Origin of the sequence: Catellatospora sp. NPDC049609 (assembly GCF_040675365.1) — a bacterium.
Classification (GTDB): Bacteria; Actinomycetota; Actinomycetes; order Mycobacteriales; family Micromonosporaceae; genus Catellatospora.
Genome location: NZ_JBFAOU010000050.1, coordinates 1 through 46,737, shown reverse-complemented (window position 1 = coordinate 46,737; position 46,737 = coordinate 1). Strand labels below are relative to the sequence as shown.

The following is a 46,737-nucleotide window of genomic DNA, read 5'->3' as shown; positions in this document are numbered from 1 at the left end:
TTGCTTATCGACTTGTCCACAACATTCGATGATCAGGCGGTGGCCGCCCTCACGCATCCGGGCAGCTCAGAGCACGAACCGGCACTGCCGTACTAACCGCCATTACCGGCAGAACCCGCTGACGTGGGAGGAGGTCAACCTCACGGCCTTCTGCGGTGATGAGCCGATGGCGCAGCGGGTCATGCACGACCGCGACGCGTTCAAAGAGGTGTGGCTCCTCTTCGAGAACTCGGACGGCAGGTTTCCGCTCTACCAGGGCGAGAAGACCTGGATCGAGTACACCTACACGGTGGAGGAGTCGAAGTGGGGTCCGTGGTGGCAGCGCGCGATTCGGCTACCGACTCGCAGGCTGAGCCTCGCCGCCGTCCTGCCGGCGGAGCTTCAGCCCGTGGTGTGGGGCGTGCAGACTTCCATGACGGCCGAGGCATCTCCGTTCCGGACACCGTTTGCCCGTGAAGTGGCGGATGATGTCGTCACCTACCGGTGGGCGACGGACGACCCACCGATTCACGGCAGGTTCCGTGTTGAGTGGAAGTTCAAGAACCCGAACGTGCCAGGAGGCGCGGCAGAGATGGACAACTTGAAGCCAAGCGAGCAGATGTGGGCACTCGGCATCGTCCAGGAAGGCAACCCCTTGCTGTACGAGACAGCCAGGCGTTTCGAGCTTCCTGCCGAGGCGAATGACGCGCGCCGTGTCGTGACAGAACTCGTGGCCCGCATGGAGCGCGTTGCCCAGGTCCACACGTTCGCCAAGGGCATGGGGGTCGCCGCGCCGCAGATCGGTATCGGCAGGGCTGCCGCGGTTGTTCGCACCGCTGAGGACCACGTCATCACCCTGCTGAACCCTCGGATCATCGCCGAGTCGGCATCCGTCGACGAGCAGTACGAAGGGTGCCTGAGCTTCTTCGACGTCCGCGGGATGGTGCCACGACCCACTGTCATTGAGGTTGAGCATCAGGACGTCGATGGGAACACGCTGATTACTGAGTTCTCCGGTGGGGACGCGCGCCTTGTAGGTCATGAGATAGATCATCTTGGCGGGTTGCTTTACCGCTCAGGGATGAATCCAGGTGTCGAACTGATCTCCGTATCCCAGTACCGTGGGACCGGTCAGCGCTGGGGATACCCCTCCGACTCGCCTCAGCAGTAGTGCGGCTCAGGGAAGTTGGCGGGGAGTCGGCCGACGCAACCACTTATCCAGAGTGGACTCACGAGGTGAAAGTGCCCGCGACTTTCGGTGATCATCTTGTTGTCTGGGCAAGACGATCACAAGTGAAGAGCCGCGGGCATGGCGCTCTGCGGCCTGTACGTCGAGGAGGACACCCTCGTGTGCGAAGTCGAGTACCTCGTCGGCCTTGATGGATGGCATATGGCCAGGGGCGACGATCACATCAGCCGGTTCTGGCACGGTCTCGTCGGTGCTCGTCGGACCTGACCACCTCGCGAAGCCGCCTTCAAGCACACGCACGTCGGGGTGCCCTGCCCAGCAGCGTCCACCACGTCCGCGCCGCCGACAACAGGTCGCCGCCGTCGTAGACGACGACCGTCCGGCCCTGCCGCACCCCCGAGCGCCGCAGCGCCGCCTGCAACACGTTGACATCGGGCAGCGGGTGGCGACCACATTCACCCGGCCGCCCGCAGATCTCGGCATCGAACCCAACGAACACGGCACCGGGCAGATGTCCTGCCTCATAGAGATCCCGGCGCTGTCCGCTGTCGGCGGATTGCCAGCGCAGGTCCAGCAAGGTCACCTCGCCGAGTCTTTCCTCCAGGTCGTGCGTACTGATCATCGGGTTCTTGCTCATGCGGCCGATTGTCCCAGCCGTGGCGCCATCCATGTACCCGACGCACCCTGCACCATGGTCGCTGATCAGGAACATATGCCCCGCCACGGCCAGGCTGTTGATCCTGGCTGTGGCGGGGCCGAGGGGTGCCAGTCGGGTTATGTGTCGTTCACCCTGGCAGGCGAGGTGCAATCAGGACAGCGTCTGCCACGATCGACGTTCCGATTGATCCGGGGTTTCTGTTGCGGCTTAGTTCAACGGTTACGGCCTTTTGGGTGTCGAGGGCGAGTCCGCTTGCGGGATTGATCAGGACCCACTGTCCACGGTTAGCTTCCTGATTGATCGCATAGGTCTTAGGCCCGGACTTCGTCTTGATCGTGTAACGGGCTTGAGGGTCGAGGAGGTCACCTTCTGGAATGTAGACCCAGACGTCCCACAATCCAGACCTCGGATTTACTTCAGGGTCCAGTTGCAGGTCCCAGCTCATCTTGGCGTTGGAGTCTTTGGAGATGGCGACGTCGTCAAGGTAGCAGTACCGCGGGGAGGTCCCGCAGATGCGGGTATTCCAGGTTCCCTTGCCATTGGCCTGGAATGCGTCGGCTATTTTGGTGTAGTGCAGTGTGTTAAGCCAGAATGTTTCCGCATCCCGCTGCTCACCTGCGTTGAAATCGACCCATGCGGGCCAGAATTCGGTAAAGTTTTTGGGTTCGGTGTCCCCGATGACCTGGAGCAGTTGCTGGACGGGGTACATGCTCGTGTCGAAGAAGGAGTACATCCCCTCCAGGTCGCCAGTGTTCGGCTCTCCACCGCTAGGCGGATTGTTGTCGATCAGGTCGAACAGGGCCGCGGCGATGTTTCCTTCAACCTCGGATCCGGGCAGGTACGGCCATCCCTCGGTAGCGCGAGCCTCAATGTCGGTAAGGCACGGGCAGTCGCCACCCGACCAGGTGAGATTTGTCCACGAGGTGCTGCCCGGCTCGTTTTCTGCCGCGACCGCAATCCAGTCCGCGAAGCCCTCCGACCAGGCACAATCCTGGCTACTCGGTCTGTCTATGTAGTGAGGCTGGCAATTCTCCTTGACCCAGAGTACAAACGTGAGGCCATACATCGAGTGCAGTAGTTGGTGTCCCACTTCGTGTTCCACCACACTAGACGGGCTGTGTGCCGTCAGCAGATGGATAGTGCCAGTGCGAGGGTCATACGATGACGTGCTGCCCGCCCTGTTATGCAGGTAGATGTGGGCGTCTCCGAGCATTTCGGCGCCGGCAAAATCCCTGACGTTGTAGATTCCGGCGTAGGCGTGGGCTGCCATCGAAGTCGCCTGGTAGTCCAGGCCGCCCTCGCGTTGGAAGAAATGACCCAGATTGATGGTGAGCATCGGCTCATAATCGCCCGGCTCGAAGCTTCCTGGCTCGCGCACCGCAGCCGAGACGTCGGCGTTGACGGGGAACACCTTGAGGACGAGCTTGTCGTCGCCGCAGGCGTGCGATGACATAAAGCTGGTGTCGGTGGCCTCGCAGCCATGCCACTGAGTGCCATTGGCCAGCTGGTGACGCTGCGGGTAGACGAAGTCGATGTCGAACCGGCCCTGGTCGTCGAGGTACCCCGTCAGCGGCGCATCGCTGCCTTCTGCTTTAACCTGGCGCCATTGGACGGCGTCGGAGTCGCTGCCCGCTTTGCCTTCGTACCACAGCTCCCATTTCGCGCCGGGCAACGGCCGTTGCGGGCTCGCCTGACCTGGCAGCGACATACGCCGGTCGGCCATGACCTTGCCCGACACGGTGACACGTGGCGGACCCACGACCCCTGCCGGGTCTTCGTTGGGGGCGAGGATGATGGCGTCGGCTTTGAGCGTGGTGGTGGATCCGTCGGTGTTGCGTAGGCGGAGGATGTTGTCGCCGGCGGGGTCGATGTCGAACGTTGCTGGGAGTCTGACCCAACCGTCGGTTGTGCTGGCCTGGTTGAACCCGACCTGGCGTGTGCCGCCGGCGATGTCGACGGTGTAGAGGGCGTTGGTCTCGTCACCCGCCTGGCCTGCTGGCAGTCGTACCCACACCTCGTGGTCGCCTGCTTCGGTCAGGTGACGGCCGAGGTCCCAGGAGATCTCCGCTGAGCCGCCGGCCGGGTCGGTGAACCTGTAGTCGCCGTCGCGGCAGGTGCCGCACTCGGTGTCGATCCAGGTCCCCGCGACGTTCGTGGCCAGGTTGTCGTCTTGCAGGTCGGTGTACTCGAGGGTGTTCATGAAGAAGATCAGTCGTTCCTGAGCCGTGTGGCTCGCCCTCCACCCGTCCCACAGTTCGTCGACGTCGACCGGCACATCGGCCAACAGGTGGGCGGTGACCGCCGCGAAGCCGTGGCCGGTGAAGTCGGTGAAGCTCTGCCCGGCGCCCGTCCCGTCGGGGATTTCGTTGGCGTTGTCGGCCAGGTCCCACAACACGGCGGTGATACGCAGCAGTTCGCCCGGCCCCTCAGCGCAGCCGAGGAAGTCATCCGGGGGAAGGTACAGGCACGTCTCGACCGAGAAGGGCGTGGTTACGGGCAGCCGGAACGTGGGTGACTGGTCGGTTCCCCGGTTTCGCAGGTCGGCCTGCATACCGATGAACGCCGCAGTCCCGTACGCGAACGCGCACGCATCCGACAGCACTTCAGAGAACCCAGGTCGGTAGCCGAGCCAGGCACCTTGAGGGCACCCCTGCCCGGGATAGGATCCGTCAGGATAGGCGTCGCTGAGGAACGCCTGGGCGATGGCGCTCTCGGTTATCGGCGAGAGCACAGAGTTCTGCTGGTTGTGCAGGTGCACCAATCCGGTCACCGAGTCGAAATGGGTCTTCGCACCGTTCATGCGCAGCGTCACCGGCCCCTCGTCGCCGGGCATGACCTCCTTCACATCCAACGCCGCCCGGTACGCCCGCGCAGCAGCCAAATCGGTCACCGGGTTCAGCTCATTCGGAAACCTGAAGTGCTGACCGACGTTCATCCTCACGAACGCGTCCGGGCCGTTCGGCTGGGTCACCCGCACCGACCCGTCGTCGCTGAGCAGCTTGAACACTATGTAGACAGAGTTGTGCAGACACACATGTCCGTCTCCTTCATGGCCCGGGAGGGAGCCACCGAATGTATAGTCCGGCTGGCAACCCTCAAGAGAATCCGGCTCACCGCTCGGCCAAATCGGCCATGGGTACCTGAAGTTCGCTGCGAATGTTCCATCTGCGGCCACAGAACCCACCGCAGGGTTACCCACACCATCCGTCGCGGGGAGCCCCGTAGGACCGCTCCACTGGTCGTAAAATACCTCGAACCGAAGTCTGCCCAGACCCAGCGCACCGAGCCCGTCATCGGTCTTGACCTTCACCGACCCGTTCACGGTCACCATAGGCTGAGGGTCGCAGAAGTTGTCGCAAGCTTCTGTCCCGGGATCATCACCAGCCTGCACCCACACCGGCCCACCGGCACCCGCCTCAGGCTTGGCCAACGCCTGCCCCGGCACCACAAAAACGCCAGCAAACAGCGACACCGCCGCTGCCGCCAACACACACAATCTTCGCAAAGACAACCTGCCACCCCTCAGGCGCAATTCCGCCCTCCTGATCTGGGGCAAATGGGGCGATCTCATCGCTCACAGCACTCGCCACAGCAGAAGGCCTGGCAGCAGGCAATACGACAGGATCCCATCGACGGTTCCATGACACTCCACCGAATACTCGAAGGCTCGAACCGGCTATTAAGCCGAATTGCCGTTCGCCGCGAATTAGGGAGAGTCTTGGGCCTAGGGATGACAACCTCTCTACGGCCCCTCAGCGGCTCTGCCCGCGTGCCGACAGCTCAGCGCCCACGGCCGCCCTGGCGGAGTGCGTCAATGAGGCAGGACCGCATGGGTTGGCGGACTGACAGGCCGTCCCAAGATCGCCTCGGGCTGGCACCGCGCCCTCGAGCGTCGACCAACCAACGATGATCAACAATGACTGCATTCCACGGCTGGTCGCCAACTGAATTCGTGTGGCCAGTGGTCGAAAGCGGCGCTCACCGCGACACCCGCTACTGCTACCCCGACGGCTCGTACAGCAGTGCAGCAAGGTCGGAAGCTGAGCCAGGCCACGTCGGCGCCGAAGCGACCGCCTGACCTCGCACGCAACTGCAGAAAGCCGAGGAAACCGTGGCGAGCTAAAGAAGCTTGCGCGTACAGCCATCCGTACAGCCAAGCCTTCCGACATGGTGGCCGAGGTACCTAAGCGGGCAGATGCACGCCGCAGGCAAGCGGCCTTTGGCGACAGAGGCAGACTATGTGCGTCAAGTTTGCAAGGCGGGGGTTAGGAGTTCGATTCTCCTAGGCTCCACTCCTCAATCACACTGGTCACGGCCATCCTCTGGCGCGTGGCCAGTTTCCGTTTCCGGCCTCGCAGGATCAAAAGTCAGCATCTCGTCAGCCGGGGCACCGAATAGGTCCCGCACCTTGCGCTCATAATCGTCGGGCGCGTGCGTGTAAAGGTTGAGGGTTGTGGATGCGTTCTGGTGACCCATGACCCGCTGAACGACGTTGATCGGAACGCCGTCCGACACGAGCCACGTCGCGTACGAGTGTCGAAGGTCGTGGAACCGGAGTCCGCCGGCGGCGTGCAGCACGAGGTGGTTCACGGCCTCCCGCTCGGAGCCGAAGACCGCCGAATGCTGCACGTTGTCAGCGTCATGCCAGGTGGCCGCGGACCGGGACGGCTCTGCCGCGTCCAGGTGGCCCAGCAGCCCGGCGCGGACCAACGCGGGACGCCAAACCTGCCGTCGGAAGTTCGAGCGCCGCGGCGGCGTAGCCGTGCTGGTCACGAACACGAGGTCAGCCGACAAGGGCGTTAAGGACGTCCCTGGCGACACGGCGGGCGAACTGGTCAGTGCTGGTCTCCAGCACCTCCGACACTGCGGGGACCATTCCGTGCTCGTCGACGGCCGCCGGTGAGTCAAGGAGCAGTACTCCGGCGATCACAGCAGCACGGCGAATGTCGGGGTCAGGGTCGTGAAGGAAGGCCGACACCGCCTGGAAGATTGCAGGACGCCAAGACCGCATCTCCTTCATCGCAACGTAGCCGTCCAGTGGGAATCCGTGGCGCTCGTTGATCGCGACGATTTCGTCAGTGATGTCGTCGGCGGTGCAGCCCAGCCAGTCGAGCAGGGAGGCGCGCAACGGACGGGCCTGGCCGTCGTCATAGCGTGTGGTCGCAGCTGCCAGCCGAGGGTCGGACAGGATCCCGGCGATGTAGAGCGCCACCGGCGCTGTCGCCTGGTAGACGCTGTTCTGGTGCGAGACCAACTCGCTGACGTGCTGGACCGCCTCGTCGATGCGGTCGGAGTCCTCACTCAGTAGCTTGACCAGCTCCAGTGGTGTGTCGTCAGCTGGTCCGTACGCGTGGCTGATGGAATCCCATGCCGTGTCCCTGAGCAACGCGTGCGGGTCGGGTACCTGATCCCTGCTGACTTCCATGGTCATGGTCGCAGGCTACGGGTGCGTGGCCGGATGCTGACGTGCGGATGCCACCTGCAATCGCCCTGATCGCAGGGCTAAAACACGGCTAGCCGTTCTGCTATGGCTACAAGTGGGCGTGCTATCGATAGCGCCTCCGGCGGGGGCCGCCCCGGCCCCGGGATGGAAGGGAGCCGTGGGCGTCTTGCGGTCGGGTGGGTGGTGGGGGTGGGGCCATCCCGCCCACCGCCAACCCAGGCGGATGCCTACGCGGAACCTGGCCCCGCCGGCAAGGCTCGCCGTAGGCGACCGCGCTTGCGCGGCTTGGCCTTGCCGGCGGGGCCAGGTTCCGCGTCCACGGAGTGTGGGTCGACGGCGGACGGGATGGCAGCGGGCAGCATCACGGACGACGCCCGCTGTCTTTCAACCGGGGTGGTGTTCGGGGGTAGGCGTGCGGAAACCGGCCAGCGAGATACCGGTCTGCCTCGTGGTTCTTGTCGGAGGCGACACGCACGCCGCTCTTGAGTACGGCAGCTGGCTCAAGGGGATGGTCTGCCTGCCGGTACTCGGTCAAGTCGGTGTCAACGATCTCGACGCCTCGGTATAGCGCTGAGGAGCTAACTGATACCCACTGGTACTCGGTATCGCCGATGTCCGGCGACGTGCGTCCTGCCGCGAAGGGAGGTCCAGGGACAGCTTCAACCCCCAGCTCAGAACACATGGCGGCAAGAGTTTGGTTCAGATGGTTGAAACCGTCGTGCTCGCGGCGCGCGGATGAGAACGTCCATACCCAGACGACGTCTGGGCCACCGGCCAAGGCGGAGCCGTTCCAGCACACGAGGTCTTCGTACCCCGGCAACATCAGAGTGTTTGACGAGATGACCGCGTGAGCGTGCTGCCTCGCCAGCTCCGCTACGCGAAGGATAATCGCCGTGCTGAAGGCCATGGACATGACGATCATTATTCGCGCCTTCTCCTGTGCGACGGGGACCCCTAGCAGAGCGCGGGGCACAAGGGGGGGCACAGGACTGTGTGAAACATCGACAACCGCTGGCGACCAATAGAACCCTGGCGGACGTGAGGAAGGCTTGTGGCGGACACATTCCCTTGACCTGGGCAGAGGTCTCGCGGTTCCGCTTCAACGTCATGTCGTCGAGGTTGCCGAGGTCCGCACATCTGGCCGGGAGGCGTCGCCCGGGACTGGCGGCGATCCATTACGCTCCCGTCGGTCTGAGATGGGGAGGCTGAAGTGGCGCTCTGGTATGGATGCGCGCTCGCGTTGAGCGGATTTGCCCTGTTCGCGATGGCAGTCACGCGGTTCGGCACTACGTCGGTCGTCGACCGGCTGCTCTGCGCCGCAATCGCTGTGCCCGTTCTCATATATGCCTACCACCTGCTGTTCCGCTACGAGGGTGGGCAAGTTCTCGTCTTCTACGCGGCTTTCGTGCTGCCGTTCTACGTTGGCTTCCGACTCGTGCGCGGGTTCCGCCGCCGCGAGGCGGATCGTGCGGAGCGGGCCGCCGCGGCTGCCTCTGCCGCCACCATCGAGGACTGGCGGTCGACCAGGCGCTGGTGAGCCGCAAACGACACGGCACGCCCAGCGCGTCATAGGGTGCCGAGTCAGCAGAAAGCCAGCGCGATGCTCGATCGATACTGACGCCGAACAACCCAGGAGCGTGTGCTGGCACCGCTCCTGGGTAGTCAGCGACAACCACCGACAGTTCGATCACTGCGCCACCTACGCAGTGGGTGTGACATGCGGATAGGAGCGCGGCCGTAGAGACACGAAGCGCCGTCAAGGCTGACTTGACGGCGCTTTGACGTGCATGGAGTTATTGGCGCCGGACTATGCTTCGCGCTGCTGGCTCTCCCAGGGCTTGGGGATGGCCTCAAGTCGCTCAGTCTGCGCGAGGTACCGGCGGACGGCCACCTCGTCGCCGCGCTCATGGGCAGTGTCTGCCCAGCCTCGGATCTCCGCGATCCACTGCTCATGCTCGGCGCGGGTTGCCTCGTTGATCGCCTGGATTACGTCCATGCTCAGCCTCCCCACCGGTCATCGAGTTTACCCAGCTTGTACCTGTTCGCTTCACCCACCACGGTGGGGATTTGCGGAGCGCGGCGTATCGTGCAGCGAGACGGTCGAAGATCCGTACGGTGCACCGGTCGGCATGGAGGTGTCGGTGACCCAATCAACCCCCGGTAACGCGCCGGAGCGGGTGCTGGCGGCAGGGCGCGCGGTGAGTCATGAGATGGCGCTGGACGTCTTGGGAATCGCGATCGTGTGCTACACCGTGCTGATCGAGCAGGAGGAGCGTCGATCGACTCCCGACGCCGATCGCCTGGCACAGTGGGAGGGCCAGATCGGCGTCATCGCCCGTCTGCGCCACACGCTCGATTCCTACGACACCGATCAAATACACCGGGTCACCGAAGAGTACGCCGACCTGGTGCGCAAGCTCGACAAGATGATCGAGGATCGCTAACAGTCGGAAACTCCTAGGCTCCACCAGCGATAACTCTTGATCAACCGGGCTTTGCCGTTGGCCGTATAAGCCACTGGTAACGCCTGGAGTTTTTGATCTCGCTCTTGCTAAGCTCCCGCTTCGACGCGGAGGTGGCGAATGCCAGGCTTTCTGGACCGGTTCCGTAGGCGTCCCAACCCGACCGACGCAGAGACCGCCGAGGCCATGGGTCGGCTGGCCGAGACGTTCGTCAAGGGCTCGGCAGCCGAGGGCTGGCCGCTTGGGTGGGAGTCGACAGAGGCGTCTCAGCTGGATGACATATGTGATGCGTTCCTGGCGACGGATCCACCGCCCGCCTACCGCCAGAGCATGATCATGAGCATAGGTGCCTACCTTGGCGAGCTGATGGTGCGCCATGGTGGCGGCCGCTGGGCCTACGATCCTCACGAGAACGCGGCCGTGGTCGAAATGCCGAATGGCCTGCGTGGCTTCCCACACGGCAAGGTCGCCAAACGGCTCGAGCACGGCCGTGAGCACAACTTGTTCACCTTCTACCGGTACGGCCTTACCAGAGAGGCCCCACCGGGAACGACGGTCGAAACGATGCCGGGCGTATAGCCGCTGGTGAGCCTGGTTGATCTCCCTATTCCGCCCTACGTCCTCCTCGCCCGTGACTCGATCGTTGTCGTCCGCTGCACCGCGGGCCTTCGTGGCCAAACGTCGCCGTAGGTGTCGGCCGTCAGCCACCGTGCTCGACAAGGACCCGCATATGTGACATCCGGCGACCACACCCTGGCCGGGCACGGATACGGCAAGCTCGCCGATGATGGGTGACAGCGTAAGTACGCCGAGCACAAACGTGCTCTGTTGTACGGCCGGGCGCCGGCCCGGCTGCGTCCACCAACGTTCAGCAGGTGCGGCCGTCGACGCTGAGCCGGCCGTACGCGCCGAGTCTGGCGGCTTGCCGGCCGCTGGGCGAGTTCCCGGCCATCGCTCCCGCGATCCGTCTGAGCTGCGCATACATCGGCCGCGGAAAATGCGGTTGCCTCCCGAATCGGGCTCGCAATACCGTATGCCCACACCAAGAACGACACCACGGATGAACGGACCGGAGAACGACATGAGCGCCTTCTCGTACACCACGCACAGGCTGAAGCCGTGCGTCGAGAACGCCATGCCCGCCGCCGGTCGACGCGGCTGCGCGTATCTGTGGGAACCCGACCCGGGACGGGGCGGGCAGCGCTGCTGAAGCGCTGCCGAAGCGGCTTCAAGGCCGCCCGCCTCCGATCTCGGAAGCGGGCGGCCTTTCTCTATGCAAAGCACCTGAACAGCGAAGACGGCACCACAAGCCCCGGCCTGCCGGCGGCTGAGCACCTTGAGAACTCCACAGTGGATGGCATTGAGAATCAGCGCCGCAGTATGCGGTGCCGAGGCCGATTCGGCTATGGGTAGGCCCCCGAGCTCTCTACTCGGAAAAGCGGGTTCGAGTCCCGCATCGGCTGCGCAAGGAAACACCAGCTCGCGGTTGTCGCACAACGGCAGTGCGCTGCCTCGCCATGGCAGAGATCCGGGTTCGACTCCCGGCTACCGCTCCAACCCGTCTACAGCATTCCCAGGAGGTGACCCGATGAACGCAGTACTCGTCCTCAACGCCGATCTCGGCCCGCTCCACCGGGTCAGCCTGCGTCACGCCCTGCGCATGCTGTGGCGGCAGGTCGCGGTGGTGCACGAGTCGGAACCTGACCAGGCCATCGGGGTCTTCCCGATGCCCAAGGTCGTGCGGCTGGTCAGCTATGTGGTGACCCGCTGGCGTTACGGCGCCGGGCCGGCCTGGTCCCGGCGCGGCGTGCTCGTCCGCGATCAGCACCGCTGCGCGTACTGCGGCGGTGCCGCGTACACCATCGATCATGTGCTGCCCAGCTCGCGGGGTGGGCGCAACACCTGGCTCAACACGGTGGCCGCCTGTGGCGGCTGCAATCAGCGCAAGGGCGATCGCACGCCGGTCGAGGCGGGGATGCCGCTGCGGTTCCAGCCGGCGGTCCCGTCGTGGGCGATGCTGGCCAAGCGCTGACGGCTGCGGGTCACGGGGGCCCGCAGCCCTTCGGGTTCATAGCTCATCTGGTAGAGCGCCGCTCTTGCAAAGCGGAGGTGGCCGGTTCGAGTCCGGCTGGATCCACCGGGCCCTGATGGCGCAACGGGACAGCGCACCGGTCTACGAAGCCGGGGGTTGCAGGTTCGAGTCCTGCTCAGGGCGCGAGGGACGCGGCGGGGGGCCGCGTTCCGAACGGGATGTGGCGCAGCTTGGTAGCGCGCTGCACTGGGGGTGCAGAGGCCGTCGGTTCGAGTCCGGCCATCCCGACGTAGGGAAAGTCCACGGCGCGGTGGACGAAGGGGAGAGTCGCCCGCCTTTCAAGCGGGAGTGCTGCGGGTTCGAATCCCGTCCGCGCTGCTGTACCAACATGATCTTGCGGATGCGCCGACGTGGGAGAGTCGGGCCCGGCTGTAAACCGGGTGCTTTGCTGAGTGGGTTCGAATCCCTCCGTCCGCACTGCACGGCCTCGTGGCGTTCCGGGTGGGGCGCTCCGTCTGCAAAACGGATGTTCTCGGGTTCGACTCCCGGCGTGGCCTCTGTTCGTGCCGTCCACCGTGGGTTCTAGGGTTCGGGTATGACCATCACCCGGGCAGATGTCGACGCCGCCGCGACGCGGATCGCCGGGCGGTTCCGGCGTACGCCCCTGGCGGTGGTCGAGCCGGGTGGGCTGTCCGGCGCGTCGTGGCTGAAGTGCGAGTACATGCAGCACACCGGCAGCTTCAAGGCGCGCGGCGCGCTCAACCGGGTGCTCGCGGCGCAGCAGGCGGGCGAGCTCGACCCGGCGGTGGGCGTGGTCGCCGCCTCCGGTGGCAACGCGGGGCTCGCCGTCGCGTACGCCGCCCGCACCTGTGGCGTTCCGGCGACCGTGTTCGTGCCGCAGACCGCGCCCTCGGTGAAGGTCGCGAAGCTGCGGCAGCTCGGGGCACAGGTGGAGCAGCACGGCACCGAGTACGCCATGGCCTACGAGGCCGCCGTCAAGCGCGCCGCCGACACGGGCGCCGTCTACTGCCACGCGTACGACCAGCCGGAGATGGTCGCCGGGGCCGGGACGATCGGCCTGGAGCTGCTGGCCGACATCCCGGGCGGGTTCGACACCGTGCTCGTCGCGGTCGGCGGCGGCGGGCTGATGGCCGGCGTGGCCGCCGCGCTCGAAGGGCGGGCCCGGGTGGTCGGCGTGGAGCCGGTGCTCGCGCCCAGCCTGCACGCGGCCCTGGCCGCGGGCGCTCCGGTGGACGTCGCCGTCTCCGGGATCGCCGCGGACTCGCTCGGTGCCCGGCGGGTCGGCGAGATCGGGTACGCCGTCGCGGTGCGCACGGGCGTGACCAGCGTGCTGGTGACCGACGACGACATCGTCGCGGCCCGCCGGACGCTGTGGGCGGACCGCCGCATCGTGCTGGAGCACGGCGCCGCGGCCGCTTTCGCGGCGCTGACCAGCGGGGCCTACCGGCCGGCCGCGGGGGAGCGGGTGGTGCTGGTCGCCTGCGGCGCCAACACCGACCCGTCGGATCTCTGAACCTCGGCACCGCGCGGGTCGACCGGCCATCGGGCGGCCCGTGCTCTCCGTGCAGGAGGCCCGGATCCCGGTGACCGAACCCGCGGGCCCCGGGACGCTAGAAGACCTTGGTGAAGTACTCCCGGCTGAGGATGCGGAAGTAGATCCAGGACGGCAGCTTGTCGTAGCCCGGCTGCACCGCCTGGAGCACGGTCACCTGGCTGGCGTGCGCGTCGAGCGCGGCCCGCTTCTCGCCGCCGACGCTGTCGACGGCCATCGCGACGGTCGGCTTCGGCAGGCCCTGCGCCGGGTCGGCCGGGTACATGTCCCGGAACGTGGGGGACAGCTCCTTGGCCACCGAGATCATCGAGTCGGGCAGGGTGGCCTGGTAGAAGTGCTTCACCGGGAACAGGGGCTCGTGCCGCCGGTCGCCGAGGACGCCCTTGACCCATACCCCGACCTGCTCGTGGTCGGGGTGGCCGTAGAAGCCGACCCGGTCGTCGAAGCTCACCACGACGCTGGGGCGGTACTTGTCGATCAGGTCGGAGACGATCCCGCGCGCGCCGGTCGCGTCGGCGGCGGGCAGGCCGCTGTCGGGCAGGTCGAACAGTTCGACGTTGTCGGCGCCGAGCACCCGGCCCGCGTCGTTCGCCTCGACGGTGCGCCGCTCGGCGAGGTCGGACAGGGACGTCTTGGGCACGTTCGCCGCCTCGCCGCGGGTGAGGTAGGCGATGGTGATCTCGGAGTCGGGCTCCTCGCTCATCCGCCGCAGCGAGCCGGCCACGGTGATCTCGTCGTCGGGGTGGGCGAAGACGGCGAGCAGCTTCTTGGGCGCGCCTTCCGGGAAAAGGCTGTCGGTCAGCGGCACGCCGGTGTCGTTGACGTACCGGTTGAGGCCGAAGACGATCCCGGTGGGGAGCACCACCAGGCATGCCAGCACCGACACGATGATCTTGTTACGTCGGGAGAGGCGCATCGTGCTGTTCCGTTCCGAGGGGACGCCGGCCTGCCGCCGGGTGATCCGCTGTTCGGGCGGACCGCCGGGACGAGCCGTACGCGTGGTAGCGGCCACCGGGCGGTGGTCGGACCACCTTAATGGGTGTTCAGCGCCGCACGTCAGCGGGCCGGGCCGCGGTAGCGCAGGAACGCCGGGACGGCGAGCGCCAGCGCGGTCATGCACACCATCACCAGCACGCCGCCGCCCGCGACGGCGGCGCTCGCGCCCGCCACCGGCACCGCCACCCCGTGCAGCAGGTCGGCCAGGCGCGGCCCGCCCGCCACGACCATGGTGTGCACGCCCTGCATCCGGCCGCGCATCTCGTCGGTGGCGGCCGCCTGCAGGATCGCGCCGCGGAACACCATCGACACCATGTCGGCGACGCCCGCGATGCCGAGGAACACCACCGCCAGCCAGATCGAGCTGCTGAGGCCGAAGCCCACGATCGCCGCGCCCCACGCGCACACCGCGATCACCACCATCAGGCCGTGCCGGCGTACGTGGGAGAAGGTGCCCGACAGCAGGCCGCCGAGCAGCGCGCCGATCGGCACCGCGGCGTAGAGCATGCCGAGCGCGAAGTTCTCGTCGACCCCGGGGTACGCGGTGTCCGCCAGCTGCGGGAACAGCGCGCGCGGCATGCCGAGGACCATCGCGATCACATCGGCGGCCATGGAGATCATCAGCAGCCGGTGGGTGGCCAGGTAGCGGAAGCCGTCCAGGATGTCGGTCAGGCCCGCGCGCCGGGCGGCGCCGTTCAGTGGCGGCAGCGAGGGCAGCCGGTACACGGCGTACAGCGCGGCGCACAGTGCGATGGCGTCGAACAGGTAGAGCAGGGGCAGGCCCAGCAGCGGGATCAGCGCACCGGCCAGCATCGGCCCGGCGATCTGGCCGCCCTGCATGACGGTCGAGTTGAGCGCGCCCGCGGCGGGCAGCTCCGCCGCCGGGACGAGCCGGGCCACCGAGGCGGTGCGGGCCGGCATGTTCATGCCGAACAGCGCCTGCTGCACGGCGACGAGCACCAGCAGCAGCGGGATCGAGTTCAGCGACAGCGCGGCCTGCGCCCAGAACACGATGCAGAGCAGGGCGATGCCGCTGTTGGTGAACAGCAGCATCTTGCGCCGGTCCACGGTGTCGGCGATCGCGCCGCCCCACAGCGCGAACACGATCAGCGGGGCCAGGCCCGCGATGCTGGCGATGCCGACCCAGGCCGACGAGCCGGTCATGTCGTAGATCTGCTTGGGCACCGCGACCGCGGTCAGCTGGCTGCCCAGGGCGGTGACGATGGTCGAGGACCACAGCCGCCGGTACGGCTTGTGCCGCAGCGGCCGGGTGTCCAGGAAGAACCTGCGGCGGGGCGCGGTCTCGGCGGCACCCGCCTCGACCTGCTTCTCCGCGACCTCGCTCACGGCGAGACCTTAGCCGAGCTAACGACCTCTTGGCCAGGGGCGAGTGACCCAGGCAACGGGTGCCCGAGAGATCACCCGCGGCGGCAACCTGCGCGGCGCGGCTGTCACCGGCGCAGACCGATCGGCGGTTGGCGATCTTGTTTCACGTGGAACATCGCGAACGGCACAAAAAGGGCCCTCCGACGGAGGGCCCTTTCCCGTATCGGTCACACGGCGCAGGAGTCATCGTCGCACTGCTCGCCGCGCGGCGTGGGCAGCGTCGTCAGCGGCGAGCCGGACTCGCGGCGGCGGACCTCGTCGAGCACCTCGCGCAGGGTCGACGGGTCCTGGGCGCCGCTGATGCCGTACTTGCCGGCGAAGACGAACATCGGCACGCCGGTGATGTTCAGCTCGCGTCCGGTGGCCAGCTCGCCCCGCACCTCCGCCGCACCGGCGTCGGAGTCGAGGAAGTCGCGTACGCCCTGCTCGTCGTGGCCCAGCCCGGCCGCGACCGCCGCGATCGCGGTCCGCGAGCCGAGGTCCACGCCGTCGGTGAAGTGCGCCCGGTGCAGCGCCTCGACCATCGGCCGCTGCTCGCCGCGCTGCCCGGCCCACCAGATCAGCCGGTGCGCGTCGAAGGTGTTCGCGTTGATCGCCTGGTCGAAGTTCATGGTGAGACCCTCGTCCCGCCCGACCTCGGTCACCTGCGAGAACATCCGCCGGACGTTGGCCTCGCCGCCGTAGCGGCGGCCCAGCCACTGCACCAGCGGCCCGGACTCGGCGGAGGGGTCCAGCTGGAAGGCCCGCCAGGTCAGCTCGACCGGCTCGGTGAAGCCGTCCAGCGCCTTCAGCAGGCGCTGCTCGCCGATCCAGCACCAGGGGCACACGACGTCGGAATAGATCTCGATCTGCACGGTGTGGTGTAACACACGACCGGGATCTTGTGTTCCCGTGGCACGCGTGGTGTGCGCAAGGGCACGCAGCGTGGGCACCGGAGTCGATGGCAAGATGTCGCGGTGAGTTGGAGCAGGTATGCCGCGCTGGGGGACAGCTTCACCGAGGGCATGGACGACCCGTACGAGGACGGCGTCTTCCGGGGTTGGGCCGATCTGGTGGCACAGCGGCTGAGCGAGCTGAACGGACCCGGCTTCGCCTACGCGAACCTCGCCATCCGCGGGCGCCTCTACGACGCGATCGTCGCCGAGCAGGTCGAGCCGGCGCTGGCCATGAAACCCGACCTGATCAGCTTCGCGGCGGGGGCCAACGACGTGCTGCGCCGCCGGTGCGACCCGCCCGCGCTGATGCAGCGGTTCGAGGACACCATCATGCGCATGCGGGCCACCGGCGCCGACGTGCTCATGTTCCGGTTCGCCGACGTGATGTCGCGGCTGCCCGGCAACAACCTGGTCGCGCCGCGCATCCGCTTCCTCAACCAGTCCGCGGGCGAGGTGGCCGAGCGCACCGGCGCGCGGCTGGTCGACCTGTGGAACGACCACGAGTACGCCAACCCGGCCCTGTGGAGCATCGACCGGCTGCACATGTCGGCCGCCGGGCACCGCCGCACCGCGGCGCACGTGCTCGCCGTGCTCGGGGTCCCGGCCGATCCGACCTGGTGGGACGTGCCGGCCCGGCCGGCGGTGAAGTCGTGGCTGCGCACACGCTCGGACGATGCGCGCTGGGCGGGCCGCTACCTCGCGCCGTGGGTCAAGCGCCGCCTCACCGGCCGCTCCTCCGGCGACGACATCACGCCCAAGCGCCCGGAGATGCTCCCGCTCGACCGCTGACCCCGCCGTTCGGCGCTCCCGCCGAAGATGCGGTTTCCCCGCATAACTGCTGCCATCGGTGCGGTCGAGGGTGTGGTTTCCCTGAGACTGCTGCCATCGGCGCGGTCGAGGGTGCGGTTTCCCTGGAACTGCGGGCGCCCGGGGGACCCGGGGTCAGGGCGCGATGTTGAGGTGGGCGAGGACGCGCTCGGCGAGCGGCGCGTCGCCGGTGATCCAGATCTGCTGGCGGTCGCGGGTGGTGCGGCCGGTGCCGAGCAGGGCGTACGCCTCCCACGTCAGCAGCGCGTGCGCGGTGGCCGGGTGGGTGTCGGCAGGCACGACTGCGGCGCGACCGTGCTCGTCGACGTACACGGTGAAGTCCTGGGGCAGCTCGCCGAGGGTGGTCAGGCGCACCGCCGAGCCGGGCGGCGCACCGGCGGCCTTCGCGACGATGCGGGGCAGCGACTGCGCGATCAGGTCTCGGGCGACCTGCGCGCCGGGGGAGCCGAGGTTGCCCGGCCGGCGCACCGCGCGGCGTACGTCCTGCTCGTGGACCCACAGGTCGAAGGCCCGGCCGGACAGCTGCACCACGAACGGCACCGTCGCGTTCGACCACACCCACCAGCCGGGCGCGTCGGCGGCCCGCAGCTCGTCCGTGAGCTGGCGTTCACGCACCGGCAGCAGCGCGCGCAGCCCGTCCAGCACGGCGGTGCGCGCGGCACCGCGCCACTGCGCGACGCCGGAGTCGATCAGCTCCTGCGGCGGCGCGGCGGGGGCGGCGCCGCCGTCGGCCATCCACTGCTCCAGGCTGACCACGTGGCCGTAGACGTCGCCGACGCTCCAGCCGGGGCAGTCGGTCGGCGCGGCCCACTGCTCGTCGGTCAGCTGGTCGCCGAGCTTGAGCAGGGCGTGCAGGCTGTGGCGGCAAGCCGCCGCGGCGCGGTCGTGTGGCGACATGATCGGCAGCCTTCCCGCTTCGCCCGCCGCGCGCAAGCATTCGCGACGATCGCTCAACTTTAAAGGTTATTTACAGTTCTCTTGAGGTGGTACGCCATAGGCTGCAACGCACGACGGGTGACCTCCGCCTGACGGCAGACCGAAGGACGCATCGTGCAGACCGACCGCCTCTCCCGCTCGCCGATCCGCCGCGGCACCATCGCGGTCGCGGGCGCTGTCCTGCTGCTCGCGCTCGCCGCCTGCAGCGACTCCTCGGGCACCGATCCGGCGCCGGGCACCGCCCCGCAGGTCCCGCCAGCCGGGCCCGCGGTCCCGGTGACCTACTACCAGGCGTACGACGAGAAGGCGATGGCGACGACCGTGCTGCGCCTGGAGAACGGCAAGGCCGTCAAGGTGGCGACGATCGCCTCGCCCACGTCCGGGGTCCCGAACTCGCTCGCCCTGTCGCCGAACGGCAACCTGCTGGCCTGGGTCCAGGCGCCGGGCGGCGGCAAGGGCGACCTGTTCGTGTCGGGCGTGGACGGCGGCGGCCGGCACAAGGTCACCGGCGGCGTCCGCGACGCCGGCTGGGCGGTGCGCTGGTCGGTCGACAGCCGTTCGGTGTCGACCAGCGTCGGCATCGTCGACGTGAACAGCGGCAAGGTCACCAAGGGCAGGCTCACCGCCCAGTCCCGCGGCGGCGAGTTCGGCGCGTTCGCCGACGGCAAGGAGGTCGTCGTGGTCGACGGCGCCGGCCGGCAGCTGCGGCGGGTGCCGTTCGCGACCGCGTGCGAGCAGTGCGCGGGCGGCCGCCCGGCCGTCGTGTCGGTGTCGGTGGACGGCCGGTACGTCTCCGTCGCGAACGCGCCGACTGACGGGTCCCGCGCCGACGCCGCGTACGTCGTGCTCGACACGACCACCGGCAAGGCGGTCGACCTGCCGGAGTTCAGCGCGATGCTGTTCCAGACCGACGGGTCGTTCCTGCTGCGGGTCGGCGCCGAGGGCAGCCGCAAGCTGGTGCTGGTGGACGCGGCGGGCACGGCGTCGGCCGAGGTCGCCGAGCCGGCCGAGCTGGCCGGCGCACGCCTGCTCGTCGGCTGAGCCGCCGGTCTCCGATGCGAGGGGCATCCCGGCCGGGGTGCCCCTTCTCGCTGCCGCGGGTTCGGCGACCCTGCCCCCATTCATGCCCGTCGCATGCACGCTGAGCGGGTATGCCGCTGTCGCCGAATCTGGGTACGGTGTCGTGGTGAACCGCTCCCTTCGGGTCGATCCACGAGGCATCACCGATCCGACACAGCGTCACCGCAACCTTTTGGTACGCCGTACCGCGTCTGTATCGGGAGCGGGGGGCGGCCGGGTGGGCCGGGCAAGCGCTTCCCGTCCTGCCCGCACCGACGAGGAGAACCGCGCGGCATGAGCATCCCCACCCCCGACCGGGTCCGTGAGCTGATCGAGCAGTGCTGGCAGGCGCCGCGGGGCGCGGCCCAGGTGGCGCTGGCCGAGGAGGCCGTGGCCCAGGCCGACGCGCTCGGCGACGACGTGCTGCGGTTCCACGCCCGGATGGCGGCGACCGAGGCTTACCAGCGCGGCGGCCTGCCGGCCCGGGGTTTCGTCACCTTCTCCTGGTGCCTGGCCCGCTACGACGCCCACCCGGACCGCTTCGGCGACCAGGAGTACCTGCTGCTCTGGCACTACAAATACATGATCAACTCGCTGACCCGGTTCCCCGACATCCCGCTCGCCCGGACGTACGCGGTGCTCGACGACATGCAGCAGCGCTACCAGCAGGGCGGGCACAGCCTGCAGACCGTCCACAAGCACCGCTGGCTGGTCGCGTTCCACCTGGGCGACGACGCCGCCGCCGACCTGCACTACGAGCGCTGGCAGACGGCCCCGCGCGACGGCAACTCCGACTGCGTCGGCTGCGACCCCACCGACCAGGTGCTGCACCTGGCCGGGCGCGGGCGCGACGAGGAGGCCATCGCGCTCACCGCGCCGGTGCTGTCCGGCCGGCTGACCTGCGTCGAGCAGCCGCAGGAGATCCTCACCGCGCTGCTGCTGCCGTACCTGCGTACGGGCCGGTTCGACGAGGCTCGCCGGGCGCACCATCAGGCGTACCGCGCGATCCGCGACCATCGCAGCAAGCTCGGCACGGTGGCCGACCATGTCCTGTTCCTCGCGCTGAGCGGCAACGCGGTCCGCGGCCTGGAGCTGGTGGAGCGGCACCTGCCGTGGCTGGACGAGGCGTCGTCGCCGTTCGTGGAGATGGAGTTCGCCGCCGCCGCGTCGCTCGCGCTGCGCCTGCTGACCGGCGCCGGGCACGGCCAGCAGCCGGTGCGCAGCGCCGAGCAGACCGTCGCGGAGCTGGCCGCGCAGCTCGCGGCGCGGGCCGTCGCGCTGGGCAGGCGCTTCGACGCCCGCAACGGCACCACCGCCCAGGGCGACCGGATCGCCGCCGTGCTGGCGGCCCGGCCGGTCGTGGAGCACCTGGCGCTGAGCCTCACCGCGCAGGCGGGTGCGCCGGAGCCGCGGCGGCCGGAGCGGCCCCGGCCGGAGGCGGACCCGCTGACCGACGTGCCGGCCGACGCCGGGCTCGACGAGCTGCTGGATCTGATCGAGGAGGCGCTGCGGCGCGACGAGGAGCCGCGCGCCGAGGCGCTGTGGCGGCGCATCGAGCCGCTCGCCGGGGCGGCCGGGCTCACCCCGCTGCAGCGCGGGCGGCTGGCCGACCTGCACGGCATGCGCCTGCACGGCGAGGCCGTCGCGGAGACCGAGCAGGCCTGGAGCGAGGCGCTGGACTGGTACGCCCAGGCCGGGGACGAGATCCGCTGCCAGCGCATCCGCGGGCGGCTCGGCCTGCACCGCAGCCGCCACGGCCAGCCGGAGGAGGGCCTGGCCCAGGTGCGTGCCTCCACCGACTACCTGATGGCGCACGGCGGGGCCAAGGACCGGGCGGGCGCCCTGCGCCGGCTCGCGGTGGCGCTGCTGCACGCCCAGCAGCCCGCCGACGCCATGGGCGAGCTGGACCGCATCGCGGCCGTCGGCGAGCCCGACCCCGGACCGCGGGTGCGGCTGCAGGTGATGCTGCTGCGGGCGCAGGCGCTCGGCGCGGACGGCCGGGTCCAGGAGTCCGCCGACGCGGCGCGGGAGCTGATCGCCCAGGCCGAGCACGAGCAGCAGGACGAGATGGTGGGCCTGGGCGAGTTCTTCCTCGGCCAGGGCCTGAGCATGCTCGACGACAACGCCGGCGCGGTGCAGGCGTTCGACCGGGCGCTGGCGCACGAGCTGCCCGAGCCGCTGGAGCAGGAGGTGCGGGAGCGGCGGGCGGTGCTGCTGGCCGGCACGGCGCGCGCCCGGGAGGTGGTCGACGACCTGACCGCCATGGTGGCGCGGCTGGCGGCGGCGCCGGGCACCGGCGAGGAGCACGAGGACGAGGCCGAGCACGCCCGGTTCCACCTCGCGGTCGCGCTGTTCAACGCGGCCCGGCCGGAGGAGGCCGCCGAGGTGGCCGAGGAGGCGGTGTACGGCGCCGACCGGGCCGGCAACCAGAACCTCGCCGACCAGGTGCGGCACCTGCTGGCCGCGGTGTACCAGCGGATCGGCGACAACGACCAGGCGCTGTCCTACCTCGATCAGCTCGCGGTGAACCTGGACGGCTTCGACAATGCCGCAGTCCGGGCGCGGGTCCTGGAGCAGGCCGGTGAGCTGCTGTTCGACCTCGATCGGGACGCGCTCGCGGCGCACCGGCTCGGCTCGGCCGCGGCGGCGTACCGGGTGGCCCGGCTGCCGCTGGACGAGCTGCGGGCGCGCCGCCGCCAGGCCGTCGCGGCGATGTACGCCGAGGAGCCCGAGCAGGCCCGCCAGGCGGTCGAGCTGGCCGACGCCGCCGCCGCGGCGCTGCCGCCGGGGCTGGCCGGGGAGCCCGAGGTGCGCTACGAGCTGGCCTGGCTGGCGCTGGACGGGGCGCGGGCGATGGTCGCCGCCGGTGATCCCGAGGCGGCGCTGGCCCGGGTCGGGGAGACGCCCGCCCGGTTCCGCGCGCTGGAGGCGTTCGGCGAGGCGTTCCTGGCCGAGCTGGCCATGGGCGAGGTGCTGCTCACGCTGGGGCGGGCCGAGGCGGCCGAGCCGCTGCTGCGCTCGGTGCTGAACGGCCTGCCGCGGGACTCGGCGACGCTGCCGCGCGCGGCGTACGCCCTCGCGCACGCCCTGCTGCAGTCCGATCGGGCGGACGAGGCGCACCGGCTGGCGGGGGAATATGGGTTCGAACTGGACTAAACGGACGTTAAGGCGCGGCTTGACCGGCGAGTAGCATGTCTCGGGTGACGGCAGTGGAGCAGGTAGAAACACCCCCGGCGAAGCCCGCGCGCAGGTCGCGGCGCGAGGAGATCATCGAGATCGCGGTCGGTCTCTTCGCAGCGCGCGGTTATCACGGCGTGTCCATGGACGACATCGGCACCGCCGCCGGCGTCACCGGGCCCGCGCTCTACCACCACTTCGCCGGCAAGAAGGACATGCTGGTCGCCGCGCTCGTGCCGGTCAGCGAGGGCCTGCTGGCGGGCGGCCGGGAGCAGGTCGCCAAGAGCGACGGCAACCCCCGCGTCGCCGTCGAGGCCCTGGTCGACTTCCACGTCGACTTCGCGCTGGCCAACCCGGCCGTCATCGCCCTGCACCTGCACGAGCTGGACCGGCTGCCGGAGGAGCCGCGCCGCGAGATCCGCCGGCTGCAGCGGCAGTACGTCGAGGAGTGGGTCCAGGTGCTCACCGCGCTGCGCGACGACCTCACCGCGGGGGAGGCCCGGGTGCTGGCGCACGCCGCGTTCGGCCTGATGAACTCGACCCCGTTCCTCGGGGGCGAGGTCGAGCGCCAGCGCCGCGCCACGCTGCTGCGGGCCGCGGCGCTGGCCGCATTGCTGGGCTGACATCTTCATCACTTGATGAAATAATGGGTATCCACCGACATCGCTGCAGGCACGAGCACCGCCTCGTCTCGGGGTTCCGCTGACCGATTAGCCTCGGCGTGGTTTTCTGAGCGCAGGAGGGTACTCACATGATCGAATCACTGCTGGTCGCGAACCGGGGCGAGATCGCCCGGCGGATCATCCGGACCGCCAGGAGCCTCGGCATCCGCACCATCGCGGTGTACTCCGAGGCCGACGCCGAACTTCCGTTCGTGCTGGAGGCGGACGAGGCGGTCTGTGTCGGCCCGGCCAACCCGGCCCAGTCCTACCGCAACACGCAGGCGATCCTGGACGCCGCCAAGCAGACCGGCGCGCAGGCGATCCACCCCGGCTACGGCTTCCTCTCCGAGAACGCCGACTTCGCGCGCACCGTCGCCGAGCACGGCCTGATCTGGGTGGGTCCCGACCCCGACGCGATCACCGCGATGGGTGACAAGATCAACGCACGGAACCTGATGGCCGCCGCGGGCGTTCCCGTCGCCCCCGGCACCGCCGACCCGGCCGCCACGGTCGACGACGCGCTGTCCGCGGCCAAGGAGATCGGCTTCCCGGTCATGGTCAAGGCCGCGGCCGGGGGCGGCGGCATGGGCATGGCCGTCGCGAACAACGCCGACGAGCTGACCGAGCAGTACGAGAAGGTGCGCGGCTTCGCCGAGCGCATGTTCGGCGACGGCGCGGTGCTGATCGAGCGCTACTTCCCGCGGGTGCGCCACGTCGAGGTGCAGATCCTCGGCCTGGCCGACGGCACGGTCATCGCGCTCGGCGAGCGCGAGTGCTCGGTGCAGCGCCGCAACCAGAAGCTGGTCGAGGAGTCGCCCTCCCCGGCGCTGACCCCCGACCAGCGGGAGCGGCTGCTGGCCGCCGCCGTCCGTGCGGGCGAGGCCGTCGGCTACCGCAACGCCGGCACCGTCGAGTGCCTGTTCGACCCGGCCACCGGCGACTTCTTCTTCCTGGAGATGAACACCCGGCTGCAGGTCGAGCACCCGGTCACCGAGGCCGTCTTCGGCATCGACCTGGTCGAGGCGCAGCTGCGCGTCGCCGCCGGGCTGCCGGTGCAGTTCGACCCGGCCGGCCTGGTCTCCCGGGGCCACGCCATCGAGCTGCGGGTCAACGCCGAGGACCCCAAGCGCTTCCTGCCCGGCCCCGGCGCGATCAAGACCTGGGTCGAGCCGGCCGGCGAGGGCGTGCGCGTCGACTCCGGCTACGCCGAGGGCAACGTGGTCACCCCGAACTACGACTCGCTGATGGCCAAGGTCATCGTGTACGCCGCCGACCGCGCCGAGGCGATCATCAAGGCGAAGGAGGCGGTGGCCGCGTTCGAGCTCACCGGCCCGAAGAACAACCTGCCGTTCTTCGCCGAGCTGCTGGACAACGCCGAGTTCATCTCGGGCGACTACGACACCGCCCTGGTCTCCCGGATGCGCTGACGGGCACGCGAAGGGGCCCGGCGGACACGCCGCCGGGCCCCTTGCTCATGCCGAGGTCAGCGGAGCTCGTACGCCCGGATGACCGTCTGGTCGAAGGTGTTGCCGTGCGAGTCGGCGCCCGACGCCTTCAGCGACACGAAGCCGCCGGCCTTCGGGTGCGCGACCGCGACGAGCCACTCGCCGGCGATCCGCAGCACCGGCACCTTCTTCCAGGTCTTGCCGTCGTCGTAGGACACCTGGACCGCCAGCTTGACGACCCGGCCCGAGCCCTCGGTCTGGGTGATCTTCGCGGGGAAGATGCCCAGGCCGCCGGCCTTGCCGACGTTGTGGTCGTCCAGCCGCGGCGCGAAGCTGACCGCCGTCAGCGGCAGCGACGACAGCTCCTCGGTCTGGCCCGAGCGGAACGTCCAGCTCACCGACATCCTGGTGGTGAGCCGCGCGTCGCGCTCCAGGCTGCCCTCGAACCGGAACTTCGCCTTCGCGGCGGGGACGTCCTCGGCGAAGACGTACGGGCCGTCGTCGGCCTCGGCGATCAGCTCGCCGTCCCGGTAGAGCGCCCCGTGTCCCTTGGTGATCTGGCCGAAGCCGGCCCGGCCCTGCCCGTCGCCGAGCAGCCCAGGGCTGATGTACACGATGCCGCCCTCACGCAGCGCCGGCACGTCGCCCGGGAAGAACGGCGCCACGCTCGGCCCGAACACACCCTTGTTCCACTGCTCGCGGTAGGTGCGCCCGGCCCGGTACGTCTGGACCGAGCTGGTGTCGGAGACCGTCAGCGGCCAGTCCTGGCCCTCGACCGGCACCTCCTCCATGAACTCGACCTGCCACGGCGCGTTGCCCGCGTAGTAGTCCGTGCGGGTGAACGGCAGCGGGGTCGGCCAGCCCACGGCCCAGCCGCCCTGGCTGTCCGGCGGCGCGAGGAAGTTCAGCCGCATGCCGTCGGAGCCCTTGGCCAGCGCGGCGTGGCTCGCCTCGACGTTGGCGAAGTCGCCCGGCCGCAGGTGCTTGACCAGCCCGGTGAGCAGGCTGTCCGGGCTGTGCCAGCCGACGTTGTAGACATGTGGTGTCTTCGCCGGGTTGCCGTCCTCGTCGAGCCGGGCCAGCACGCCGGTGACCTGCGAGCTGAGGCCGGAGGCCGGCTTCGGCCCGATCAGCTTGGCGAACATCTGGTCGAAGGATCCCGCGCCGATACCGACGCCCGTGCCGAAGTCGCCCTCGGTGTAGAAGGCGTCGAAGCCCACGACCAGCGCCGTGGCCTGCGTGTCCGGGACGGTCACATCGAAGCCGCCGCCGCCCCGCGCGTCGAGCGACACCGTCGCCGGGCCGCCGACGCTGAGCTTCGGGTACATCACCTGGGTGGTCGCGAACCCGCCCTCGGTCTCCTCGTCGACCCAGCTGAAGGCGAAGTACTCACCCGGCGGCAGCCGCAGGTCGTTGCTCGGCCCGAAAACCACCCACTCCTGGTACTGGTCCTTGCGCAGGACCACGGTGAAGGCGTTCTCGGCCGGGTCGCCGTCGCGCTCGGTCGCGGTGACCTTGACCGGGTACTTCAGCTCCTCGCGGATCACACCGAACGGCGTCTGCACCGAGACGCCCGGCGCGGTCGCGGTGAGCTGGCCGCCGAAGTTGCCGGTGGTCGCACCGCCCGGCCGGGTGTCGGCGCGCAGCGTCACCGAGGCCTGCCCGCCGGCCGGCACGGTCACCGTGTCGGCGCTGAGCGAGAACGTCCCGGCGGGCCCGTCGGCGTGGAGCGCGAGCTGCAGGGTCACCGCCGTGCTGCCGCCGTTGCGGTACGTGACGGTGCCGGTGCGCACGTCGTCGTCCTCGTGCGGCCACTCCTGCAGGCCGAACGTGACCGACGACGGGGTCGTGGTGACCTGCTGGGTGATCGCCCGGGCCACGTCCACCCGGCCGGCACCCTGCGCGAACACCCCGATGCCGGCGGCGGGCTTGGCCGACCCCATGAGGGCCGCCTTGCGCTGCTCCGGCGTCCACTGCGGGTGCACCTGGGTGAGCAGCGCCGCGGCGCCCGCGACGTGCGGGGTCGCCATCGACGTGCCGTCCAGCGGCATGTAGAGCTCGCCCGGGGTGCCGAGGAAGCCGTCCTTGCTGCGCGCCGCGACGATGTCGACGCCCGGCGCCGCGATCTCGGGCTTGACCGCCCAGCCGTCGGCGCTGGGGCCGCGGCTGGAGAACTCGGCCAGCTCGTCGGACTTGGTGAACGCCGCCACGGCCAGCGCGGCCTCGGCGGTGGCGGGGGAGCTGACCGGCTCGAACTCGCCGCTGTTGCCCGCCGCGATCACGAACAGGGTGCCGTGCGAGGCGGTCAGGTCGTTCACGGCCTGCTCGACCGGGTCGACCTCGGGCGTGTTCGAGCCGCCCAGGCTCAGGTTGACCACGTCGGCCCCGGACTCGGCGGCCCACTGCATGCCGGCCACGATCCAGGACTCCAGGCAGCCGCCCTCAACGCAGACCTTGCCGTCGAGCAGGGTGGCACCGGGCGCGACGCCCCTGTACTTCCCGCCCGAGCCGGCGCCGCTGCCCGCGATGGTCGAGGCCACGTGCGTGCCGTGGCCGACCCGGTCGAGGTCGTCCTCCTCGCCCTCGGTGAAGTTCTGCCGCCCGGCGATCCGCCCGGCGAAGTCCGGGTGGGTCACGTCGATGCCCGTGTCGAGCACGGCCACGGTGACCCCGGTGCCGTCGAAGCCGGCGGACCAGGCCGCGGGCGCGCCGATCAGCGGCACGCTCTCGTCCAGCGTCGGCTTGCGTACGGCGTCCAGCCAGATCTTGCCCTTGCCCAGGCCGGTGCGGGTCGACTGCCAGCGCGCGGCCAGCGACTCCGCGGGCACCTCGGCGGCGAAGCCCTCGACCGCCGGGAGCCGCCGCTGCGCGGTCAGCCCCGGTGCGGACGCCGCACCCGAGACGATCAGCGGCAGCGCGGCCGGCCGGGCGGCCTGCACCGCGAGCAGCTCCGTGACGTCGAACAGCCGCTTGTCGAGCCGGTCGGCGGCGAGCAGCGGCGCGGCGTCGGACGGGATGACGTACTGGTGGTCCTTGACCCGGTAGCCGTGGAACGTGACGCCCTTGCGCGGGGTCACGCTGACCTTGCCACCGCCGTGCACCGTGACCCGGTCACCGGTGATCAGCGTCACCGACTGGGCCTGCGCGGTCGCGGCGGTGGGCGGCACGGCCTCGGGCGCGGCGGTCTGCTGCGCTCCGGCGGCGCCGGGTGCCGCCGCCAGCAGTGCGGCAGCCATGCCCAGGGCCAGTAACGTTCGGGTTCTCCTGCTGGATCGCATGTTCCTCCCCGTTCGAACGACAGTCCGCCTTGGACTGTCGTATATAGAGACGCGCTGAACGGATGATGCGTTGAGCAGTGGCGTGAGTGAATTCCACTCAGGTTGATTTGATCGAGGGAGAGTCGAGGTCGACGAGGGGTGGGCGAGCCGATTTAACGAGGGTTAAGGTGTGGGCATGGGTGCTGTGCTGCCGGACCGGGTGTCGATTCGTGAGGTGGGCCCGCGCGACGGGCTGCAGAACGAGGACCCCGTGCCCACCGCCGACAAGGTCAGGCTCATCGACGCGCTGAGCGCCACCGGCGCCGGCCGGATCGAGGCCGTGTCGTACGTGCACCCCAAGGCGATCCCGCAGATGGCCGACGCCGACGCGGTGTGGGGCGCCGTCGCCCGCGATCCGGGGGTGCGCTACAGCGCCCTGGTGCCCAACCTGCGCGGCGCCCAGCGCGCCCTGGCCGGCGGGTTCACCGAGGTCGAGGTGGTCGTGTCGGCCAGCGACACGCACAACCGCCGCAACATCAACCGCGCCACCGAGGAGTCGCTGGACGAGATCGCCCAGCTCATCCCGGCCCTGCACGAGGGCGGCGCCACCGCCGAGGTGATCATCGCGACCAGCTTCGGCTGCCCGTACGAGGGGGACGTGGACCCGCGCCGGGTCGCCGGGATCGTCGACCGCGTCGTGGCGGACGGGGCGGACCGGATCGCGTTCGGCGACACCACCGGCATGGCCACCCCGCGCCGGGTGCGCGAGCTGCTGTCGATCGTGCGCGAGCGGCACCCCGACGTGCCGACGCTGCTGCACTTCCACAACACCCGCGGCACCGGCCTGGCCAACATCCTCACCGCCCTGGAGTTCGGCGTGACCGAGTACGACGCCAGCGTGGGCGGGCTCGGCGGCTGCCCGTACGCGCCGGGCGCCTCGGGCAACGTGGCCACCGAGGAGGTCGTGCACATGCTGCACGACATGGGCATCGAGACCGGGATCGACCTGGAGCGGCTGCTCGAGGCCGCGCGCCTGGCCGAGAAGATCGTCGGCCGCGAGCTGCCCTCCGGAGTGCTGCGGGCCGGCCCGCGCAGCCGCACCGTCGGCTGAGCAGCCCGGACCAGGAAAATCCGATCGCACAATGCTGACAGGGAGTGACCACTGGTCACTCCCTGTCGCTTTTCCGACTGTTATTGGTCTTTGATTCTAGAATAAATCGGACATAAGCCGTATTTTGTGTAACGAACCGCATTTGCCGCCACCGGAGATCGTCGGCGAGGTCCGTGTCCGAGTAATGGCAAGCTCGTTGACCCCTGCGATGTCATAAATGCCCTATTTGTACGAGCCGAAACAGGTGACACGGGCGCACGTCGACAGCCGGAGGGACCGTACTCCGGCGCGCCCGACCATACGTACAGGCCACTACGGACAGTAGCTGTGACATCGCAAGACACTGCATCTCCCCGTGGCAATTCCAGATCGAAAGGCACTGCGATTCACATGACTGCGACTTCGCTGGGCACGTGGACCAAGACGTCCGTCAAGGTCGGCGTGATCTCCGCCGGCGTGCTGCTTGTCGGCGGCACGGGCGCGCACGCGGCTGACAACTGGAACACCTCCGTCAACTCCGGTATCGGCAGCGGCAACCAGATCAAGCTGCCCGTGCAGGCCCCGATCAACATCTGCGGCATCGCCATCGGCATCCTGGGCAACGCGAACGCCAGCTGCACCGGCGGCGCCGAGGCCGACTACGGCGACGACGCGCTCGCCACCGACTGGAGCAGCTTCGGCAACTCCGGCGTGCTCAGCGGCAACCAGGTGCTGGCCCCGATCCAGGCGCCGATCAACGCCTGCGGTGTGGGCGTCGGCGTGCTCGGCGACGCGAACGCGTGGTGCGTGGGCGGCGCCGAAGCCAACCTGCCCGGCGAGGAGCCGGACGACGTCGACGAGAACCCGTACCCGCAGCCGTACGGCGGCGAGCCGGCCTGGCACCAGCACAAGGGCAAGAACAAGAAGAAGAACAAGGTCGCAGCGGCGCCCCCGCTGGAGAGCGCGCCGCTGGACGTGGTCACCGGCCTGCTGCCGATCAACGGGCTGACCGGCGGCCTGACCAGCGCGGTCGGCAACACCAGCGCCAGCATCGACGTCGGCGCGAAGCAGCGGCTGCTGAGCCAGCGCAAGAAGTGGCAGCACAGCGCCCCGGGCACCTGCGAGCTGAACTGGAACACGTTCGGCAACTCGGGCATCCTCAGCGGCAACCAGGTGTTCGTGCCGGTGCAGGCGCCGATCGACATCTCCGGTGTCGCGGTGGGCGCCCTGCTGGGCAACGCCAACGCCTCCAGCGTCGGCGGCTCCACCGCGAACTTCTGCTGACCCGTCCCACCACGCAAGGGCCGGCGCGTGCACGCGCCGGCCCTTCCGCGTACCCGACGGGCGAAAGATCGCTCGACTTGCCAGGCAAATGGGTGAATGCGCGCCCAAGATACGCCCATCTGCCAGGCAATTCGGGCGATCTTGGGTGGACGGGGGAGGCAGGGCATCTCACCTGGTGGTAGCCTAACGATCGTTCAGGATGTGCTAGGGGAGGAAGGCGCTGATATGCACGAGGGGCTTGACGAGCTGCGGGAGCGTATCGGCGCCGGGGGAGCGCCCAAGTACCACCAGGCCAACGCCGCGAAGGGCAAGCTGTTCGCGCGCGAGCGCATCGCGCGGCTGGTGGACAAGGGCTCGTTCGTCGAGGACGGGGTGTTCGCCAACGCGCTGGCGCACGGGCTGCCCGCCGACGGCGTGATCACCGGGCAGGCCACCATCGACGGCCGCCAGGTCGGCCTGATGGCCAACGACTCCACGGTCAAGGCCGGTAGCTGGGGCGCGCGCACCGTCGAGAAGATCATCAGGATCATCGAGCGGGCGTACGCCCAGGGCGTGCCGATGGTGTACCTGGTGGACTCGGCCGGTGCCCGGATCACCGACCAGGTCGACCTGTTCCCGGGCCGCCGCGGCGCGGGCAACATCTTCTACCAGCAGGTCAAGGCCTCGGGCAGCATCCCGCAGGTGTGCGCCCTGTTCGGGCCGAGCGCGGCGGGCGGGGCCTACATCCCGGCCTTCTGCGACGTGGTCGCCATGGTCGACGGCAACGCCTCGATGTACCTCGGCTCGGACCGCATGGTCGAGATGGTCACCGGCGAGAAGACCACGCTGGAGGCGATGGGCGGTGCCAAGGTGCACACCGAGCAGTCCGGCGTGGGCCACTTCCTGTGCAAGGACGAGGACGAGGCGCTCGGCGTGGTCCGCCGCTACCTGTCCTTCCTGCCGTCGAACTGGACCGAGCAGCCGCCCGCGCAGGAGCCGCTGCCCGCGCCGGAGACCGACCTGGCCGCGCTGGTGCCGGACAGCGAGCGGCGCGCCTTCGACATGCGCAAGATGGTCAAGGGCCTGCTGGACGGCGGCGAGTTCTTCGAGATCCAGGCGCGCTGGGCCAAGGAGCTGACGGTCGGCTTCGGCCGGCTGGACGGCCAGGTGGTCGGCGTGGTCGGCAACAACTCGATGTTCAAGGGCGGCGTGCTGTTCGTCGACTCGGCCGACAAGGCGAGCCGGTTCGTGCAGCTGTGCGACGCGTTCAACGTGCCGCTGCTGTTCCTGTGCGACGTGCCCGGCTTCATGGTCGGCAGCGCGGTGGAGAAGCAGGGCATCATCCGCCACGGCGCCAAGATGGTCTCCGCGATCAGCGAGGCCACCGTGCCGAAGATCTGCGTGGTGGTACGCAAGGCGTACGGCGCGGGCCTCTACGCCATGGCCGGGCCCGGGTTCATGCCCGAGGCGACGATCGCGCTGCCCACCGCCAAGATCGCGGTCATGGGCGCCGAGGCCGCGGTGAACGCGGTGTACGCCAACAAGATCGCCGCGATCGAGGACGAGGCCGAGCGGGAGGCGTTCATCGCCGCCAAGCGCGCCGAGTACGAGACCGACATCGACATCGTCCGGCTCGCCAGCGAGCTGGTCATCGACGCGATCGTGGAGCCCGATCGGCTCCGCGACGAGCTCATCCAGCGGTACCGAGCCGCACAGGGCAAGGACCGTCAGTTCTCACGCCGCCGACACGGCGTGACTCCGGTTTAAGAGAGGCCGAGATGACCGACTTCGGGCTGTCCGAGGAGCACCGGGAGCTGCGCGACACCGTGCGCCGCTTCGCTCAGGACAAGGTGGCGCCGGTGATCGGCGACCTGTACGAGCGGCACGAGTTCCCGTACGACCTGGTCAGGCAGATGGGCGAGATGGGCCTGTTCGGCCTGCCCTTCCCCAGCGAGATCGGCGGCATGGACGGCGACTACCTCGCGCTGTGCATCGTGCTGGAGGAGCTGGCCCGGGTCGACTCCTCGCTGTCGATCACGCTTGAGGCCGCGATCTCGCTGGGCGCCATGCCGATCTACCGGTTCGGCACCGACGAGCAGAAGCAGCGCTGGCTGCCGCAGCTGGTGCGGGGCGAGGCGCTGGCCGCGTTCGGCCTGACCGAGCCCGGCGCGGGCTCGGACGCGGGCGGCACACGCACCACAGCGCGGCTGTCCGCCGACGGCACCGAGTGGATCATCAACGGCAGCAAGGCGTTCATCACGAACTCCGGCACCACGATGACCACCCTGGTCACGGTCACCGCGCGCACCGGCGAGGACGAGATCTCCTCGATCATCGTGCCGTCCGGCACGCCCGGCTTCACCGTCGCACCCGGCTACTCCAAGGTCGGCTGGTGCTCCTCGGACACCCACGAGCTGACCTTCACCGACTGCCGGGTGCCGGCCGAGAACCTGCTCGGCGAGCGCGGCCGCGGCTTCGCGCAGTTCCTGCAGATCCTCGACGAGGGCCGGATCGCCATCGCGGCGCTGGCCACCGGCCTGGCCCAGGGCTGCGTCGACGAGTCGGTCAAGTACGCGTCGCAGCGCGAGGCGTTCGGCAAGACCATCGGCTCGTACCAGGCGATCCAGTTCATGATCGCGGACATGGAGACGCGCGCCCACACCGCGCGCCTGGCCTGGCGCGACGCGGCCCAGCGGCTGGTCGCCGGCGAGGAGTTCAAGCGCCAGGCGGCCATCGCCAAGCTGCACGCCAGCACGATCGCGGTGGACAACGCCCGCGACGCCACCCAGATCCACGGCGGCTACGGCTTCATGAACGAGTTCCCGGTCGCCCGCATGTGGCGCGACAGCAAGATCCTCGAAATCGGCGAGGGCACCTCGGAGATCCAGCGCATGATCATCGCTCGCGACCTCGGCCTGCGCTGACCGACAGGAAGGGCACCTGCACCACGCTGTCTGTGGTGAAGGTGCCCTTCCCGCATGCGGGTGCCTGAAGTCCGGCGGTCGGCGGTTCAGGCCGCGGGCAGCAGCTCGGCCGCCTGGGCCATGGCGTCGAGGATGGCCGCGCTGCGCGTCGGCTCGCCCTCCCAGCCGTGGTCGACGACCACGCCGACGTACGCGCTGCGCCGCACGACCGTCAGCGCGTCCGAGCACCCGGTGACGAGCAGACGTGGAGACGCAGTCGGACGAGGTGGGAGACGTGATCCCGGTCACCTGCCGGGCCTTGGCCAAAAAGTAGACGCTGCACTCCCACGTTCGGTGTCGGGTAGATAGTCTTTGCGGCCATGGCCCCAGGTCACCCGGTTCCTGCCGAGGCCGCCGACGAATCGGCGGCCTCCTTCAGCGCGCTCCTGCGCGCCCACCGGGACACCGCGCGGCTGACCCAGTCGGAGCTCGCCGCGCGGGCCGGGCTGGGCGTGCGTACGGTCCGGGACCTGGAGCACGGCCGGGCCGCCCGGCCCCAGCGCAGCACGGTGGAGCTGCTGGCCGGGGCGCTCGGGCTGGTCGGCGAGGCGCTGGCGGAGTTCCACGCCGCCGCCCGCGGGCAGGCCCTGCCGCCCGCGCGGCCCGCCACGTTCCACCTGCCCACGCCGCCCGACCTGTTCGGGCGGGCCGACGAGATCGACGCGCTGCTGGCCCAGGTGGTCGCCCGGCCCGGCCTGACCACGCTGGTGGGGCTGGCGGGGGTGGGCAAGAGCGTGCTCGCGCTGACCGTGGCGCACCGGGCGCAGCCGCACTTCCTGGCCGGGGCCGCCGCGATCAGCGTTGCCGCCGGGGACACGGCCAACGACCTGCGCGACGTGATCTGCGCGGTGCTCGCGGTGAGCCGCCCCGCCGAGCTGGCCGCCCGGCTGGAGCAGCCGGTGCTGCTGATGGTCGACGCGGTGGACCGTTCGCCGGAGGCCTGCACGGCCGTGCTGACCGAGCTCCTGGCGCAGGCGCCCATGCTGCGCGTGCTGGCCTCGGCGCGGGCCCCGCTCGGCCCGGCCGGTGAGCAGGTGTGGCCGGTGGGCCCGCTGGCCCTGCCGCCCCCGGGGGTGCGCACGATGGCGGAGGCCGAGCGCCACCCGGCCAGCGCGCTGTTCCTCGCGCGCTGGCGCCAGGTGCGCCGCTCGCCCGCCGACGTCGAGGTGGACGCCCTGGTCACCCTGGTGCGCCGGCTCGGTGGGCTGCCCCTGGCGATCGAGCTGGCGGCGGCGCGCGGCCGCGTGCTCGACCCCGCCGAGATGCTCGCCCGGTACGGCAACCGCCTGCTGGAGCTGGGCAGCGCCGACGTCGCGGCGTCACCGGCGCTGGTGACCCTGCGCGACGTGGTGACGGCGAGCTACCGGCTGCTGGAGCCCGCGCAGCGGGAGGCGCTGCGGCGGCTGTCCGTGTTCGGCTACCGGTGGTCGGTCGAGCTGGCCGAGGAGCTGCTCGGGCCGCAGGTCGACGTGGTGCCCGTGCTGGAGCGCCTGGTCGAGCTGGGCCTGGTGCAGGTGCGCGGCTCCGGTGCGTTCCGCTTCGTGCTGCTGGATGTCGTGAAGGAGTACGCCGCCGAGCAGGCGGAGGTGGCCGGGGAGCTGGCCGGGGCGCGGCGGCAGCACGCCGTGGTGTTCGCGCGGTTCGCGGCCCGCAACGCGCCCGCGATGACGGGGGCGACCCTCGCCTCGGCGGTCGCCCGGCTCGACGACGTGGCCAGCGACCTGTGGGCGGCGCTGGCCCACTCGGCCGAGCACGATCCGCACACCGCCCTGTGCCTGGCCTCCCAGCTGCCCCGCTGGTGGCGCTTCCGGGGCAGGGACCAGCAGGGCCGGCAGTGGCTGCTGCGGCTGCTCGACGACCCGCGCACGGCCGACGCCGACCCGGCGGTGCGGGCCTGGGCGAGCCTCGGCGTGCTGCAGCTGGCGGCCGAGCACGGGGCCGGGCCGGCCGAGGTGGCGCGCGGCGATGCCGCCCTGTCCGCGTTCCTGCTGGTCGGCGACGTCACCGGGGAGCTCGCGGCGCGGGCCGTGCTGCAGGCCGTGCACCAGGGCACCGGCGCGTACGACGACGCCCGCCGCCACGGGGAGGCGAGCCTGGCCCTGGCCACCCGCACCGGGCGGGTGCGCGACATGGCCGTGGCCCAGCACAACCTGATCTGGCACGACCTGCGGGTGGCCGACCTGGCCGCGGCGCAGCGGCGCCTGGCCGCGGTGGACCGGCTGTCGGCGCGCTCCGGCGAGCACAAGCTGCGGGCGCTGGCCCGCGCCAACCTCGCCGAGGTGCTGCGCCTGGACGGCCGCTTCGACGAGTCGGTGCGGGTGGGACTGCAGGCCGCGGAGATGCTCGCGGACGTGGGCAACCCGGGCGAGCGGCGCCGGCTGCTCGGGCTGGTCGGCCTGGCGTACGCGCTGGGCGGCCGGCTGGAGGAGGCGGAGAAGGCGCTCGCCGACATCCGGACCCAGCTGCCTGACGAGCCGGAGCCGGACGTCGTGGCGGTGATGCCGGAGGAGGACTGGGACTGCGCGATGATCGAGGCGACGCTGGCCTGGCAGCGCGGCCAGCGCACGCTCGCGGCCTCCTGGTACGCCGCCGCCGCGCGGCGGTCGGACGGCACGACCGATCAGCGGGACATGGCCGAGGCGCTGGTGGGCTTGGCCGTGACGAGCGACGATCCGGCGCCGGTGCGGGCCCGGCTGCGGGAGCTGCAGGAGTCGACCGGCATCGTGCTCACCGCGCGTGAGCGGGAGCTGCTGGCCGGGAGCTGACCGCGCGGCATCTGCGCGCCGGTCGGGTGATCTGCTGGGTTCGGCGCGGGCGGCCCCCCGACGGATGATGTCCCTTCCGCGACCCGCCTTGGCGTGCCGCGCCCCCCGCCGTCTCCGCCCGCGCCGATGCAGCCCCCGTGAAAAGGTCGGCTGGGCCGTCCTCCCACAGGGCCATGACGCTAGCAGCCCGCTTCATACGCTTTGCGGCTTTGAGTGTCCTTTCTGGCGGAGCTTCGGCAGTTCTGCCGCCGGTTCTGCCGCAGGCAGCACAGGTGCTGCGGCGATGGGGGGATCAGGGGAACTCGCTGCGGTCATCGCCGGTCCTCGACGCCCACGGTGGCGTCGGGACGGACCGCGTCGCGCACCACTCGCAGGCCGACGAGCAGGCCCTGCAACTGGCGCTGGGTGAGGGGACCGATGAGCCATTCGTCAAGGAGTTCCAGGTGGCCGGGGACGGTTTCCCGCAGGCGGGCCAGGCCCTTGGGGGTGATCGCGGCGTACGAGCTGCGACGGTCGGTGTCGCACGGGACCCTGCACACCAGGGTTTCCCGCTCCAGCCGGTCGATCATGCGGGTTACGCCGCTCGTGCTCATGGACGTCTGTCGTGACAGGTCGGTCATGCGCAGCCGGTGTCCGGGGGACCGGGCCAGACGCAGCAGCACTTCGAACTCGACAGGTGCCAGGCCGTGCGCGGCGAACTGCTCCGCGCAGAGAGTGATGAGGCTGGTGTACGCCTCGGTCAGAAGGCCCATGGCGGTGAGCCTCGAATCGTCGAGTAGCTCCATTTGCGCATCGTATATGGGGGGTTGGCACATTTGTTGCCCTTCGCATCCCGAGGAGTGGGACAGCGGGTGTGCCAATCGGGACGACCACCCGATACGACTGTCGTCCGGCAAACGTACTCTGAGGGTTCGTTTGGTCACCGTGCGTCGGGGAGGGCCCATGGGCAAGGACGTTGCGCTGCACACGTTCACCCGCCAGGAGCGGGAGCACTACCGCCAAAAGGTGCGTCGCTGCCTGGATGTGTTCGCGTTGATGCTCAACGACTTCGACTTCGACGCCGACCATCAGATGACCGGGTTGGAGATAGAGCTGAACCTGGTGGACGCCGACCACCTGCCCGCCATGGTCAACGAGGAGGTGCTGCGCGACCTCAACGACCAGTACTTCCAGACCGAGCTGGGACGGTTCAATCTGGAGCTGAACGTGCCGCCGCGGCTCATCTCCGGCGACGGCCTGGCGGGCTACGAGGAGCAGATCATCGAGAGCCTGCGCCGGGCCGACACCCACGCCCGCAAACACGACGCGGCGCTGCTCACCATCGGCATCCTGCCGACCCTCACCACCGACCACACGGTGACCGAGAACCTGTCCACCAACGGCCGCTACCGCGCGCTCAACGAGGAGATCCTCGCCGCCCGGGGCGAGCAGATCGGCGTCGACATCCGCGGCGCCGACCGGCTGCGCATCCGCACCGACTCCATCGCCCCCGAGGCGGCCTGCACCAGCCTGCAGTTCCACCTGCAGGTCTCGCCCGCCGACTTCGCGGCGTACTGGAACGCCTCGCAGGTCATCGCGGGCGTGCAGGTGGCCGTCGGCTCGAACTCGCCGTACCTGTTCGGGCACCAGCTCTGGTCGGAGACCCGGATCGCGCTGTTCGAGCAGGCCACCGACACCCGCCCGGACGAGCTCAAGGCCCAGGGCGTCCGCCCGCGCGTGTGGTTCGGCGAGCGCTGGGTCACCTCGATATTCGACCTGTTCGAGGAGAACGTCCGCTACTTCCCGCCACTGCTGCCGATCGCCGAGGAGGAGGACCCGGCGGAGGTGCTGCGCACCGGCGGCGTGCCCCGGCTCGGCGAGCTGCGCCTGCACAACGGCACCATCTACCGCTGGAACCGGCCCGTGTACGACATCATGGGCGGCCGGCCGCACCTGCGGGTGGAGAACCGCGTCCTGCCCGCCGGCCCGACCGTGGTCGACATGCTGGCCAACGGCGCCCTGTACTTCGGCCTGGTGCGCGCGCTGGTCGAGGACGACCGTCCGCTCTGGACACAGCTGCCGTTCAGCGTGGCGCAGGACAACTTCCACGCCGCGTCGCGCCGTGGCATCCTCGCCCCGGTCTGGTGGCCGCGGATCGGCGAGATCCGGGTGACCGACCTGGTCCTGGAGGTGCTGCTGCCGCGCGCCGCCGAGGGCCTGGACCGCTTCGGGGTCGACCCGGCCCAGCGCGACCGGCTGCTCGGCATCATCGAGCAGCGCTGCCTCACCGGCCAGACCGGTTCCACCTGGCAGGTCGAGACGGTCCGCGCGCTGGAGGCCGCCGGCGCCACCCGGCCCGCGGCGCTGCGCGTCATGGTCGGGCGCTACGCGGAGCTGCAGCGCAGCAACGAGCCCGTGCACACGTGGCCGGTCGGGTGACTCCACCCAACAGCTGATGGCGTGATCCGTCGATGTCAGGGAGCGTGCACGCCGTGATCGGTCAACGGGGGAATGCGGAGACTCGGGCGCTGCCCGTCAGCATGGCGGCGCTGCTCGCCGCGATGACGGCGGTGGCGCTGACGCCCGTCCTGTCCGGCGGCGGCGCACCGCCCGAGCCGCCACAGGTGCTGCCCGCGGCGACCGTGCCGGTGCCGAAGCCGGCCCCGTCCGCGGGCGCGGCCGCCACCCCGCGCACCTTCACCGTGGTGGGCAGCGGCGACGTGCTGCTGCACAACGGGTTGTGGAAGCAGGCGCAGCGCGACGCGGGCGGGCACGGCTACGACTTCGCGCCGATGCTGCGCGGGGTGCGCCCGGTGATCGAGTCCGCCGACCTGGCCATCTGCCACCTGGAGACGCCGCTGGGCACCGCGCGCGGCCCGTTCACCGGGTATCCGACGTTCAAGGTGCCGCCGCAGATCGTGCCCGCGCTCAAGCAGACCGGGTACGACGCCTGCTCGACCGCGTCCAACCACTCCCTCGACGGCGGCGCGGCCGGGATCCGGCGCACCCTCGACGTGCTGGACGCGGCCGGGATCCGGCACACCGGCATGGCGCGCAGCCGGGCCGAGCAGAGCGTCCCGCAGATCATGACCGTGCGCGGCGTGCGGGTCGCGCTGCTGTCCTACAGCTTCTCGTTCAACGGCATCCCGCGCCCCAAGGGCAAGGAGTGGCTGGTCAACTACCTGGAGCCGAAGCGCGTGCAGCAGGCGGCCCGCCGCGCCCGCGCCGCCGGGGCCGAGGTGGTGATCGTGTCCATCCACTGGGGCACCGAGTACCAGCACCGCCCGAACTCGCAGCAGGTCTCCGTCGCCAAGCAGCTGCTGGGCGACGGCGCGATCGACCTGATCCTCGGGCACCACGCGCACGTGGTGCAGCCGTTCGAGCGGATCAACGGCCGCTGGGTGGCCTACGGGATGGGCAACCACATCTCGTACCAGGGTTTCTCGAACGAGACCCGGGACGGGGTGATCAGCCGGTTCACGTTCACGGAGACCGCGCCGGGCCGGTTCACGGTGACCCGGGTCGCCGCGTTGCCGACGTTCATGCAGCTCAACGACGGTCCGGCGCGGCTGCTGCTGGTCTCGGCCTGCCCGGCCGTCCGGCAGCCCGCGTGCCGGGCCAGCGGCGCCCGGTCGTACCGGGTGCTGCGCTCGCGCGGCGCCGGCAGCGCGGGCCTGGCCGTGCTGCGCTGACCCGCGGACGGGCGAAGCCCCGTGCGCTGCCGGGACAGCGCGAACGGGGCTTCGCTCAGGAGATCGGGGGTCAGCCCTTCCGGGGGCGGCCCTGGCGCGGGCCGTTCTTCGGCGGGGTGGGTGCCGGCCGGTCGGCCTTCGCGGCCGCAGCGCTGTCCGCGGTCGGCGGCTCCGCCGTCTCCGGGGCGGGCACCGCGGCCTGGGCGGTGTCCCGGTCGGCGGCCGGCTGCGGGACCGCCGCGGTGCCGGTGGCCCGGCCGCTGCGCGCGCCGGAGGCGGCCGCGGGCTGTGCGGGCACCGGCTGCGCGGGCACGGCCAGGGGAGCGGTGAGGTCGGCGAAGGCGGGCTCCGGCGACGGCGCGGGCGCGGCGGCGACCGGCTTCGGCGCGCGCGGGCGGCGCGGCCCGGCCAGCAACTGCGCCAGCACCGCGCCGATGAGCCCGGTGACCACGGCGTACGGCGCGACCAGGTGGGCCGACAGCTGCTCGGGAGCCACGCCGGTGAGCTTCGGCGCGGCCAGCAGGTAGGCGAGCGCGACCAGCGCCGGACCGGCCGCGCCGGACAGCACCACGCCGGCCTGCCCGTCCCGGCGGCGCACCGCCGGCAGCGCGGCCAGGAAACCGATCAGCAGCGCCGAGACGGCGGCGATCGCCGCGCCGGGCAGGTAGAGACTGCGGAACCAGGGGCCGTCGGCGGTCACCGGCCACACGCCGAGCTGCGCGACGACCGGCTCGCGGCCGGCCGCGATGCCGTCCACGGCCGCGGTCACGGCCAGCAGCCACAGCCAGCCGCCGGTGGCCAGGACGTTCGCGGCGATCGCGCGGGCGACCAGCGCCGCGACCGCGACGAACAGGCCGATCAGCACCCCCGCGATGGCGTAGCCGCCGACGATCACGTGCGGCGCGAAGGTGTCGGCCCGCTCGGCGACCCGCGCGGGCACCGCGGTCAGCGCGACCACGAGCAGCCCGCCCACCGCGGCGGCGACGGCCAGCGCGGTGCGGCGCAGCGCGCGCACGGCCGTCGACGGCTGGGCGGCCGGCACGCCGAACCGGTCGGCCACCACGGCACCCAGCACCACCGACACGGCGGAAATCCATACCGTCCAGGCCAGACTCGCCAGCCAGGCGGCTTCGCCGGATCCACCGACCGTCGGCACCCAGGAGAAGACCCCGAGGCCGTAGCCGATGCCCAGCTGTGCTGCTCCGGCGGCGGCCGCGACTCCGGCGGCGATCACCACCGCGCCCAGCCCCAGCCTCGTACCCGGGCCCTGAGAAGACATGACGCGAGCGTATAGCAATGCGAGGGCGGTTCGTGTGAACGGTTTACTCTCGTTGCGGCGTAGCGTTCGCCGGGCGTACCCCGAAAGAGGAGACCATCATGACCGACCCGTGGCAGGAGACGGCGCCGATGACGTCGTCGCAGCCATCACGCGGGTTCAGCCCCGGCACGATCGCGCTGCTGGCGACCGCGACGGTGCTGCTCGCCGTCGCCGGGCTCGCGATCGGATGGTACGTCGCGGGCCCCGGCGGCGAGCCCGAGGCGCAGGCCAGCGCCAGCCCGTCGGTGTCCGCCCCGGCCAGCCCGGACGCGTCGCCGACCGAGCTGCCCTCACCCACGTCCGAGCCCAGCCCGACCGAGGGCGGCGGGGCGAACCCGACCATGCCCGACCTGCTGACACACGACTTCCGGGTCGCCCGGACCGAGCTCATGAAGCAGTTCGGGGTGTCGGTGAAGGTCGAGTTCGACGAGCAGAGCGAGGCCCCGCACGGCACCGTGATCAGCACCGTCCCGGTGGCCGGCCACGAGGTGCGGCGGGGCACGTCGGTGACGCTGTACGTCGCCGGACCGCACTACCGCTTCCCGATGCCGGACCTCGTCGGCCTGTCCTGCACCGACGGTGCCAAGAAGCTGGTCGAGGAGGGGCTGCGGATCAGCCGTTACGCCGAGGGGCGGCGCTCGGGCACGGTGCTGGCGACCTCGATCCCGAAGGACCAGGAGGTCGCCTGGAACGACCCGGTCGAGCTGACCTGCGGCACCCCCGAGTCGCCGTCGCCCGCCGCGGGCTGACCCGGCGCGTGGCGCGCCCCCGGCACGCCACGCGACCTGGTGAGGTGTGACCGTCCGGCCGACGTGGTAGGACGGCAGCATGTCCGATGCGCACGATGACCGGGAGACGTCGGGCGAGCCCGGCTCCGAGCCGACTCCGCCCGACGAGACCACCCGCCTGCCCGCCGACCGCCCGGACGAGGAGCCCTCGGACCAGGCACGGCTCGGCGACGAGCCGACGACCCGGCTGCCGGGCGGCGGGTACGGCGACGAACCCACGGCCGTGCTGGGCGGCGGCGACCAGCCCACCTCGGCGCTGCCGCCGTACGGTGCCGTGCCCCCGGACGACGACCGGACCCGGGCGATGCCGCCGGCCGGCGGCCCGGACGACGAGCGGACGAGCGCGCTGCCGCCCGTCGGCGGCCCGGATGACGAGCGGACCTCGGTGCTGCCGCCCTACGGCGGGCCGCCCATGCCGCCGCCGCCCCCGCCCTACGGTGGACCGCCCGCGGACCCCTACGGCGCGGCACCGGACGACCGGACCTCGGTCATGCCGCCGCAGGACGTCTGGACCGGCCGGGCGGGCGTGCCGAGCCGGGAGAGCGGGCCGGTGCGCGGCGCGACACCGCCGCCGCCGGGCATCGAGTACACCGAGGGCGAGCGCACCTGGCGGGCGCCCCTGATCATCGCCGGCATCGCGCTGCTGCTGCTCGTCCTGTTCGGGGTCGGGGCATGGTTCGCGCTGCGCGGCTCCGGGCCCGCGCCGGAGCCGAGCGCGTCGCCGACCCCCGAACTGACCACGGCCGCGCCGACCAGCGCCGCGCCCAGCCCGTCGCCGACGCCCTCGCCGGTGGCCAGCCGGGTCGCGGTGCCGGGCGACCTGATCGGCATGACCGAGCAGGAGGCGATCGACGCGCTGAGCGCGCTGGGCCTGAACCCCCAGATCGAGCTGCGCCAGAGCGACGAGGCCGATCCGGGCACGGTCATCGACGCCGAACCCGAGCCGGGCACCGAGCTGGAGCAGGGGGAGACCGTGGTGATCGTGATCGCCGTCGCTCCGCCCAGCCCGTCACCGGAGCCGGAGCCGAGCCCGAGCCCGGAGGAGCCGAGCCCCAGCCCGTCCGAGTGAGCCGACAGCCGAAGGCCCGTTCCGCACCTGCGGGACGGGCCTTCGGCTGTGGAGTGGAGCCGTCACCACTGGCGGCGCCGGTAGGACACGATGACGATCCCGCCCAGGGCGAGTCCGATACCGATCATGCCGGTCGAGATGAGCGACTTTGCCAGCAGCTCGCTCGGCACGGTGTGTTCGACGAATGCGGCAGGCGGCGCTGCCTGCTGCGCGGCGGGCGCGGCCGCTGCCGTTGCGGCCCTGCCCTCGGTCACCCCGGCCGTCGCCGGCACCGGCGTGAACAACGCCGCTGCCAGTGCCGCACCGCACAGTGCGGCCAGCCGGTGGGGCCGATGTGGAACTGTCGCCCTGGAACCGGGTCCAGAGGCGATGGTTCGGTTCTCCATAGCGCCGTCTCCCGGGTGAGCGGGTGCCGTGCCACGCGAGGGTTGGAACATGGTGAGGTCACGGGGCGCACGCACCGGGACGGGCCATGTTCCGCAGACGATAGGGACTCGTCGCGGCCGCCTGCGACCACAGCCGGCCGGGCGAGTCGCTACCGTCGTTCAACCAGGGTTCTTCGAGCGTAGGCCGGTGTCGGCCCCGGCCGGGCCGGATCGCGAGAAATCCTCAGCGGATGCCGGCGGTCGCCGGGCGCAGGTGCGGGCGGCTCAGCGCGGGGCGCTGGCTGTCGCGGGCCGGCGCGGTGCGGGCCCGGGCGGCGGCGCTGTTGTCCGGAACGATGCGCAGGCCGGCGCGCTGCACGAAGATCGAGCGGCGCTCCACCGCGTCACCGGCGGCGTTGAGCTGGTATCCGTCCAGCCAGACCCAGCCCTCGTAGGTCGGCCAGTCGTGCACGCGGATCACCCGGAACATCATCGGGCGCAGGAACTGGACGCTGGCTTCACGGGTGACGTGGAGGATGTCGCCGGCTTGGGGAGTCACCTTGTCTCCTGCTTCTGTCCGTCGTACCGATCGCTGGACAACACGTATTCGGGTGTCGCTCGTTGAACGCTAGAGGTGAAGCTCCGCCCACTGTGCGTGATCATGAAAACGGAAGATCAGCACAGCCGGGGCCATAACAGACACTGTGCCGGAAGACTTTGCCGAATGCAAGTTGCAAACTGCTGATGCAACTAGTGTCGTTCGTCCGGTATATGACAAGCTGTGAGCAGACCTTCCGGTGATGCCGTGTCGCACCCTCTGTGCGTTCGGCCGGTTGAAGATTCGCCGATCGTCGGAGCAGACTCCCAACACGACATACCCAATTCACTGGGCGGGGGCAGACGTCGTGTCCCCGCCGACGTGCGTCGCGGAGGTGCGCCGTGACAACCCGACAGAGCCCGACCGTGCGTCGCCGAAGGCTCGGTGCCGAGCTGCGGAAACGGCGGGAGAACGCCGGTATCACGCTGGAGTTCGTCGCCGAGAGGATGGAGTGCTCCCAGTCCAAGATCTCGCGTATCGAGACCGGGCACAGCTCGGTGACCAGTCGCGACGTTCGCGACATGTTGACGATCTACAGCACGCCGGCCGACGAGGTGGACGTGCTCGTGGAGATCGCGAAGGAGGCGAGGCAGAAAGGCTGGTGGCACCCGTACAGCAGCGTGCTGGTGGGTGCCTACGTCGGGCTGGAGGCCGCGGCGAGTTCCATTCGGGCGTATGAGCAGCAGGTCGTCCCCGGCCTGCTGCAGACGGCCGAGTACGCCGAGGCGATGATCCGCGGAGCCCAGCCGGACTGGAACGACGAAGATGTCATGAATCGCGTCCGTGTCCGGATGGCCCGCCAATCGTTGCTCACGCGACAAGACGATGCGATCAGGTTTCAGGTGGTGCTCGATGAGTCGGTGCTGAGCCGCCCCGTCGGCGGCGACACGGTCATGCGAGCCCAATTGCGGCTACTTGCCGAAGCGGCTTCGTGGCAGAACGTGACCATTTTGGTGTTGCCGTTCGAACGCGGCTCACATGCCGGTATGGACGGTACTTTCGCGATCCTGGAGTTTCCCGAACAGGGTGACTCCGACGTCGTTTACGCGGAGAATGCGACCGGGGGACTCTTCCTCGAAAAGAACGACGAACTGCAGAAGTACGCCAGGATCTTCGAGAACATCCATAGGGCTGCGTTGAGCCCCGAGGAGTCCGCCGAGCTGATCGCACAACTGGCGGAGGAGCCACTATGGAAATCGAGACCAAGGGGTTTCGAGTCGATCTGAGTCAAGCGCGTTGGTACAAGAGCACCCGGAGTGGGCCGAACTGCGACAACTGCGTTGAAGTCGCGTTTGTCGGTGGTGCGGTAGCCCTCCGTGACTCCAAGAACCCCACCGGACCGGCACTGATCTTCACGCCGGACGAGTGGGATGCGTTTGTGGACGGTGCGAAGGACGGGGAGTTCGACCTCTGAGGTCACCCCGAGGACAGCTCTGGACAGCAGACGGGGACCCCTCCGCGCGCCGCCCCGACGGCGCCGGAGGGGTCCTCCGCTGTCAGAGGACCAGCCGGTGCAGCGCCGCCCGGCGCCGCTCGGTCATCGCCTCCCGGGCGTGCTGCAGCCACTCCCGGCGCGTGCCCGGCTCGGGCGGGAAGTCCAGGCCGAACCGGAACCAGGCCGGCGGCTGCGGCATCCGCGAGTACCGGTCGATCAGGTCGTCGAGCACCCGGATCAGCTCGCCACTGGCGTTCCGGCCCGCCTCCAGCGTGGTGCGGTGCGCGGCCAGGTAGGCCGCCCGGCGCGCGGCCACGTCGCGCAGCCGGCCCCGGATCTCCTCGATGCGCCCCCGCTGGATCGCCGTGAGCACTGCCGCGGCCCGGTCCTCCCGCAGGTGGCGGACCAGCGCGGCGCGGTGCCGGGGCCGCAGCCAGGAGGACGGCTGGGCGAGCGCCGCCTGCGTCGCCTGGATGCGGGCGTGCACCTTCTGCTCGGCGTCGTACGCCTCCTGGCAGCGCTGCTCGGCGAGCGCGACCTGCCGCGGGTCAGGGCCGGGCGGCGCCGCCGCGGACACCCGCTCCGCCTCCTCGACCAGGCGCCACAGCCAGCGCTCCTCGTCGTCGATCTCGTCCAGCGGATCGGGCGGGGCCGCGTCGTCGTACGGCTCCCGGGCGGCCGGCACCAGCGACTGCGACGGCGTACGCGCCACATCGGGCGCGGCTCCCTCGCCGCAGTGCGGGCACGGCAGTTGCCGGACGAGCCGGCTGAGCTCGCCGATGAGCTGCGCCGCAGTGACCTGCGACGGCAGTGGTGTGGACGCCGGTTCAGCGGCCATGGTGGTTCCCCCGCACGTGATGCACAACTGGTTAGCTTGCGCTTAGTCACGCAAGCAACACATGCAGTGACGGCCGCGGGTTGACCGTCGCCTGCACTCCGCTGCGGTCGTTGTATCAGACGGCGGGATCACCACACCGCGTAACGCGCCGACCGGGTAGGACGAGATGACGATGCCTGAGCACGTGCCCAGCCAGAACGCCAGCCCCAGCAACCGCGACCGGATCCTGCGCGACCGCGAGCGCGACCAGGATCGGGCGCAGCTGCCGGGCGACACCCTGCTCGAGCCGGGCCCGGGCCCGCTGCAGGCGCTCGCGCTGGAGGGCTTCAGCGAGCAGTCCTTCAACTCGCCGAGCTGGCTCGACGTGCCCGCCGCCTCGCTGGTGGACCACCCGCTGCTGCGCGGCCTGCTGCTCGAACTGCCGCCCCGCGGCTCCCAGCCCACCGCCGAGTGGCTCAACCGCTGGTTCGAAGCCACCCGGTCCGTGCTGGACCTCATCTACCAGCGCAACCGCTGAACTCCGGCCGCCGCGCCCGCCTGGGCGGGCGCGGCGGTGC

39 protein-coding genes and 8 tRNA genes are annotated in these 46,737 nt (G+C 70.4%); 31 read left to right on the top strand and 16 right to left on the bottom strand.

Annotated elements, in window-relative coordinates; genetic code table 11:
• Positions 1-181: 181 nt before the first annotated feature.
• Positions 182-1,150, top strand: coding sequence for a peptide deformylase (locus AB0J67_RS16645; protein WP_363482706.1), 969 nt, complete (start codon positions 182-184; stop codon positions 1,148-1,150).
• 304 nt (positions 1,151-1,454) lie between these two features.
• Here the strand turns inward: AB0J67_RS16645 and AB0J67_RS16640 are convergent, their stop codons facing one another.
• From AB0J67_RS16640 to AB0J67_RS16620, 5 genes are all read right to left on the bottom strand, one after another.
• Positions 1,455-1,805 carry a rhodanese-like domain-containing protein gene (locus tag AB0J67_RS16640; protein ID WP_363482703.1) on the bottom strand — a complete coding sequence of 117 codons (351 nt, stop codon included), beginning with the start codon at positions 1,803-1,805 and terminating at the stop codon, positions 1,455-1,457.
• A gap of 148 nt (positions 1,806-1,953) precedes the next feature.
• Positions 1,954-4,833 carry a hypothetical protein gene (locus AB0J67_RS16635; protein WP_363482700.1) on the bottom strand — a complete coding sequence of 960 codons (2,880 nt, stop codon included), beginning with the start codon at positions 4,831-4,833 and terminating at the stop codon, positions 1,954-1,956.
• 1,289 nt (positions 4,834-6,122) lie between these two features.
• Positions 6,123-6,605, bottom strand: a complete 483-nt coding sequence (locus tag AB0J67_RS16630) for a tyrosine-type recombinase/integrase (RefSeq protein ID WP_363482698.1) — start codon at positions 6,603-6,605, stop codon at positions 6,123-6,125.
• A 4-nt stretch (positions 6,606-6,609) separates the two neighbouring features.
• Complete coding sequence (locus tag AB0J67_RS16625; protein WP_363482695.1) at positions 6,610-7,257, bottom strand: hypothetical protein; 648 nt, start codon at positions 7,255-7,257, stop codon at positions 6,610-6,612.
• A gap of 373 nt (positions 7,258-7,630) precedes the next feature.
• A complete protein-coding gene (locus tag AB0J67_RS16620) occupies positions 7,631-8,191 on the bottom strand; it encodes a hypothetical protein (protein WP_363482692.1) in 561 nt (186 codons plus the stop codon).
• Positions 8,192-8,479: 288 nt separating this feature from the next.
• Between AB0J67_RS16620 and AB0J67_RS16615 the strand changes: the two genes are divergently transcribed.
• Complete coding sequence (locus AB0J67_RS16615; protein ID WP_363482689.1) at positions 8,480-8,806, top strand: hypothetical protein; 327 nt, start codon at positions 8,480-8,482, stop codon at positions 8,804-8,806.
• A 270-nt stretch (positions 8,807-9,076) separates the two neighbouring features.
• Here the strand turns inward: AB0J67_RS16615 and AB0J67_RS16610 are convergent, their stop codons facing one another.
• A complete protein-coding gene (locus tag AB0J67_RS16610; RefSeq protein ID WP_363482686.1) occupies positions 9,077-9,265 on the bottom strand; it encodes a hypothetical protein in 189 nt (62 codons plus the stop codon).
• Between the two features lie 133 nt (positions 9,266-9,398).
• On the opposite strand from AB0J67_RS16610, the gene AB0J67_RS16605 reads away from it, so the two are divergent.
• The 12 genes from AB0J67_RS16605 (at position 9,399) to AB0J67_RS16550 (ending at position 13,297) form a co-directional block, all read left to right on the top strand.
• Positions 9,399-9,713 carry a hypothetical protein gene (locus AB0J67_RS16605; protein ID WP_363482683.1) on the top strand — a complete coding sequence of 105 codons (315 nt, stop codon included), beginning with the start codon at positions 9,399-9,401 and terminating at the stop codon, positions 9,711-9,713.
• Between the two features lie 138 nt (positions 9,714-9,851).
• Entirely contained in the window at positions 9,852-10,310 is a 459-nt protein-coding gene (locus AB0J67_RS16600) for a hypothetical protein (RefSeq protein ID WP_363482680.1), read from the top strand.
• A gap of 813 nt (positions 10,311-11,123) precedes the next feature.
• Positions 11,124-11,194: transfer RNA gene (locus tag AB0J67_RS16595), tRNA-Glu, on the top strand.
• A gap of 19 nt (positions 11,195-11,213) precedes the next feature.
• Positions 11,214-11,287: transfer RNA gene (locus AB0J67_RS16590), tRNA-Gly, on the top strand.
• 32 nt (positions 11,288-11,319) lie between these two features.
• Positions 11,320-11,763 carry an HNH endonuclease gene (locus tag AB0J67_RS16585; protein ID WP_363482677.1) on the top strand — a complete coding sequence of 148 codons (444 nt, stop codon included), beginning with the start codon at positions 11,320-11,322 and terminating at the stop codon, positions 11,761-11,763.
• Between the two features lie 32 nt (positions 11,764-11,795).
• Positions 11,796-11,868, top strand: a tRNA-Ala gene (locus tag AB0J67_RS16580).
• A gap of 4 nt (positions 11,869-11,872) precedes the next feature.
• Positions 11,873-11,946: transfer RNA gene (locus AB0J67_RS16575), tRNA-Arg, on the top strand.
• Between the two features lie 31 nt (positions 11,947-11,977).
• Positions 11,978-12,051 (top strand) — tRNA-Pro (locus tag AB0J67_RS16570).
• A gap of 16 nt (positions 12,052-12,067) precedes the next feature.
• Positions 12,068-12,141: transfer RNA gene (locus AB0J67_RS16565), tRNA-Glu, on the top strand.
• A gap of 18 nt (positions 12,142-12,159) precedes the next feature.
• A tRNA-Tyr gene (locus AB0J67_RS16560) sits at positions 12,160-12,240 on the top strand.
• Between the two features lie 6 nt (positions 12,241-12,246).
• Positions 12,247-12,320, top strand: a tRNA-Cys gene (locus AB0J67_RS16555).
• 38 nt (positions 12,321-12,358) lie between these two features.
• Positions 12,359-13,297, top strand: coding sequence for a threonine/serine dehydratase (locus AB0J67_RS16550; protein ID WP_363482674.1), 939 nt, complete (start codon positions 12,359-12,361; stop codon positions 13,295-13,297).
• 97 nt (positions 13,298-13,394) lie between these two features.
• Here AB0J67_RS16550 and AB0J67_RS16545 read toward each other — a convergent pair whose 3' ends face one another.
• The 3 genes from AB0J67_RS16545 to AB0J67_RS16535 all read right to left on the bottom strand — a co-directional run bounded on the left by AB0J67_RS16545 (position 13,395) and on the right by AB0J67_RS16535 (position 16,572).
• Positions 13,395-14,252 carry a PIG-L deacetylase family protein gene (locus AB0J67_RS16545; RefSeq protein ID WP_363482671.1) on the bottom strand — a complete coding sequence of 286 codons (858 nt, stop codon included), beginning with the start codon at positions 14,250-14,252 and terminating at the stop codon, positions 13,395-13,397.
• Between the two features lie 140 nt (positions 14,253-14,392).
• The gene (locus tag AB0J67_RS16540) at positions 14,393-15,679 is read right to left on the bottom strand and encodes an MFS transporter (protein WP_363482668.1); all 1,287 of its coding nucleotides are present in this window, start codon (positions 15,677-15,679) and stop codon (positions 14,393-14,395) included.
• A gap of 206 nt (positions 15,680-15,885) precedes the next feature.
• Positions 15,886-16,572, bottom strand: coding sequence for a DsbA family oxidoreductase (locus AB0J67_RS16535; RefSeq protein WP_363482665.1), 687 nt, complete (start codon positions 16,570-16,572; stop codon positions 15,886-15,888).
• Between the two features lie 102 nt (positions 16,573-16,674).
• Between AB0J67_RS16535 and AB0J67_RS16530 the strand changes: the two genes are divergently transcribed.
• A complete protein-coding gene (locus AB0J67_RS16530; protein WP_363482662.1) occupies positions 16,675-17,442 on the top strand; it encodes an SGNH/GDSL hydrolase family protein in 768 nt (255 codons plus the stop codon).
• A 153-nt stretch (positions 17,443-17,595) separates the two neighbouring features.
• On the opposite strand, the gene AB0J67_RS16525 is transcribed toward AB0J67_RS16530, so the two are convergent.
• Positions 17,596-18,378: a maleylpyruvate isomerase family mycothiol-dependent enzyme gene (locus AB0J67_RS16525; RefSeq protein ID WP_363482659.1), complete on the bottom strand. Its 783-nt coding sequence runs from the start codon at positions 18,376-18,378 to the stop codon at positions 17,596-17,598.
• 153 nt (positions 18,379-18,531) lie between these two features.
• On the opposite strand from AB0J67_RS16525, the gene AB0J67_RS16520 reads away from it, so the two are divergent.
• From AB0J67_RS16520 to AB0J67_RS16505, 4 genes are all read left to right on the top strand, one after another.
• Positions 18,532-19,458, top strand: coding sequence for a hypothetical protein (locus AB0J67_RS16520; protein WP_363482656.1), 927 nt, complete (start codon positions 18,532-18,534; stop codon positions 19,456-19,458).
• Positions 19,459-19,770: 312 nt separating this feature from the next.
• The gene (locus AB0J67_RS16515; protein WP_363482653.1) at positions 19,771-22,632 is read left to right on the top strand and encodes a hypothetical protein; all 2,862 of its coding nucleotides are present in this window, start codon (positions 19,771-19,773) and stop codon (positions 22,630-22,632) included.
• Between the two features lie 35 nt (positions 22,633-22,667).
• Positions 22,668-23,276: a TetR/AcrR family transcriptional regulator gene (locus tag AB0J67_RS16510; protein WP_363482651.1), complete on the top strand. Its 609-nt coding sequence runs from the start codon at positions 22,668-22,670 to the stop codon at positions 23,274-23,276.
• A gap of 128 nt (positions 23,277-23,404) precedes the next feature.
• Positions 23,405-24,742 (top strand): biotin carboxylase N-terminal domain-containing protein, encoded by a 1,338-nt coding sequence (locus AB0J67_RS16505; protein ID WP_363482648.1) that lies wholly within the window; start codon positions 23,405-23,407, stop codon positions 24,740-24,742.
• A 56-nt stretch (positions 24,743-24,798) separates the two neighbouring features.
• On the opposite strand, the gene AB0J67_RS16500 is transcribed toward AB0J67_RS16505, so the two are convergent.
• Positions 24,799-27,996, bottom strand: coding sequence for a S8 family serine peptidase (locus tag AB0J67_RS16500; RefSeq protein ID WP_363482645.1), 3,198 nt, complete (start codon positions 27,994-27,996; stop codon positions 24,799-24,801).
• Between the two features lie 229 nt (positions 27,997-28,225).
• On the opposite strand from AB0J67_RS16500, the gene AB0J67_RS16495 reads away from it, so the two are divergent.
• The 5 genes from AB0J67_RS16495 (at position 28,226) to AB0J67_RS16475 (ending at position 36,098) form a co-directional block, all read left to right on the top strand.
• Positions 28,226-29,128: a hydroxymethylglutaryl-CoA lyase gene (locus AB0J67_RS16495; protein WP_363482711.1), complete on the top strand. Its 903-nt coding sequence runs from the start codon at positions 28,226-28,228 to the stop codon at positions 29,126-29,128.
• Between the two features lie 390 nt (positions 29,129-29,518).
• The gene (locus AB0J67_RS16490) at positions 29,519-30,391 is read left to right on the top strand and encodes a chaplin (protein ID WP_363482642.1); all 873 of its coding nucleotides are present in this window, start codon (positions 29,519-29,521) and stop codon (positions 30,389-30,391) included.
• A 225-nt stretch (positions 30,392-30,616) separates the two neighbouring features.
• A complete protein-coding gene (locus AB0J67_RS16485) occupies positions 30,617-32,137 on the top strand; it encodes an acyl-CoA carboxylase subunit beta (protein WP_363482639.1) in 1,521 nt (506 codons plus the stop codon).
• Positions 32,138-32,148: 11 nt separating this feature from the next.
• Complete coding sequence (locus AB0J67_RS16480; RefSeq protein WP_363482636.1) at positions 32,149-33,294, top strand: acyl-CoA dehydrogenase family protein; 1,146 nt, start codon at positions 32,149-32,151, stop codon at positions 33,292-33,294.
• Positions 33,295-33,653: 359 nt separating this feature from the next.
• A complete protein-coding gene (locus AB0J67_RS16475; protein ID WP_363482633.1) occupies positions 33,654-36,098 on the top strand; it encodes a helix-turn-helix domain-containing protein in 2,445 nt (814 codons plus the stop codon).
• A 311-nt stretch (positions 36,099-36,409) separates the two neighbouring features.
• On the opposite strand, the gene AB0J67_RS16470 is transcribed toward AB0J67_RS16475, so the two are convergent.
• A complete protein-coding gene (locus AB0J67_RS16470) occupies positions 36,410-36,883 on the bottom strand; it encodes a MarR family transcriptional regulator (RefSeq protein ID WP_363482631.1) in 474 nt (157 codons plus the stop codon).
• A gap of 157 nt (positions 36,884-37,040) precedes the next feature.
• On the opposite strand from AB0J67_RS16470, the gene AB0J67_RS16465 reads away from it, so the two are divergent.
• Both AB0J67_RS16465 and AB0J67_RS16460 read left to right on the top strand, forming a co-directional pair.
• On the top strand, positions 37,041-38,516 hold the full coding sequence (locus tag AB0J67_RS16465; protein WP_363482629.1) for a glutamate-cysteine ligase family protein: 1,476 nt from the start codon (positions 37,041-37,043) through the stop codon (positions 38,514-38,516).
• Positions 38,517-38,569: 53 nt separating this feature from the next.
• Positions 38,570-39,769 carry a CapA family protein gene (locus tag AB0J67_RS16460; protein ID WP_363482626.1) on the top strand — a complete coding sequence of 400 codons (1,200 nt, stop codon included), beginning with the start codon at positions 38,570-38,572 and terminating at the stop codon, positions 39,767-39,769.
• A 70-nt stretch (positions 39,770-39,839) separates the two neighbouring features.
• Here the strand turns inward: AB0J67_RS16460 and AB0J67_RS16455 are convergent, their stop codons facing one another.
• Positions 39,840-41,048: a hypothetical protein gene (locus AB0J67_RS16455; protein WP_363482624.1), complete on the bottom strand. Its 1,209-nt coding sequence runs from the start codon at positions 41,046-41,048 to the stop codon at positions 39,840-39,842.
• A 98-nt stretch (positions 41,049-41,146) separates the two neighbouring features.
• Here AB0J67_RS16455 and AB0J67_RS16450 point away from each other — a divergent pair, with 98 nt between their 5' ends.
• Together AB0J67_RS16450 and AB0J67_RS16445 are read left to right on the top strand one after the other, a co-directional pair.
• Positions 41,147-41,836, top strand: coding sequence for a PASTA domain-containing protein (locus AB0J67_RS16450; protein ID WP_363482622.1), 690 nt, complete (start codon positions 41,147-41,149; stop codon positions 41,834-41,836).
• Between the two features lie 79 nt (positions 41,837-41,915).
• Positions 41,916-42,944 (top strand): PASTA domain-containing protein, encoded by a 1,029-nt coding sequence (locus AB0J67_RS16445; protein ID WP_363482619.1) that lies wholly within the window; start codon positions 41,916-41,918, stop codon positions 42,942-42,944.
• 62 nt (positions 42,945-43,006) lie between these two features.
• Here the strand turns inward: AB0J67_RS16445 and AB0J67_RS16440 are convergent, their stop codons facing one another.
• Both AB0J67_RS16440 and AB0J67_RS16435 read right to left on the bottom strand, forming a co-directional pair.
• Positions 43,007-43,228 (bottom strand): hypothetical protein, encoded by a 222-nt coding sequence (locus tag AB0J67_RS16440; protein WP_363482616.1) that lies wholly within the window; start codon positions 43,226-43,228, stop codon positions 43,007-43,009.
• Positions 43,229-43,553: 325 nt separating this feature from the next.
• Positions 43,554-43,868 carry a hypothetical protein gene (locus AB0J67_RS16435; protein WP_363482613.1) on the bottom strand — a complete coding sequence of 105 codons (315 nt, stop codon included), beginning with the start codon at positions 43,866-43,868 and terminating at the stop codon, positions 43,554-43,556.
• A 380-nt stretch (positions 43,869-44,248) separates the two neighbouring features.
• Between AB0J67_RS16435 and AB0J67_RS16430 the strand changes: the two genes are divergently transcribed.
• A complete protein-coding gene (locus AB0J67_RS16430; RefSeq protein WP_363482610.1) occupies positions 44,249-45,133 on the top strand; it encodes a helix-turn-helix transcriptional regulator in 885 nt (294 codons plus the stop codon).
• Positions 45,103-45,321 carry a DUF397 domain-containing protein gene (locus AB0J67_RS16425; RefSeq protein WP_363482709.1) on the top strand — a complete coding sequence of 73 codons (219 nt, stop codon included), beginning with the start codon at positions 45,103-45,105 and terminating at the stop codon, positions 45,319-45,321. Before AB0J67_RS16430 ends, AB0J67_RS16425 begins: the two co-directional genes overlap by 31 nt.
• 82 nt (positions 45,322-45,403) lie before the next feature.
• On the opposite strand, the gene AB0J67_RS16420 is transcribed toward AB0J67_RS16425, so the two are convergent.
• Positions 45,404-46,180, bottom strand: a complete 777-nt coding sequence (locus AB0J67_RS16420; RefSeq protein WP_363482607.1) for a hypothetical protein — start codon at positions 46,178-46,180, stop codon at positions 45,404-45,406.
• 172 nt (positions 46,181-46,352) lie between these two features.
• On the opposite strand from AB0J67_RS16420, the gene AB0J67_RS16415 reads away from it, so the two are divergent.
• The gene (locus tag AB0J67_RS16415; RefSeq protein ID WP_363482604.1) at positions 46,353-46,697 is read left to right on the top strand and encodes a hypothetical protein; all 345 of its coding nucleotides are present in this window, start codon (positions 46,353-46,355) and stop codon (positions 46,695-46,697) included.
• Positions 46,698-46,737: the final 40 nt, after the last annotated feature.

Coding starts and splice junctions, on each gene's coding strand:
- AB0J67_RS16645 (WP_363482706.1), top strand. CDS start 182: ATGCACGACCGCGACGCGTTCAAAGAGGTGTGGCTCCTCTTCGAGAAC.
- AB0J67_RS16640 (WP_363482703.1), bottom strand. CDS start 1,805: ATGAGCAAGAACCCGATGATCAGTACGCACGACCTGGAGGAAAGACTC.
- AB0J67_RS16625 (WP_363482695.1), bottom strand. CDS start 7,257: ATGACCATGGAAGTCAGCAGGGATCAGGTACCCGACCCGCACGCGTTG.
- AB0J67_RS16620 (WP_363482692.1), bottom strand. CDS start 8,191: ATGATCGTCATGTCCATGGCCTTCAGCACGGCGATTATCCTTCGCGTA.
- AB0J67_RS16610 (WP_363482686.1), bottom strand. CDS start 9,265: ATGGACGTAATCCAGGCGATCAACGAGGCAACCCGCGCCGAGCATGAG.
- AB0J67_RS16605 (WP_363482683.1), top strand. CDS start 9,399: ATGGAGGTGTCGGTGACCCAATCAACCCCCGGTAACGCGCCGGAGCGG.
- AB0J67_RS16600 (WP_363482680.1), top strand. CDS start 9,852: ATGCCAGGCTTTCTGGACCGGTTCCGTAGGCGTCCCAACCCGACCGAC.
- AB0J67_RS16585 (WP_363482677.1), top strand. CDS start 11,320: ATGAACGCAGTACTCGTCCTCAACGCCGATCTCGGCCCGCTCCACCGG.
- AB0J67_RS16550 (WP_363482674.1), top strand. CDS start 12,359: ATGACCATCACCCGGGCAGATGTCGACGCCGCCGCGACGCGGATCGCC.
- AB0J67_RS16545 (WP_363482671.1), bottom strand. CDS start 14,252: ATGCGCCTCTCCCGACGTAACAAGATCATCGTGTCGGTGCTGGCATGC.
- AB0J67_RS16525 (WP_363482659.1), bottom strand. CDS start 18,378: ATGTCGCCACACGACCGCGCCGCGGCGGCTTGCCGCCACAGCCTGCAC.
- AB0J67_RS16515 (WP_363482653.1), top strand. CDS start 19,771: ATGAGCATCCCCACCCCCGACCGGGTCCGTGAGCTGATCGAGCAGTGC.
- AB0J67_RS16510 (WP_363482651.1), top strand. CDS start 22,668: ATGTCTCGGGTGACGGCAGTGGAGCAGGTAGAAACACCCCCGGCGAAG.
- AB0J67_RS16505 (WP_363482648.1), top strand. CDS start 23,405: ATGATCGAATCACTGCTGGTCGCGAACCGGGGCGAGATCGCCCGGCGG.
- AB0J67_RS16500 (WP_363482645.1), bottom strand. CDS start 27,996: ATGGCTGCCGCACTGCTGGCGGCGGCACCCGGCGCCGCCGGAGCGCAG.
- AB0J67_RS16490 (WP_363482642.1), top strand. CDS start 29,519: ATGACTGCGACTTCGCTGGGCACGTGGACCAAGACGTCCGTCAAGGTC.
- AB0J67_RS16485 (WP_363482639.1), top strand. CDS start 30,617: ATGCACGAGGGGCTTGACGAGCTGCGGGAGCGTATCGGCGCCGGGGGA.
- AB0J67_RS16480 (WP_363482636.1), top strand. CDS start 32,149: ATGACCGACTTCGGGCTGTCCGAGGAGCACCGGGAGCTGCGCGACACC.
- AB0J67_RS16475 (WP_363482633.1), top strand. CDS start 33,654: ATGGCCCCAGGTCACCCGGTTCCTGCCGAGGCCGCCGACGAATCGGCG.
- AB0J67_RS16470 (WP_363482631.1), bottom strand. CDS start 36,883: ATGGAGCTACTCGACGATTCGAGGCTCACCGCCATGGGCCTTCTGACC.
- AB0J67_RS16465 (WP_363482629.1), top strand. CDS start 37,041: ATGGGCAAGGACGTTGCGCTGCACACGTTCACCCGCCAGGAGCGGGAG.
- AB0J67_RS16455 (WP_363482624.1), bottom strand. CDS start 41,048: ATGTCTTCTCAGGGCCCGGGTACGAGGCTGGGGCTGGGCGCGGTGGTG.
- AB0J67_RS16450 (WP_363482622.1), top strand. CDS start 41,147: ATGACCGACCCGTGGCAGGAGACGGCGCCGATGACGTCGTCGCAGCCA.
- AB0J67_RS16445 (WP_363482619.1), top strand. CDS start 41,916: ATGTCCGATGCGCACGATGACCGGGAGACGTCGGGCGAGCCCGGCTCC.
- AB0J67_RS16420 (WP_363482607.1), bottom strand. CDS start 46,180: ATGGCCGCTGAACCGGCGTCCACACCACTGCCGTCGCAGGTCACTGCG.
- AB0J67_RS16415 (WP_363482604.1), top strand. CDS start 46,353: ATGCCTGAGCACGTGCCCAGCCAGAACGCCAGCCCCAGCAACCGCGAC.